The 57,671-nt window shown below is 55.9% G+C and carries 46 protein-coding genes and 7 pseudogenes (2 of these 53 running past the window's edge); 32 read left to right on the forward strand and 21 right to left on the reverse strand.

Translation table 11 applies throughout. From position 1 onward, the window contains the following. Window positions 1–1,150: the 5' portion of an NAD(P)/FAD-dependent oxidoreductase gene (locus CCGE531_RS30615; RefSeq protein ID WP_004112870.1), read on the reverse strand. The gene continues 794 nt to the left of window position 1, outside the view; the window shows 1,150 of its 1,944 coding nt (coding positions 1–1,150); its start codon is at window positions 1,148–1,150; its stop codon lies off the left edge, out of view. A 17-nt stretch (window positions 1,151–1,167) separates the two neighbouring features. Here CCGE531_RS30615 and CCGE531_RS34565 point away from each other — a divergent pair, with 17 nt between their 5' ends. After that, entirely contained in the window at window positions 1,168–1,341 is a 174-nt protein-coding gene (locus CCGE531_RS34565) for a hypothetical protein (RefSeq protein ID WP_154660802.1), read from the forward strand. A 606-nt stretch (window positions 1,342–1,947) separates the two neighbouring features. Here CCGE531_RS34565 and CCGE531_RS30620 read toward each other — a convergent pair. Next, entirely contained in the window at window positions 1,948–2,970 is a 1,023-nt protein-coding gene (locus CCGE531_RS30620; RefSeq protein ID WP_240535393.1) for an L-histidine N(alpha)-methyltransferase, read from the reverse strand. Window positions 2,971–3,724: 754 nt separating this feature from the next. Between CCGE531_RS30620 and CCGE531_RS30630 the strand changes: the two genes are divergently transcribed. The 5 genes and pseudogenes from CCGE531_RS30630 (at window position 3,725) to tnpB (ending at window position 7,055) form a co-directional block, all read left to right on the forward strand. Next, the gene (locus tag CCGE531_RS30630; protein WP_051043313.1) at window positions 3,725–4,903 is read left to right on the forward strand and encodes a cytochrome P450; all 1,179 of its coding nucleotides are present in this window, start codon (window positions 3,725–3,727) and stop codon (window positions 4,901–4,903) included. Window positions 4,904–4,937: 34 nt separating this feature from the next. Beyond that, window positions 4,938–5,156, forward strand: coding sequence for a ferredoxin (locus CCGE531_RS30635; RefSeq protein ID WP_004112880.1), 219 nt, complete (start codon window positions 4,938–4,940; stop codon window positions 5,154–5,156). A 517-nt stretch (window positions 5,157–5,673) separates the two neighbouring features. Further along, complete coding sequence (locus CCGE531_RS30640; protein WP_004112883.1) at window positions 5,674–6,366, forward strand: porin; 693 nt, start codon at window positions 5,674–5,676, stop codon at window positions 6,364–6,366. Then, window positions 6,288–6,727: pseudogene (locus tag CCGE531_RS35040) on the forward strand (transposase). The gene CCGE531_RS30640 and the pseudogene CCGE531_RS35040 overlap by 79 nt, the downstream one beginning before the upstream one ends. A 79-nt stretch (window positions 6,728–6,806) precedes the next feature. Further along, on the forward strand, window positions 6,807–7,055 hold the full coding sequence (tnpB, locus tag CCGE531_RS35045; RefSeq protein ID WP_245459600.1) for a transposase: 249 nt from the start codon (window positions 6,807–6,809) through the stop codon (window positions 7,053–7,055). Here tnpB and CCGE531_RS30650 read toward each other — a convergent pair. The 3 genes from CCGE531_RS30650 to CCGE531_RS30660 are packed head-to-tail and all read right to left on the reverse strand — an operon-like array spanning window position 6,963 to window position 9,816. Beyond that, window positions 6,963–9,068 carry a recombinase family protein gene (locus CCGE531_RS30650; protein WP_240535394.1) on the reverse strand — a complete coding sequence of 702 codons (2,106 nt, stop codon included), beginning with the start codon at window positions 9,066–9,068 and terminating at the stop codon, window positions 6,963–6,965. The two genes, tnpB and CCGE531_RS30650, sit on opposite strands and share 93 nt — an antisense overlap. Next, entirely contained in the window at window positions 9,065–9,328 is a 264-nt protein-coding gene (locus CCGE531_RS30655; RefSeq protein WP_037136419.1) for a hypothetical protein, read from the reverse strand. The genes CCGE531_RS30650 and CCGE531_RS30655 overlap by 4 nt, the downstream gene beginning before the upstream one ends. A 26-nt stretch (window positions 9,329–9,354) precedes the next feature. Further along, the gene (locus CCGE531_RS30660; protein ID WP_120670761.1) at window positions 9,355–9,816 is read right to left on the reverse strand and encodes a helix-turn-helix domain-containing protein; all 462 of its coding nucleotides are present in this window, start codon (window positions 9,814–9,816) and stop codon (window positions 9,355–9,357) included. A gap of 708 nt (window positions 9,817–10,524) precedes the next feature. Here CCGE531_RS30660 and CCGE531_RS30675 point away from each other — a divergent pair. Next, window positions 10,525–11,990: pseudogene (locus CCGE531_RS30675) on the forward strand (IS66 family transposase); the annotation flags it as partial. 40 nt (window positions 11,991–12,030) lie between these two features. Here CCGE531_RS30675 and CCGE531_RS30680 read toward each other — a convergent pair. The 3 genes and pseudogenes from CCGE531_RS30680 to CCGE531_RS35055 all read right to left on the reverse strand — a co-directional run. Beyond that, window positions 12,031–14,106, reverse strand: coding sequence for a recombinase family protein (locus tag CCGE531_RS30680; RefSeq protein ID WP_120667728.1), 2,076 nt, complete (start codon window positions 14,104–14,106; stop codon window positions 12,031–12,033). After that, window positions 14,099–14,275 (reverse strand): hypothetical protein, encoded by a 177-nt coding sequence (locus CCGE531_RS35050; protein ID WP_240535395.1) that lies wholly within the window; start codon window positions 14,273–14,275, stop codon window positions 14,099–14,101. Before CCGE531_RS35050 ends, CCGE531_RS30680 begins: the two co-directional genes overlap by 8 nt. Before the next feature lie 103 nt (window positions 14,276–14,378). After that, window positions 14,379–14,498 (reverse strand): annotated as a pseudogene (locus CCGE531_RS35055) (hypothetical protein); the annotation flags it as partial. Window positions 14,499–14,587: 89 nt separating this feature from the next. Between CCGE531_RS35055 and CCGE531_RS30690 the strand changes: the two are divergent. Continuing rightward, window positions 14,588–14,764: pseudogene (locus CCGE531_RS30690) on the forward strand (transposase domain-containing protein); the annotation flags it as partial. A gap of 97 nt (window positions 14,765–14,861) precedes the next feature. On the opposite strand, the pseudogene CCGE531_RS30695 reads toward CCGE531_RS30690, so the two are convergent. Continuing rightward, a pseudogene (locus tag CCGE531_RS30695) lies at window positions 14,862–15,878 on the reverse strand (radical SAM protein); the annotation flags it as partial. Window positions 15,879–16,792: 914 nt separating this feature from the next. Next, a complete protein-coding gene (locus CCGE531_RS30700; RefSeq protein ID WP_004112919.1) occupies window positions 16,793–17,245 on the reverse strand; it encodes an SgcJ/EcaC family oxidoreductase in 453 nt (150 codons plus the stop codon). Window positions 17,246–18,424: 1,179 nt separating this feature from the next. Between CCGE531_RS30700 and CCGE531_RS30715 the strand changes: the two genes are divergently transcribed. Both CCGE531_RS30715 and CCGE531_RS30720 read left to right on the forward strand, forming a co-directional pair. Beyond that, entirely contained in the window at window positions 18,425–19,363 is a 939-nt protein-coding gene (locus CCGE531_RS30715; RefSeq protein ID WP_004112925.1) for a LysR family transcriptional regulator, read from the forward strand. Window positions 19,364–19,568: 205 nt separating this feature from the next. Continuing rightward, window positions 19,569–20,618, forward strand: coding sequence for an AraC family transcriptional regulator (locus CCGE531_RS30720; protein WP_004112928.1), 1,050 nt, complete (start codon window positions 19,569–19,571; stop codon window positions 20,616–20,618). Between the two features lie 603 nt (window positions 20,619–21,221). On the opposite strand, the pseudogene CCGE531_RS30730 reads toward CCGE531_RS30720, so the two are convergent. After that, window positions 21,222–21,441: pseudogene (locus CCGE531_RS30730) on the reverse strand (hypothetical protein). 478 nt (window positions 21,442–21,919) lie between these two features. Here CCGE531_RS30730 and CCGE531_RS30735 point away from each other — a divergent pair. From CCGE531_RS30735 to CCGE531_RS30755, 5 genes are all read left to right on the forward strand, one after another. After that, window positions 21,920–22,510: a NodA family N-acyltransferase gene (locus CCGE531_RS30735; protein WP_004125869.1), complete on the forward strand. Its 591-nt coding sequence runs from the start codon at window positions 21,920–21,922 to the stop codon at window positions 22,508–22,510. A 172-nt stretch (window positions 22,511–22,682) separates the two neighbouring features. After that, on the forward strand, window positions 22,683–24,593 hold the full coding sequence (locus CCGE531_RS30740) for an acyltransferase family protein (RefSeq protein ID WP_245459601.1): 1,911 nt from the start codon (window positions 22,683–22,685) through the stop codon (window positions 24,591–24,593). Window positions 24,594–24,705: 112 nt separating this feature from the next. After that, entirely contained in the window at window positions 24,706–24,987 is a 282-nt protein-coding gene (locus CCGE531_RS30745) for an acyl carrier protein (protein ID WP_004125878.1), read from the forward strand. Then, window positions 24,988–26,196 carry a beta-ketoacyl-[acyl-carrier-protein] synthase family protein gene (locus tag CCGE531_RS30750; protein ID WP_120670771.1) on the forward strand — a complete coding sequence of 403 codons (1,209 nt, stop codon included), beginning with the start codon at window positions 24,988–24,990 and terminating at the stop codon, window positions 26,194–26,196. Between the two features lie 174 nt (window positions 26,197–26,370). Beyond that, on the forward strand, window positions 26,371–27,810 hold the full coding sequence (locus CCGE531_RS30755) for an amino acid permease (protein WP_120670773.1): 1,440 nt from the start codon (window positions 26,371–26,373) through the stop codon (window positions 27,808–27,810). 465 nt (window positions 27,811–28,275) lie between these two features. Here CCGE531_RS30755 and CCGE531_RS30760 read toward each other — a convergent pair whose 3' ends face one another. From CCGE531_RS30760 to CCGE531_RS30785, 6 genes are all read right to left on the reverse strand, one after another. Then, window positions 28,276–29,817, reverse strand: coding sequence for a SulP family inorganic anion transporter (locus CCGE531_RS30760; protein WP_004125887.1), 1,542 nt, complete (start codon window positions 29,815–29,817; stop codon window positions 28,276–28,278). A gap of 4 nt (window positions 29,818–29,821) precedes the next feature. After that, window positions 29,822–30,514, reverse strand: coding sequence for a carbonic anhydrase (locus tag CCGE531_RS30765; RefSeq protein ID WP_004125890.1), 693 nt, complete (start codon window positions 30,512–30,514; stop codon window positions 29,822–29,824). 548 nt (window positions 30,515–31,062) lie between these two features. Then, window positions 31,063–31,581 (reverse strand): hypothetical protein, encoded by a 519-nt coding sequence (locus tag CCGE531_RS35060; protein ID WP_245459602.1) that lies wholly within the window; start codon window positions 31,579–31,581, stop codon window positions 31,063–31,065. A 552-nt stretch (window positions 31,582–32,133) separates the two neighbouring features. Beyond that, a complete protein-coding gene (locus CCGE531_RS30775; RefSeq protein ID WP_004125894.1) occupies window positions 32,134–33,102 on the reverse strand; it encodes a class I SAM-dependent methyltransferase in 969 nt (322 codons plus the stop codon). Beyond that, the gene (locus CCGE531_RS30780; RefSeq protein WP_120670777.1) at window positions 33,099–34,451 is read right to left on the reverse strand and encodes an STM4012 family radical SAM protein; all 1,353 of its coding nucleotides are present in this window, start codon (window positions 34,449–34,451) and stop codon (window positions 33,099–33,101) included. The genes CCGE531_RS30775 and CCGE531_RS30780 overlap by 4 nt, the downstream gene beginning before the upstream one ends. 23 nt (window positions 34,452–34,474) lie before the next feature. Then, window positions 34,475–34,918 carry a pseudoazurin gene (locus CCGE531_RS30785; RefSeq protein WP_004125898.1) on the reverse strand — a complete coding sequence of 148 codons (444 nt, stop codon included), beginning with the start codon at window positions 34,916–34,918 and terminating at the stop codon, window positions 34,475–34,477. A gap of 344 nt (window positions 34,919–35,262) precedes the next feature. Between CCGE531_RS30785 and ccoN the strand changes: the two genes are divergently transcribed. The 12 genes and pseudogenes from ccoN (at window position 35,263) to CCGE531_RS30850 (ending at window position 46,811) form a co-directional block, all read left to right on the forward strand. After that, window positions 35,263–36,879 (forward strand): cytochrome-c oxidase, cbb3-type subunit I, encoded by a 1,617-nt coding sequence (gene ccoN / locus CCGE531_RS30790; protein ID WP_004125900.1) that lies wholly within the window; start codon window positions 35,263–35,265, stop codon window positions 36,877–36,879. Between the two features lie 7 nt (window positions 36,880–36,886). After that, entirely contained in the window at window positions 36,887–37,618 is a 732-nt protein-coding gene (ccoO, locus tag CCGE531_RS30795; protein WP_004125901.1) for a cytochrome-c oxidase, cbb3-type subunit II, read from the forward strand. 9 nt (window positions 37,619–37,627) lie between these two features. After that, a complete protein-coding gene (locus tag CCGE531_RS30800; RefSeq protein WP_028755102.1) occupies window positions 37,628–37,780 on the forward strand; it encodes a CcoQ/FixQ family Cbb3-type cytochrome c oxidase assembly chaperone in 153 nt (50 codons plus the stop codon). Between the two features lies 1 nt (window position 37,781). Further along, window positions 37,782–38,645 carry a cytochrome-c oxidase, cbb3-type subunit III gene (gene ccoP, locus CCGE531_RS30805; RefSeq protein ID WP_004125903.1) on the forward strand — a complete coding sequence of 288 codons (864 nt, stop codon included), beginning with the start codon at window positions 37,782–37,784 and terminating at the stop codon, window positions 38,643–38,645. A gap of 397 nt (window positions 38,646–39,042) precedes the next feature. Then, window positions 39,043–40,596 (forward strand): cytochrome c oxidase accessory protein CcoG, encoded by a 1,554-nt coding sequence (ccoG, locus tag CCGE531_RS30810; protein WP_245459609.1) that lies wholly within the window; start codon window positions 39,043–39,045, stop codon window positions 40,594–40,596. After that, a complete protein-coding gene (locus CCGE531_RS30815) occupies window positions 40,593–41,087 on the forward strand; it encodes a FixH family protein (protein ID WP_004125905.1) in 495 nt (164 codons plus the stop codon). The genes ccoG and CCGE531_RS30815 overlap by 4 nt, the downstream gene beginning before the upstream one ends. After that, complete coding sequence (locus CCGE531_RS30820; RefSeq protein ID WP_004125906.1) at window positions 41,084–43,369, forward strand: cation-translocating P-type ATPase; 2,286 nt, start codon at window positions 41,084–41,086, stop codon at window positions 43,367–43,369. The genes CCGE531_RS30815 and CCGE531_RS30820 overlap by 4 nt, the downstream gene beginning before the upstream one ends. Next, window positions 43,366–43,512: pseudogene (gene ccoS / locus CCGE531_RS35065) on the forward strand (cbb3-type cytochrome oxidase assembly protein CcoS); the annotation flags it as partial. The gene CCGE531_RS30820 and the pseudogene ccoS, both read left to right, overlap by 4 nt. A gap of 341 nt (window positions 43,513–43,853) precedes the next feature. Next, window positions 43,854–44,534, forward strand: a complete 681-nt coding sequence (locus CCGE531_RS30830) for an OmpW family protein (RefSeq protein ID WP_004125911.1) — start codon at window positions 43,854–43,856, stop codon at window positions 44,532–44,534. 359 nt (window positions 44,535–44,893) lie between these two features. Beyond that, complete coding sequence (gene thiO, locus CCGE531_RS30835) at window positions 44,894–45,874, forward strand: glycine oxidase ThiO (protein ID WP_004125914.1); 981 nt, start codon at window positions 44,894–44,896, stop codon at window positions 45,872–45,874. After that, complete coding sequence (gene thiS, locus CCGE531_RS30840; RefSeq protein WP_004125916.1) at window positions 45,865–46,062, forward strand: sulfur carrier protein ThiS; 198 nt, start codon at window positions 45,865–45,867, stop codon at window positions 46,060–46,062. Before thiO ends, thiS begins: the two co-directional genes overlap by 10 nt. Window positions 46,063–46,586: 524 nt before the next feature. Further along, a complete protein-coding gene (locus CCGE531_RS30850; protein ID WP_004125917.1) occupies window positions 46,587–46,811 on the forward strand; it encodes a hypothetical protein in 225 nt (74 codons plus the stop codon). 153 nt (window positions 46,812–46,964) lie between these two features. Here the strand turns inward: CCGE531_RS30850 and hemN are convergent, their stop codons facing one another. Continuing rightward, window positions 46,965–48,317 (reverse strand): oxygen-independent coproporphyrinogen III oxidase, encoded by a 1,353-nt coding sequence (gene hemN / locus CCGE531_RS30855; protein WP_004125924.1) that lies wholly within the window; start codon window positions 48,315–48,317, stop codon window positions 46,965–46,967. Window positions 48,318–48,551: 234 nt separating this feature from the next. Here hemN and CCGE531_RS30860 point away from each other — a divergent pair, with 234 nt between their 5' ends. From CCGE531_RS30860 to CCGE531_RS30870, 3 genes are all read left to right on the forward strand, one after another. Then, entirely contained in the window at window positions 48,552–50,048 is a 1,497-nt protein-coding gene (locus CCGE531_RS30860) for a PAS domain-containing sensor histidine kinase (RefSeq protein ID WP_184462165.1), read from the forward strand. After that, window positions 50,035–50,655 carry a response regulator FixJ gene (gene fixJ, locus CCGE531_RS30865; protein ID WP_004125927.1) on the forward strand — a complete coding sequence of 207 codons (621 nt, stop codon included), beginning with the start codon at window positions 50,035–50,037 and terminating at the stop codon, window positions 50,653–50,655. Before CCGE531_RS30860 ends, fixJ begins: the two co-directional genes overlap by 14 nt. 418 nt (window positions 50,656–51,073) lie before the next feature. Further along, window positions 51,074–51,733 carry a helix-turn-helix domain-containing protein gene (locus CCGE531_RS30870; protein ID WP_120670781.1) on the forward strand — a complete coding sequence of 220 codons (660 nt, stop codon included), beginning with the start codon at window positions 51,074–51,076 and terminating at the stop codon, window positions 51,731–51,733. A gap of 284 nt (window positions 51,734–52,017) precedes the next feature. On the opposite strand, the gene CCGE531_RS34570 is transcribed toward CCGE531_RS30870, so the two are convergent. After that, window positions 52,018–52,245, reverse strand: coding sequence for a hypothetical protein (locus tag CCGE531_RS34570; protein WP_154668707.1), 228 nt, complete (start codon window positions 52,243–52,245; stop codon window positions 52,018–52,020). Window positions 52,246–53,231: 986 nt separating this feature from the next. Here CCGE531_RS34570 and CCGE531_RS30880 point away from each other — a divergent pair. Next, entirely contained in the window at window positions 53,232–53,699 is a 468-nt protein-coding gene (locus tag CCGE531_RS30880) for a helix-turn-helix domain-containing protein (RefSeq protein WP_004125932.1), read from the forward strand. A gap of 265 nt (window positions 53,700–53,964) precedes the next feature. On the opposite strand, the gene repC is transcribed toward CCGE531_RS30880, so the two are convergent. Together repC and CCGE531_RS30895 are read right to left on the reverse strand one after the other, a co-directional pair. Next, the gene (repC, locus tag CCGE531_RS30885; RefSeq protein ID WP_120670783.1) at window positions 53,965–55,263 is read right to left on the reverse strand and encodes a plasmid replication protein RepC; all 1,299 of its coding nucleotides are present in this window, start codon (window positions 55,261–55,263) and stop codon (window positions 53,965–53,967) included. 869 nt (window positions 55,264–56,132) lie between these two features. Then, window positions 56,133–56,594 carry a hypothetical protein gene (locus tag CCGE531_RS30895; protein ID WP_004125939.1) on the reverse strand — a complete coding sequence of 154 codons (462 nt, stop codon included), beginning with the start codon at window positions 56,592–56,594 and terminating at the stop codon, window positions 56,133–56,135. 882 nt (window positions 56,595–57,476) lie between these two features. On the opposite strand from CCGE531_RS30895, the gene CCGE531_RS30900 reads away from it, so the two are divergent. Further along, window positions 57,477–57,671, forward strand: partial view of a helix-turn-helix transcriptional regulator gene (locus CCGE531_RS30900; protein ID WP_120670785.1) — the start only. The gene runs 351 nt beyond the window's last position; the window shows 195 of its 546 coding nt (coding positions 1–195); its start codon is at window positions 57,477–57,479; its stop codon lies beyond the right edge, outside the window.

Consider the following 57,671-nt stretch of genomic DNA (forward strand, 5'->3'; position numbering starts at 1 on the left):
TCTGCAGGGATTCGTGCACTTGAGTATCAAAAATCCAACTCAGCCGGAGCCTATAAAGCCATTCGTAATGTGGTACCGCGCGGAGCAAGAACTGCATCGACTCGGGAACCGACATAAGAAATTTTGGAAAGGGTGCCGCCCATTGGCGCGATCGTTGGAAGATTGTCAGGGCGCTCACCCGATCGGCGATGGCCGGGACAATCTGCATTGCCGATGCTCCGTTTCCGATCACAGCCACGCGTTTGCCGTCGAGCGTAACCCCGGGATCCCAATTGGAGGTGTGCACCAACGGTCCGTCGAAGTCACGCAGCCCGGGAATGTTTGGCCATTTTGGCGTGGTAAATCCGCCCACGGCTGAAATGACCACATTGGTTACAAGGGTTTCTTCCCGCCCGTCTGGCAAGCGCAATCGAGAATGCCAAGTCCGGCTTTCCTCATCATAACGAGAAAACAGGCATTCCGTGCCGTAGCGGATTGAGCTTTCAATACCGAAGTCGCAGGCGACCCGGTTGAGATATTCATCAATTTCCTGCTGCAACGGGAAGAACTTACTCCAGTCGCCGCTGGCAAACGTGAAGGAGTATAGATGTCCGGGCGTGTCGACCCCGCAGCCAGGATAGCGATGTGAATGCCAGACCCCGCCTGTGCGGTCCTGCTTTTCAATCTGGATGTAAGAAACGCCCAGTTGTCGCAGCCGAACTGCGGCCGCGATGCCGGACATGCCGGCTCCGATGACAAGTATGCGGAAGTTGTCCGGCAAACACACCGGATCAGGAACCGCGCCTGAATACCTCCGCAGCTTGTGGATCATCATGTCAGCATATTCCGGCGGAATAGGCTCAGCTTCTGACATGGAGAGCATGCGGATCAATTCTTCTGCCGATAAGTCTGCCCTTGCGATGGGAACGCCTTGGCGCCAAGCCATGATGGCGCTCAGTGCTGCATCGCGAATCTCCGCCTGCAATTCGATTGCCAGACCACCGGAGTCGTTGTCGTCCCAGCCGCTCTTGGCAGGAATAAACCGCGGACCTAGCCAATATTCTCGTCCTGTGAACTGATAAAGCAGGAGCAACAAGGTTGGGATATTGGCCGAAGGGAGTGCTTCGGCGATACGCTGACGAAACTGGTCGATGTCTTCAAAGTGAGCCATGGATTAGGTTCCTGCGGTTGAAGGATCTGGACCAATCGTCCAAGGCCTCGCGCCTGGATGCGATTGCTGTCCAAGTTCGAGGGTTCCACGACGGGCGTTTGGGGAGATTCTGCAGCAATTCGGCAAATATCAATTCAAAACGCGCCGGACCGGTCGGCATTGATCGCCGCGAACAAAAAGCCGCCTATTGAGGCGCCGTCAGATTAGAGGTTATGACGACGATGAGGGTTTGCTCGTGCGTTCGTCGCGACCACCCAGGTACAACCTGATGCGTCTGCGTGGCCACCGTTCGATATTCCTCGGCGAACATGGCCTGTTCCTTCTTCGGGATCTGGAGCCTTCTGCTCTCGGATGACCGGGCATAGGTCCCGGCAGATAATTTGGCGCTAACATTTCGACATCTCCATGCGGTACCGTCGGACCGTGACGCGTCTGCAAATGCTTCGCAGCAATATGCGTGCCAAAGGAAAAAATGTTTTCTTGTTCAACATAATCGATCAAACCGCCCGGCGTTGCATATCGATCGATTGTCGCATATCGGACAAGGCCAAGTGATCTTGACCCGTTAACCGCCTGACGAGCGCGAGGGACTGCTGCCGACCTCCTCGCCGGGACATCGAGTTCGGGGCCGAGCGTCTCGGCCGCGAATGTTGCCCAATCCGTTATGCCCGATATTCCCTCGCGCTTTGGCCGAAAGGGCACGACAAATCGTTGCCAGACATGGGTGGAATGGCTGGTTATTGCCAATAGCATGCGAAGGATTGGCTCTTCGCCGGCAGCGGCGGCAGGACTTGTTCTTAGGTCGCCTTTTCCAGCACGTGAATGTCTGAGCCGGCGGCATCTGAAAGCACATCAACCGACACAAGCCCTGCCAGGTTCGCGCATTCTCTGAAAAACTCTTCCGAAAAAGAAAATGAGTTCTTCAAATGCAGCCGATCACCATTTTTAAGTTCGATGCTTTTTCCTTTGAGTCGAAACGACAAATTTCTATTCACCGTCGCGGTGTGGATCACCTGCATGAAGCTGTCATCACCTCTTATATCCGCCTCATACTCAAACACTCCTGGATCAAAGTTATCGTCGACGGGTAATTCTGCCTTCATTCGATAAAATACGTTTAGCTGAAATTCTGGATGCGCTTCGTAGTAGGCTTTTGCGACATTCCACCTCAGATCCGAGCCTATTGAGATCGCAAGCCAGCACTTCTCAGCGCTGTTCGATATCCTCCTCAACGCCTGGACAACCGCCGCAACCGGAGGAGCCTCACTTATGGAAGCGGCAAGATTCCCAAAAGTCCGCCCGAACATGACGACCAATGCCGTTTCCTCATCGGAAAAAAAGCGCCGCCCGGAAAAAATGTCATCTCGTATGAACTCGATCTTCAGGTCGAACGATGGTGGCGATCGCTCTATATCCGAGAGGAACTCGTTCGAGCGATCAACCAGTACGCAACGTGAGGTTTTTCCGCGCAACTCCGTTGCAAGGGGAAGGGTCTTCTGCTGAAATGCTCGCACTGTTCCGGGGCCAAAGTCGAGAATTGACACCCCTTTTTGAGATCGCTTGCCCTGAGGCCATCGGACATACTCTTTTACTCTCTGCTGAAGGTCTCGTGCCAACTTGATCTCGGCGTCGACCATATTGGTTGTCCCGGTATCCAACGCATTGTTCATCCTCTGGGTTTCAGCCCTTGCCCACAACAGCGAGCCGCTCATCGAATTGCCGTCCCGATCACATCCAGTGTGGTGAGCGTATTGTTCTGGACCTAAGTCTGGCGCATATTTTTGTTGAAACAGCTTCAAACTCGTTTCAAGAAAGCTCACAATTGCTCTCCTCTGTGGGTGGCGATGGATTGGCGACAGGCGAAACTTTTGCGCAAAAAATTCTTTTGCCCGTCGCATTGAGCGCACGGATCGTGGCGGCGGCTTTCTGTGCCATACGTATGGCGGTGTCTTTGCAGCTACCCACCTTTTTGTGTGGGGCCGACTGTCGGATTTTCCTCCTCCAGCAAGTCGGCGGCGGTTCAGGCATTATTCAGGCCAAGGCAGAACATCGTTTTAAAACAATGAAGTGCTACTCATGCGCCTTTGACCGTGTCCGGCATTGTCGGAAGCGCGACACCGTAATGTCGCGTGTTTGCTCGTCGACCTCTACGCCAAGTTGCTTGCGCGAGCGCGATCGCGTTTCACCGGTTTTTGTTAGCTCCTCGACACAAGCTTTTTCAGCTTGCTCGGGATCAAATAGCCGAAGAGCAACGGGAAGATCGCTTTTCGGCCGACCAAAGGGAACTGGCATGAATTTTGAACTCTCTCTGCGAGGCGATCAGCGCTGCCGGCACCTTGAGTGGCCTCATAATCGGGGGATGTCGGGTCGCGATCGACCGGACAACCAGATCGCGACGGTCAATAGCCGGAGTTGCCGAGTATCGCCACTCGCCCTCTTGGCTTTTCGATCGGCAGATGAAGAGCGGCAATGGGACTTCAGCCGTCAAAGAACATGACGGGCTAATGCAGCCAGCCGCCGTTCAGGAGAAATCAATTCGTGGGTGACCCAATTCCAGATCATGTTCCGCGCGAAATGGTGAGCGACTTCAGCTTGTTCACGTCACCCGGCATGCAACGCGTCTCCAATGGAGATCCTCATGGAGCCGCCGCTCGTGTTCACGCCGGACCACCAGTGTTTTATTCACTCCACAATACGCGTGATGGTCGTGGCACGTGGCTCAGAACCCGGGCCAAAGACCAACGCAAAGTGCTGCAGGACCCTGATACTTTTTCCAGCAATCGCAGCATTTTCGCCTCTGCGCTCGGTGACGACTGGCCGTTGATCCCACTCGAGCTTGATCCACCGGCCCACGGCATCTTTCGCTCCCTGCTTAACCCCCTGTTCTCGCCAAAACGAGTGATGGCGCTGGAAGCGTCTATCCGTGCGCAAGCGATCACCATTGTCGAAAAGATCTCCGTGTCGGGTAAAAGCTGCGAGGTGATGAAAGATTTTGCCATTCCATTCACAGTTGGCGTCTTTCTTCAGTTTTTGGGATTACCGAACGAGCGGCTCGACGTATTTGTCGGCTGGGCGAAGGCCTTGCTCCACGGAGATAAGGTCCAACGATCGGCAGCCGCTCGGTCTATTCTGGAGTTTATCGATGAACTTGCGGCCTTGCGCCGGAAAGAGCCTGCAGGCGACTTCATGACCTTCGTCGTGCAGGCACAGATCGATAGCCGCCTGCTGGCCGAAAACGAAGTCCGTGGCATCGGCGTACTATTGTTCGTCGCGGGGCTCGATACGGTCGCAGCCGCGATCGGCTTTGACTTGGCCCATCTGGCACGCAATCCAAAAGACCAAAATTTGTTGCGCAGTGAACCGGAACGGATCGTGCTCGCAACCGAAGAATTGTTGCGGGCATATTCGACCGTACAGATGATTCGTGTGGCAACGAAAGATATCGATTTCGAAGGCGCGCCGATTCGCAAAGGGGATTATGTTTGCTGCGCTACGATGATTGCCAATCGTGATCCGGCGGAGTTCGAGGATCCCAACGTGATTGACCTGGCACGCGAGGACAACTGCCACACCGCGTTCGCCGCAGGTCCCCATCGTTGTCTTGGTTCGCACCTTGCCCGGCGGGAGATCATCATCGGCTTGGAGGAATGGCTGTCTCATATTCCTCATTTCCGTATCAAAGAAGGTACGGCCCCCATAACCCATGGCGGCCATGTGTTCGGGATCGAAAATCTGGTCCTGGAATGGTCATAACTCGAGCGCCGCTATGCAGCTTCGGAGGTGCGGCATGCACATCATCGTCCACACTGCCAAATGCCAGGGACACGCGCGATGCTGGTTCCAAGCGCCGGAGATCTTCAAGTTGGATGAGGATGGTTATATCCTGCCCGGCAATATCGACGTTGCTGCAGGGAACGAATTTCGCGCATCCCGGGGTGCTCGATCATGCCCCGAACGTGCGCTGGAAATCACCCGCTCATTCGATACAGTTGGAGTCACGGCGTGAACTGAGGCTTTAGACCTGCAAGCGATAAGCAGACGGTTGATCGACGATCCACCCGTGTTTCAAAAGCTGCTACCTGCAAACATCATGCGCCGATGTCGCTCAGGTCTGTCTGACATGCGACAATGGCGGACTTGCCGGAGAGCTGCTTTAAGAAAGTTACTGCAAAACAAAGGGTTTTTCCTGCGGCATGCATATTGCTTCGAGCCATTTGCGAACGCTTCACGATCAAAGTCAACTGAGCGGAAATGTCGAAAATGTCAGCAAAATGCTCTCTGCCGCCGCCTACCTCCTGCCATCAGATTTCCGGACGTAATGGAGAGATCTGGTCTTGTCACCAAGGAATATTCAGGACGAATTGCTTCTCTTGAAAACGTAACGATAGTCCTTGCTTGCTCAGGGATGGGAATGAATCCCTGATCCCAAATCTCATGCATAAAATTCGCTTTCCAGGACGATTGTTGAGCACGCGTTTAGCGCGGGCGATGAATTTCTCTTTGACCCAAACATCGGAGCTTCAGTGAATATCAGACCCATTCTTCTCGGCGGGATTGCAACACTTTCAGTCGCGCCTTCCGTATGCGCTATCGATCAAGTCGTCGCCGTCGAGCCGGAACCGGCTGAACTTGTCCGCATCTGCGATGCCTACGGCAAGGGCTATTTCTATATCCCTGGATCTGAAACCTGCATGCAAGTCGGGGGTATGGTCCGCACGCAGGCATCGTCATACAATCCTTACGCCCCAGTTGAACCCAGCGGCACCACCTGGCTGACGCGAAGCGAAATCTATGTCAATGCAGCAACGGAGACTGAATATGGCCTCCTGAAGACGACGACGACTCTACGGTTCGATTATACGGACGATAGTAGCACGATCGGCGCCGATCTACCTGTGGCGAATATATCGCTTGGTGGTTTCCTCATCGGCCGCGCCGGCTCTCAATATAATGATTGGATCGGCTATGTCGGCAATGTCATCAATCCGGATGTAATCGGCAATGGCCCTCTCAAATTGAATCAACTTTCGTATTTTTATGATTGCGGCGTAAGCGCCGTCTCCGCCCCATTGAATTGGCTATATTTTGAGGCTTGCCGGGTGTGCGAGAAGGTTTCCAGGACTATCTGGAGATTTGCATGGCAGATGATGGATTTGTTGGGCGTTACGAAGTTGTCGAGCCGCGCCGCGGAAACCGGCGTTGGCCGGACGATGTGAAGGCGCGGATCGTGGCGGAAAGCCTTGAGCCTGGCGTTCGTGTTGTTGATGTCGCGCGCCGTCATGACGTTGTTGCGCACCAGCTTTCCTTGTGGCGCCGGCAAGTGCGCGAGGGCATTCTGGCGTTGCCTTTTGAGACTATGTCGGGCCAGTCGGAGAGCGGCGATGCCGAGCCTGCATTTGTGCCTTTAGCGATTGCGGCAGAGCCGAGCGAGGCTGTGAGTGTTTTGGCGCCGCCGCTGCCGGCGACGGTTTCGTCGGTCTTGACATTGGAGATCGGCCCGGACGTTGTGATGCGGGTTCCCGGCGATGTGCCGGTCGTGTGGCGGCTCTGGTGCGAGCCATGCGAGGGACGGCATGATCGTCGCGGGCCAACGCCTGCGATCCTGATTGCAACGCGGCCGGTTGACTTCCGCTGTGGGCATCAGGCGCTGGCTCTGATGGTGCAGACCGAATTGAAGCTCGATCCGCATTCCGGGGTGACGGTGATCTTCCGGTCGAAGCGCGGCGATCGCCTGAAGATCCTGGTGTGGGATGGCACCGGAATGGTGCTAACCTACAACGATCTGCATTCATACTGCATCTCTCTTTCGGATTCAGTTGAAGGTTTTGGCGTGTCTGGCATTTTCCTTATGGGCGGCGAGGCGATCGACGAGTTGGTTCCATCGACTGCATTGCTTTTGCGGTAAATCGCTCTTCGGAAGCTCGTACAGGTAATAGTGTCCGTTGTAGGCATGGCTGGTGACGAGGCCATGTTCAGCCCATCTGGCGAGGGTATGCTCATGGATATTGAGGTGTGCAGCCGCCTCCTTCTTTGTCAACATCCCACGATCCCGGAGCCGGTCATAGCGTGATCTCAGCTTGTATTCGCGAACAAGATAGGTGACGCGTTTGGTTGTGAAGCGGGCGTTGCGCTGGTCACGGCGCGTCACCGAGCCCGGACGGTATCCCTGATTGTTGAGAATGTCGGCGATCTCGGAAAAAATATGATCGTCGAGGAGTTTATCGATCAGTTGGATGACGTCGGGGCTCGTCTTGACCTGCTGGCTGGGCGATTTTGGGCTGATGGTGACGAGTGTCTGGGTTTTGCCGCCTTTGAAGCGAATATGAGCCTTGGTTGTGCCTCTCTTCGGTAGTTTGAGGAGGGTGACATCCTCAATGATGTGGGCAAGCAAGCGCTTTCGTTCGCGGTTCGGGGTCTCTGAATTGGTCCAGAGCTTTTTGAAGTCCGCCGTCATTGTGACCAACCGCTCTTGGACGGCCTTATTGAGGATGAATTGATCGTGCTCCTGGGCGCGCTCGCGCTCTTCGCGGGCATTAGCCAAGATGCGGAGCTTCTCGTTCCATTCCCCTTCGAGCGTGTCGGCGACAAGGCGGTTATTGGGATCGACGAGCATGAAACGGCGCTGGGCGAGATCGGCCTCGGTTTGGGCGCGCTCGATTGCGCGACAGCGCAGCCGGTCCGCCTCTTCATGTCGCGCTTCGATTTCTTTGCGGACTTCAATTGCCAGTTCGACGGCTGCCGGCGTCATCTGATCCGCGATCAACATGCCGATGGCTTCGTCGACGGGAGGAGCAGCGATCGCCTGGCACACGTGTTCTCCGCGATTGCTACGGGCGCGGTCACAAACGTACCAGGCTTCCTGTCGACCGCGTCGGGCAGCGTAGCGCATGTGAAAATGCCTGCCGCATTGCCCACACACGGCCCGTCCCTGCAGCAGCGCCGGTCCTTCCCGCGGAGGCGATGCGACACCGGCGTTCCATTTATGGCAGATGTTCGACTTTAGAATCCTCAGGTTCTCTTGGTGCTGCTCCCAGCTGATATAGCCGGGATGGGCATCTGGAATACACGCCGTCCAATCGTCGGTACCTTGTTCACGGACGAGCTTTTTGCCATCAATGGTTCGTCGATAGCGACGGCGACCATAGGCATAGGCTCCGGCGTAACGTGGATTATGCAGCACGCGCATCGCCGTCGAAGGCGTCAGTGGCCGAAAAACAGTCTGGCTATCGTGCAGGCGGGAGGGAAAGAGAATACCTTCCTGACGAAAGGCCTTGACGGTCTGGGAGGCGGATCCGACGCGAGAGAACGTCTCAAAGAAATGAGCAATCGTCTCTCTAATTTGCATGTCCGGATCGAGAGCCACATTGCCGGAATGGTCATAGACCAGTCCGGTTGGCAGGGGGCAACGGAACTCGCCGCGCCGTGCCTTGTTGAGAATACCGCCGCGTAGCCTTGCCTTGATCACATGCAGTTCGGCCTCACTCATTGTTCCCTTGAGGCCGAGCAGGAGGCGGTCGTTGAAACTTGCCGGGTCATAGACACCGTCCTCGTCGAGGATCAGGGTGTCAGCAAGGGCGCAGATCTCCAGTAGACGCTGCCAGTCGGCATTGTTGCGCGCCAGCCGGGAGACCTCCAGACCCATGACGATCCCGGCATGCCCCATGCCGACATCGCTGACCAGCCGCTGAAATCCCTCGCGCCAGACCGCCGATGCGCCGGATTCACCCTGATCGTTATCGATGACGATAATTTGCTCCTCGCGCCAACCAAGTGCGATAGCGCGCCCGCGAAGCGCATATTGCCGCATGGCGCTCTCGGTATTGTCGATGACTTGCCGCATCGAAGATTGGCGGATGTAGAGGTAAGCGCTGCGTTCACGGTGATGGGACTGGACTTTGAGGTGTACATTCATGTTCATGGTGCTCTCCGTTGGTGGATGCTCATGGCGATGGTCGCCAGGACATGAACGACGGCGCTGAGGTCGTCGCGCGCCGGTCGGGTGGCCAATGACAGGTAAAACGGGTCTTGATCAGGGCTTGCCGCCGCAGGCAGTGCACGGGCCCATCCCCACATGCCGCGGCGCAGAAAAAGCATGAGGCCGCTACGGGCCTTGAGCGGCAGAACTTCGCCGAGAGCTGCACTGCGCAGCATCTCGTACTGGTCCGCGATGGCCGGCAATGAACATGCCGGTCCCGTGGCAACGTCTAGCGGATCGTTTTTTTTAACACCCGCTCGATCGTCCTGGGATGAAGCTCGATATCGAGTTCGTTGCGGACCAGCTTGGCGAGCTCGCGTGCATGAACGGGTACGCCCGGAACCAGCCTTGCCTGCAGAAATGCCAGGACTTTGTCGTCGACCTTGTGGGGCCCGCGGGGACCCGGCTTTGCCGGCACCAGTCCAGCAATCCCACTCGTGTCGAAGTTTGCCTTGGCCTGGTAGTAGGTCGGTCTGGAAACACCATACTCGTCGGAAGCGTCCGTTACCGAGACGTTGTCGACGGAGACGCGTCGCAGCATCTCGTATTTGACCTGGACGGCGTCGCGCGGATCGAAGAACTCGCTGCCGCGGAACTTCGGGTCGCGCACCTTCTCGGAATTTGGATTGAAGGTGCCCTCGTCGATGAGGGCATCCATCTTTGATCGCTTGCCGCCGTACTTCGCAGGCATTGCGGGCTCCGGGTATGAGATCGAGCATTAATGTAATGCTAATTATACCGCACTTCTGATTTGTATCAAGGACATTCTCTGAGCAAATTAGGGAAATGTGGCGTACAAATCGGGATAAATTGCTCATTGCGAGTCCTCTTGCGGCATAATCTCGTTTACATTAGCGGCATAATTGTCCTTACACTCCGCTCGCGACCGCGCTGCCAACCTGTCACAAAGGTGTTCCACCATGTTGGCCAATTCCATCAAGTTCGAAACCAGCAAGAGCGCCCGCCCGTTGCTCGCGGCAACTTCCGGATCAACGCTCACAAGATCAGTCCATTCAGGGGGAAGCGGCCATATGGCGCCATCGTCGGTCTGCAACAGCAAACGGCTGCCCTGTAAGTTACTTCGCTTGCCAACGCAGGGCAGCTGCCGTGCGAATAGAGGATGAAACGGATGCGTGACCCGCACTAGCTGCTGATCTGCGCTGGTTGAGGCTGCATTCTCAGATAAGGTACAAAATTCTTGAACATGGAAACTTTGCCTGGCCCAAGGTTCAGGATGGGACCATGCGTCTTTCCAGGGCTCAATATGAGGCTTTGTTCGAAGGTCTTGACTGGCGACGGGTCATGGCGCAACGGGTGACCGCGCCGTCCGCGGCGGGGTAAATATCCGGCCGCCTTTGCATTGTTTTATTTGGTTTGTGCTGCCTTGCTATAAGGCCGCATGTCATCGCCCCTTGATCTCAGCCTGTTTCCGGACCTTCCGCCAGAGGTTGTCAAAGCCTTTGCGGCGATGGAGTTCGAACTGTCGGTCGAGCGTGCTGCACGTCAACATGAGCAGGCTGTGGTTGCCGAAAGGGACGCGTTCATCGCCGAGCTGAAGGAACTGGTCGAGAAGCTTGAGGGGCAGGTTCACGACTATCGGCGCACGAAGTTCGGGCCGAAATCGGAAAAGCTCGATCCGGCGCAGATGGAACTGGCGCTGGAAGACCTTGAAACGGCGATTGCCGAAACACAGGCGCGGATCGCCGCCGTCGAGAAAAAGATCGAAGCCGGCGCATCCGATCCGGACAAGGCCGCCCCTCGCAAGGAGCGTAAGGCCCGTGCATTGCCCGAACACCTGCCGCGGGTCGAGAAGGTGATCGAGCCTGACAGTATTGTCTGCCCCTGTGGTTGCGGCAACATGGTCCGGATCGGTGAAGACCGGACGGAACGGCTCGACCGGATTCCGGCACGCTACGAGGTGATCGTCACGATCCGCCCGAAATACGCCTGCCCCAAGGGTCGAACGGGCGTCGTCCAGGCCAGAGCGCCGGCGTATCTGCTGGAAGGGAGCTGGCCGACGGAAGCCCTTCTGGCTGAGATTGCCGTCTCCAAGCATTCCGAACATATGCCGCTCAACCGGCAGGCCGAGGTCATGGCGCGACATGGGGTGCCGATAGACCGCACGGTCCTTTCCGATTGGATGGGGCGCGCGGGCAGCGAAATCGCATCGGTGGTCGACTACATGGCAAAACGGCTGCTGTTTGAAAGCACGCGGCTCTATGTCGACGAGACCACGGCTCCGGTGTTGGATCCGGGGCGAGGCAAGACGAAGACCGGTTATCTCTGGGCCGTGTTGCGTGACGACCGCGGCTGGAACGGTTCTGCGCCGCCGGGCGTGGTGTTCCATTATCGGCCCGGGCGTAAAGGCGAATATGCCGCTGAAATCCTCGACGGGTTCAACGGGACAATCCAGGTGGATGCCTACGGTGGTTACTCTCACCTCGCCACGTCGGACCGGATGGGCGGTGATCCCTTGAAGCTGGCTTTCTGTTGGGCGCACGGGCGCAGAAAGCTGATCAAGGCCGCGCCAAAGAGTGGATCGCCCATCGTCGACGAGGCGCTGGTGCGGATCGCCGCGCTCTACAAGATCGAAGGCAGTATCCGGGGCTCAGATCCCGAACATCGCCGGGCAGTTCGACAGGACCTGTCCCTCCCGCTGGTGGACGAATTCTTCACCTGGCTCGCAGCGCAAGCCAGCGCGTCTCACGCAAGTCCGACCTCGGAAAAGCCCTGGCCTATATGCTGACGCGGCAGGACGGATTCCGGCTGTTTCTGGACGACGGCCACGTCGATATCGACTCCAACCTGGTGGAAAACGCGATCCGCCGACCAGCCATGAATCGCCGCAATGCGCTCTTTGCCGGTAGCGACGTTGGCGCGACATACTGCTCATCTGACGATGTCCTTAAAATAAAAGGGGATTTTGAACCGGATCCTGAGATATCGGACGTCTTGATCGCCTGGCATCTGCTTCGCGGCGAACAGTGTCGTCTTGAAGGTCGGAAAGTTGAATGATCCAAGGCGCTCCAGCACATAGCTGTCGAGCGGGAAGGACGCCGCTGCTTACCATCCGATAAGCCGTAGCTCGACTTACCTTCAGAATGTCGGCGGTCTCGTCGAGGGTTCTCTCGCCGCGTTCAGCCCGTTCGCCTTCCCGATAGACGGGGATGCCGTGGATGTTGCGAAGACTGCAGACGTGGCTTCGTGTCCAGCTGGCGCCATGTCCAGTCCGCTTGCCGGAGCGGTTCAGGATCGCTGCGATTGACAAATCAGGTAACTGCCTTGCCAAGGCGCGCACGAGATCGACAACATCAGCCTTAACTGCCCACCGGGTCTGGCCGATCTTGTTCTTCTTCACTGTCATCCGGGTATGATCTCCACCTTGCCAATGAATGATGATCGCCAATGTGTCGTCGACGATATCGACGACAATTTCCGTGATTAGTAGCCGAATGATCTTTTTGCGCGTCTCAATGGATACGCTGGGGCTGTCCCATGCCTGCCCCAGGTCCCTGCCGAGCTTCATCAGTCTTGCACGGTCATCTGCCGATAGCGCGGGCATGTCGCGGTCGGTCGAGAGCGTCTCAAGCTCGATCTCCAGGTCACGCAATTGGATCAGTTTCTCATTCCAGCGTCTTTCCAACTCGCCCGCGACCAACCGATTGTCGGGATCGACAGCGTCATACTGGCGCCGCGCTCGAGCAGCCTCATATTGTGCTTGCTTGATTGAGTTCTCGAGTTGCTGACGCTTATCGCTATGACGCTGCGTGTGCGCCTCCATTGCCTGCAACGCCGCCTCGATCCCGAGGGGTTGCAGTCGTTCGAGAACTTCCTGCGCGACGGCCCGATCGACGCGCATGCCACCGAACCCGATGCAGTTTGCAGCCGCCATGTCGCCGAATGTGCCGCGACAAACGTATCGCTGCGTGTTGCCGCCTTTCCCAGAATATTGAATATGCAGTCGACGACCGCAGCGACCGCAACGAAATAGTCCAGGCAACAAAGCTTCGCCACGCCTTATCGAACCCCGCCCTATGTAGCTTTTTCCATTCGCATTCTCGGCGATCAGATGCTGATTCCTTTCAAACTCGGCCCAGCTAATATAGCCTTCATGATGGTCGTGGATCAAAACTTCCCAGTCCTTCGAATTACGCCGCAACGTATCACGGATGACCCGTTTGCGCCCATCCTTGATCATCACCCGTGTCCCACGCCGGCCGTAGGCGTACGAGCCAGCGTAGACGGGGTTTGTCAGTATGTGATGAAGGGTATGATAAACCGGAGCTTTCCACTCGATCGGCGGTTTGCCGCGCCCTTGATTGACAGACGGAACCAAGACATTCTCTTGCCTGAACCAGAGCAACACCTGGCGGACGGTCTGCAGTTCGGCGAATTTACGAAAGACGAGCAGAATGCTCTCCTGAACGCGCCGATCAGGATCTTTCTCGACACGGGCATCATCCGTCTTCACATATCCGACGGCAACAGTCAGATGAAGTTCGCCGCGCCGCGCTTTTTGGCGCATGGCCTCGACGGATCGTTGCCGAAACACGGATAACTCCATCTCGCTCATCGTACCCTTCATGCCAAGAAGGAGACGATCGTTAGGCGAGCGCGGATCGTAAATAGCCTCTTCGTCAACGATCAGAGTGCCGACCAGACCACAAAATTCCAGCAACGTATGCCAATCACGGCCATTGCGCGCCAGACGTGAGGCCTCAAGCGATACGACTGCTCCCACCCGACCTTCACATATCGCCGCCAACAGCTTCTCGAATCCTGGGCGGGCGATGCCACCTCCGGATCGTCCAAGGTCATCGTCGACGATCTCGACGGTCTCCCAACCCAACTGTCGAGCACGCTCGACTAAGCCGTACTGCCGTCGTTGGCTTTCCAGGTTATTGGCAACCTGGTAGGCTGTCGACTGCCGGACGTAGACGAAGGCGCTAAGGCTAAGATGGTCGGCGGTAATCTTACTCATTGCCCGCCTCCTTTCCGCCGTCGGCGAACCGCTTGCCGGCCAGCTTTGCCGCCGCTTCCGTCAACAGTAATTGAAGGAGTGTTAAGGCTTCCCGGCGCTGGGTGTCGCTCAGGTCTACCGGCCGGGCTGTCACGAACAGATCCAATTGCATGCGAAATTGCTTTCTCATGGCTTATCCCTTCGGCTTCTTGAACCGAGCGAAAAGGTACGTGAGAATCAATGAATGCGCGCAGTTCAATAAGCTTGGCTGCCGAAAGGCGCGGCTCGGCTACAATCTCGATCGAACTTGCCGCAGGATCAAACATCCATGCGGGGATTTGAAATGAGCCACCATGGGCTTGTCGAATCAGCAGATAATGAACACCTTCGTGCTCATGGCTGCCGGTTACCAATACGGTTTGGTCAACCAGTGGATGGAAGGGATAAGTGACCGTGGACTCGAATGCCAGAAACCCGGCATTATGAACCCGGCTTCGAGGGAGGGGGCCGCAACTGGGCCCGGTTTGCCAGCCTGATCGGCACTTGTAAAATGAACAGCGTTGAACCCTACGCCTATCTGTGCGATCTCTTCGTCAGCCTCGCAAACGGCCACCTAGCAAAAGACATCGATGCCCTCATGCCCTGGGCCTACGCCGCCCGCATCAAGGCCTCACAATGAGCTCGTCAGGTACTCTTCGGTGAGCTCATTTGACGGGCCGTAGATCAACCTCAGATCACTGCAACTGAAAAATCGATGGGGCGTGGACGCCGCATACGTTTTGAACGTAGCCTTCGCCGCAACGACCGATGGCCGACGCGCCGAAGCCGATCACAGTTGGGCGTGTTTCGGCCGAGTAACCAAGCAAATTGCGCCGCAGACGACCAGTTCTCTCCGCTAATGCAAGCTCATCATCCGGCAGCGCGAAATGGTCGAGCCCGATTTGCAGATAGCCGGCAGCGGCTAACGTTTCGGCCATGACCGAGGCCTGCTCAGCGCGCCCGGCTATATCGGGCAATGCTGCCCGGTCAATCAGGAGCTGATTTTTTCTATAGGATAGATCGTGCGAATAACCGAAGACCGCGAGACGGTCGGGACGCATCTCAATAGCTAACTTCGCGCTCTGGCGACAGGACTGGACTGTTTGATAGGGCAATCCAAACATCAGGTCGAAATTGATGCGCCCTATTCCATGCAGGCGAAGGTTCTGGACGGCAGTCATCACCTGCGCCTCGCTCTGAACCCGGTTGATCGCCTTTTGTACGATGGGATCAAAGCTCTGCACACCAACGCTTGCGCGGTTCACACCGGCTTTCTCAAAGGCTTCGGCCATATCGGTGGTGAAGGTGCGCGGGTCGACCTCGATAGCGATGTTAGCCGCTTTCTCGAACGCGAAGTGGCCGCGCAAAAGTTCCATTAGCGACAGGAAGTCTGCTGGCGGCATGATGGTCGGGGATCCGCCCCCGAAGTGCACGTCGCTCACGCCAAGTGCCTTCGGCGCTTGCTCGGCGACCAAGCGGATCTCCTCACGGAGCATTGCTAGATAGTGGATGATCAAATTATCCAGACGAGTGATGCTCGTTGGAAAACCACAATACCAGCACATCGAGCGGCAAAATGGAATGTGCAGATAGAGCGAAACAGCGTCATCGGTTGGCAGGCTCCGCAGCCATTCCTCATACGTATGGGCGCCGATTGCAGAGGAAAACTCCTGTATCGTTGGATAGATGGTATACCAAGGTAAATGCGCCTCGCTATGTTTTTTCGAGATGAAAGTTGATGATGAGGCGCGCAATGACTTTCGTCTCCAGTCCGGCTTATCATGTCCAGATTTCACGCGTCGTCTTCCTTTCGATCAGATGGGATTCTGCGCTCGAGGGGTGCTTTTTCGCCGCCAGGCATCATGGCTTCCCGTCTTCCAATGCCGGTCGCCCGTTCCCGCCGCCCTTAAATCGCAAACGCAAAGGTCATTCCAGTCGAGTGAACGATCCAGGACTTGCGTATCATCGACGTCGCTGAAATGAGCTGTCCTTAGTTCGAATGCCGAAAGACGTTTGTGCTTAAATTCGGATTGTGACGATGACCCAACGCCTTGAAGCCAAATGCAACGTTGTCCTTTCGACAATGTCCGACATAGGACAAGCGCGCCGCCCAATCATCTCGATGTTTTGAATCCCATTTGTCGCTTGGCATGATGGATGCGTAGCTCCACAATGCACTGCGTCAAGGAGGAGGAGCCGTCCCGCGATCGGCCTCTCCGAGGAGGCGGGCACCGTTGCTGAGAGTGGGCTCTGGTCGAACGCTTTGAATTTGTACTCTGATTGATCGCTGCGCCGGCTAAGGGCGGAGAATCTGTTCGGCCCCTGGCGCCGGTTGACAGAAACGGCCTCAAAAGGTGACGGGCCGCGGCAGCCTCTTCCTCGCCGGCAATTTCGACCAGTGCTTTTGCAAGAACGACGGAGACGACGTGTCGACGAGGCCGCCGGAAGCCGCTTTTTCAAAGATGACGCCGGCATAGACCTTCATGCCATGACCCTTTCGGCGGTTTCAAGCTCACGTTATGGCCCGTCATACGATCCAGCGATTTTCGTTGGGAAGAAAGAACAGTGAGGCAAGTGTTGCTGGCGAAAGTTCTGGCTTGGAGTGATGAGCTGGAGTTCACCGCAAGCGTGTGCTGGCATATCGCCAGCACGCGTGCTCGAGCCATCCCTATGTCTCAGGCATCGATGAGGAGTGATGGGCTGTAATCATCCATTTTCCGTCCATGAATTCATAGGTGTAGGTGTAACGTGCGGGAATTTTGGTGCCATCGGCGAATGAAAAAGTATAAATGCCGCTGTCCGTTGCCATGTTACATCCGATCCTGATCACGCGCAGATCGATCGATCCTTTCGGCCGCTTTTTGAGAAAGTGCTCGAAATAAGCGGCTCGCTGCTCGTGTGTCAGGCGCGGTGTGTTCGACAGCGTCGGCAGCAGGATCGCATTTTCCGCATAATTCGCGGCAACTTTTTCGGAGTCGAGTGTTCTGAGCGACGCATTCCAGCGATCGAACAATTCTGCTACCTGCTGCTCGGTGATCGGAGCGCAGTTTACAGTGCCAGCGACGGCTTGCTGCAAAGATAAAGTGGAAAGTACCGCCGCGGCGGCAAGTGTAAGACGCATGCTTCATCTCCGGTTTTTGATTGCGCGATAGTTCTCGGCAGGGCTTCTCCTGACTGCTTTTGATTGCTTTCAGCGTCACTCTTGTGCCGTCGACGCCCCAGGTTCTCTGCAATCAATGGTCCGCCTGATGCAGCACCGCCATCAATTCGCAAAATCGATTGTTTGAATAGCACACATCCACGGCATCAATTTACACGCTAAACAGCGCATCCCTCGTTAGGAATCGCCGAGCCGGCCAAGCTCCTGCCGCGGCGCATCTCAGCAATCTGAAGTTAGGGGCTGCTCTCGATCAACGAGCTTCTTCATGACAAGTCGCGGCAAATGCAAAAGATAGGATGATTTGCCACGACGCTTTGCCCCTTATCGGATACATGGTTTTGCCTGTCCGGGAGGGTCGCCGCTCGCAGCCCTTCGATTGGACTTTTGCGGTTGGTGATTCCACTCAAGCAACCGAATATTTTTCGTGCCCGGCACTCTGATATGTCGAATTCCTCAAGCGAGTTCTGGAGGCCGCCGCGGGCTTCTTCCCACATGTTCGCGGAGTGCAATTTGGCTTTGCAAAATTGTGACCGCCTGGAGGGAAGAGCAAGCCAATTGAGCTTTTCTTTAAACAACTGACAATTTAGCGACGATGAGCGATCGGGCTCTCGGCGCTTCCGGGTGTTGCTGCGCGATTTTGCTGGAACGCAAGCTGAACCCGACCGGGCAGACACGTCGCAGTCAGGAGGCACGGCGTGCCCGAATCCCTTTTGAAGCACGGTGTCGACATGTCTTCCAGTAGCTCGTTCGAAGCCGCGTTCCAGGCAAGTTCGCCCACTGAAATTAACGATGTGCCAGTTCGGTCCCGTCCTGTCCAGCATCTGACACGCAAGAAGTTGGACGTTGAAACCATGCGGCACCATCAAAGTGCCGTCAGAAAAAACTGGACGAAGCCAAACTCAACACCCTGAAGACTGTGAAAAATGCAACGGCAGGCAGTAGGCCATAATGTCCAGAATGTGAGGTTGCCTACAATCAAAACTGGTCAATTCAATCCTAAGATATCCGTATTACGCACTCAATAGTCTTTGCGATAATGATTGATCTTGCTTTGAAAGGTCACGACGTCAGATCTGCCCGCAAACATCGGAACACTACTGTTCTTTTCAACCCTCACGATAATTCTGGGGCTAAATCGGTATGCGTTTCAAGGGTCTTGATCTTAATCTTCTCGTCGCATTTGACGCTTTGATGACGGAACGCAACGTTTCGGCAGCGGCGCGCAGCATCAATCTCAGTCAGCCTGCAATGAGTGCCGCCGTCCGCCGGCTGCGCGACTATTTCGGCGATGACCTGTTTACGATGCAGAACCGGAAACTTATCCTGACGCCACGTGCGGAAAGCCTCGCCTCCGCGGTCCGAGAGACACTACAGCACATTCAACTCAACATTATTTCTGCAGATAGCTTCGCATTAGACGAACCGGAGCGACACTTTACGATCGCGCTTTGTGATTTCATGACGACAGTATTCTTCCGGAAAATCATAAAGCGTCTGGCAAGGGAAGCTCCCGCTGTCAGTTTCGAGTTAATTCCGCTCCCAGATAATCCGGACCAGCTTCTGCGGCGGGGCAAAGCCGATTTTCTAATTCTTCCGGAATTGTTTATGTCAAGCGCACATCCCAGAGCGAAGCTGTTCGACGAAAAGTTCGTGTCCGTTGGCTGTACGACGAATACGAAACTATCTGGTCAACTTACGGTCAGAGAGTATATGGCGATGGGCCACGTCACAGCTAAGTCTGGGGTTGGTCAACAGCAGTCGCTTGAGGACTTTTATTTATCGGAACGAGGTGTCAAAAGGCGTGTCGAAGTTGCCGTTCAGAGCTTCGGGATGGTGCCCGCAGCGCTATTGGGCACCGACAGGCTCGCAATTCTGCCTCTGCGACTGGTGAAGCATCTCGCACCATCTATGCCCTTGCGAATTGTGGAAAGTCCAATACCTCTTCCGGCGTTCACCGAGGGCATCCAGTGGCCAGCCTCGCATGAAAACGATCCGGCGAGCACCTGGATGCGTGAGATAATTCTGCAGGAGGCGGGCCGCGTAGCAAGTCCTTCGATGTGTCGCGAAAGTGACATTTAGGAGACCGAAATGAAACTGAACGTCTTTGAGTGGGTGCCGCCCACAAGATTACTGGGCGGATTTGGGCCTATTACGACGACGAGGTGCGGATGGACTTCCAGGGCTTCATGGGACTATGAGCTGAATTCGTTACCGCGGCGACTAACCGCAAATAGGCTCGCCAAGAGTGTAGTATCCCAATTGCAACCACGAACAGGCGTATCGGATGTTTCAAAGCAGCAGCCCCCATTTGACATTTAAGCGTGGTGGATCGTCATTTGATGGCATGATCGAAACACTCGGTACTGCCTTTGGTGAGTATAAAGCCGCGCTGGTCAGCCCTGTCGATGACTTCCAGTGGAGTCTGGATTTTTCGACCTGTGACTATGCCACCGTGATCAAGGGTTTTCATCAACACGAGTTTGAGTTTCAAATCCAGCCTACCATCAACGCTGTGCAGCATTTGTCGATTGTGCTACCGCGTAGCGGAGGCATGGGAGTGACCTACGCCTCGCGCGAAGCCACCGCTCGACCCGGTAAGTTGCTCCTATACAACAATCTTGAGCCAGAGAGCGTTGTGATGTATGGCCGATCGAACGTCATTGACGAGCTTTTGCTCGACTGGAATGTGATTCTGCAGACGCTTGATCAAACGTTCGAGACGCCATTCAGTGGATCATTGGACCTTCTGCCGGAATTGGAAACGTCGACGTCGGCCGGTCAAATGATCGGCTCTCTCGCGGAGACCGTCATTCGTGGGTTGCGCGATCCCTCAGTTCGATCCCCAATCGCAATGGCGCACGTCACTCAAGCTTTGGCCGACCTGATAGTACGCTTTGTCCCGCACAAGCTTTCGCACCTGCTCGACAGGAAGCCCTACATGATAGCCCCCAGGCATGTCCGGCGCGCGATTGAATATATGGAAGCCAATATCAGCCAGCCGATCAGAATGCCGATGGTCGCGAAAGCCGCGGGGGTGTCGACACGCGCATTGCAACTCGGGTTCCGTGCCTTCCGGGAGACCACGCCGGCCGCGTATTTGGCCATGCTTCGTTTGCGGGCGGCGCGGGTGGAGTTACTTGATCCGGCGAACGGGCATACAACGAGGGAAATTTGCTTGAAATGGGGATTTCTTCACTTCGGACGGTTCTCGGCGATGTACAAGGCAAGTTACGGGGAAAGCCCTTCTCACACGAGAAAGCGCGTCAGGGGTATGCAGCCCCGCTCTCGCCGGCAACCACAAACTGTGGTGGGCCATTCAATCTTGCGCAGATGATCTCTCGCGCGACAGATGATTGGATGCGTGTGGCGGCTTGCCGTGCGCGCCTCAGGCAGTCTCCTTAACTGCCCCGCTCTCCCGTGTCATTGAGCGATATCGATGTCTTTTCGGATCATTGCATGCCTCCTCTATGACCATCTTCATTTTTCGCGAACAGGATTCCTCCCGGACCGATTGTCTGGTATAGACCGGGCGCCCTGTCGCTGGCGCACCACTGCCACCCGCGTCAGCGCACCCGCCCCGTCATTGCTTGCCACGTGGAATGACAGGGCGCCTGTCGATCGAGCGCAATGATTGGCAAGAATGCAGGGGGGCAATTCCCTCGGCCGACCCATCAGCAATCGGTGTCATGGTATCAACCACGCCGCAGCCGGCGAACACCAGAGTGGATCACAGCCTGCATCGCGAGCCGTATGCCGCTTTCGATCCCATTGTTCGCCCGTCCTGTGCTGCCGACCGAAGCTCATCCCGGGACAAGAGAACCAAGCCGACGACGTTCTTAATTTCTTAATCAGCGTTGCTGAAGATGATTCGTGAAGGCAGCTGTGCTCGGACGGGGCATTCCGGAGCGAATTGCTACACCGTCAATGTTGCGAGGGCTTAGTCTCGCGCGCCTTCAAGGAGGCCGTCGTAGACGTCCATGAGCGCAGTGGTGATAGCCTGCCCGAGAGCATTGCCTGCTTGCCGGACTGCGTCTTCAGTTCCATCACGCGCAGCCTTTGGCGAGATCAAAACCCTGTTCGCCGACAATCTGCTTGGCAACTTCAATAGCCCAGATACCAAAGTCACCCCGGTTGTCGATCCCAATGCTTTCTTCCATTTTTCGTCCTATCCATTTATGCAGAGCGCCCCCGAAATGGCCGGCACTGCTGGCCATCGCCATCCAGCACTATGATGATTCGAATAAGTGTGAGCAGTCTTTCTCACAGTGCAAGCGGACGCTCCGTTGTTGGCCCATTGAGTTCAATAAGGACTTTAGTCGCACTTATCGGATGCAATCCATTCATCGCATGGATGCGCCACATCCAAATAATCGATTGTGCGAATTAAGCGTTATGATCCATTAAAAAGGAACATCGTTTGATTACTATCAAATACATTGATGGCTATCGCAAGCGGTTCGCGAATGGACAAGTATTTGGTTGCAAAGCCGAACAGTAAGGAACCCAGCGCCACGAGCGATCCTATGGGCATGAGGGCTACAGCCGGCGGCAGACGAATGCCTTTTAGGCGCCCTCAACCCGGTGCCTTTCATCGCACAGCTGCTTCAAAAAACACTCGGAAGAGGAGATCTTTGCATGTGCTCTCAAATGCGGTGGAGACTATGCTGGGAAAACGAGCTGGAACTCGCCGATCATGTCGAACTCGCCAAGTTCTTTCGAGCGACCTATGGACCAACCGGGGCCTTTAATGCAAAACCATTCGAGGGAAGTCGAAGCTGGGCCGGAGCGAGACCCGAACTTCGCCTCATCGGCTATGACGTTGACGGGATCGCCGCTCATCTGGGACTGCTACGCCGCTTCATTAAAGTTGACGGAATAGACCTGCCGGTGGCTGAGTTGGGATTGTACGGGATACGCACCGATCTTGAAAGACTCGGAATAAGCCATTCAATCCGAGCCATGCTTCCAACACTCCAGGATCTCGCCGTTCCGTTTGCATTCGGCACGGTTCGGCCGGAGTTGCAAAGACATATCCGGAGGTTCGGCCGTTACGGTCCTGTGACGGTTTTTCCGCACGTTCGCGTGCGGTCCACCTTACAAGAGCCGCGCCTCGATAAGCCGCCCACACGCATCGATGACGCACTTGTCGTCGTTCTACCGATTGGACGATCAATGTCCGATTGGCCTTCTGGTTCGATGATCGATCGCAATGGACCGGAGCTATGACGCTTCTGGGTTGCCAATGCGCCGCATACGTCGAGTGCACCTAGGCAGCAGCGCGTTCATGGTCAACATCAGAGTTGATCCAAGCGCGGGCTTGCTTGGGGAAACCTAAAAGCCACCCTGCGGCCAAACGATCGCGAATCTAATTAGTAGAGAATTACATCAGGTCCCTCCAATGCCGCGTGAAATTCGAACCGATATCCAAGCGTTGCGTGGCTTGGCTGTTTTGCTGGTCGTCCTCTATCATGCACGTATTGGGCCGTTTACAGCTGGCTATCTTGGCGTTGACGTATTTTTCGTAATTTCCGGCTTTCTGATCACCAAGCTGGTCCGGACGCAGCTTGAGCAATCGCGCTTCAGCTTTTCGGAGTTCTATTACCGACGTGCGAAGCGTCTATTGCCGGCGGCCTACATCGTCATTGCGCTTACGACGGTCGCCTCGCCGTTTTTGCTTTCGGACGTGGGGCTGCAGGAGTTCCGCAATCAGGTCATAGGGGCCCTCACATTTTCCAGTAACATCGTTCCTTGGTACCAAGTGGACTATTTCGGCCCCGCCGCCGAAACGATGCCCCTCCTGCATTTTTGGTCGCTCTCCGTCGAAGAACAGTACTACCTGCTGCTGCCTCTCTTCTTGGCTTTGGCGCCGAGGAGATGGTGGCTCATCGGAATAGCGGCGTTCCTTGTCGCTAGCCTTGCGCTATGTTTTTATCTGGTCGCCCAGAACCCATCTGCTGTGTTTTATCTTCTGCCGACCCGATCTTGGGAAATGTCCATTGGTTCACTTGGCGCATTGCTTCCAACGATGCCAGTGGTGTCTGCCGTGCTTGTGAAGTTACGTTTCCCAGCACTCGCGCTTCTCCTCCTTGCCCCGATGGGTTTCGCTCATCCAGTCGTGGATGCCGCTTTGATTTGCTTGGCAACTCTGACCTTCCTGCTTGCGCGCACCCGGGACAACATTGTCGTGCGAGGCATGGCGAGGATTGGCGACATCTCTTACTCGCTCTATTTGATCCACTGGCCCGTGCTTGTCTATATGAGAGCTGTTTGGCTGGCGGAGCCTCCGGCGCTTGCGATCTATGCGGCCGTTGCTTTCTCATTTGTTGGAAGCTGGGCGCTTTACTCGTTCGTGGAGGAGCCATTCCGACGGGGGTACGTCATGTCTCGTCTCCGGCTGGTCTCAGGATTGGCGGCCGCATCGGTCCTTCTCGCCTTCTCGCCCTCCGTTGCCATAGCCACAACCGAGAACAAGTTTGATTTTGCCACCATCCGGCGGATCAACTACGGTCTCGCGAGAGCGTGTGATTTCAAACCCGGTCCGCCTCCTCAGGACGTCCCCAAGAGCTGCCAGACCACAAACAGACCAGAATTGCTGGTCTGGGGCGATTCATTTGCCATGGCGCTGGTTCCCGGCTTAGCCAAAACAATCGGCGAAGGCGGACTAGCTCAGCTCACAATGAGCGGATGCTTCCCGGCCATCGGCGTTGCTGCGGTTTCAAAGGAGTTAGCGTCACCCTTTTCTCGTGCCTTCGGCGAGGATTGCATTGACTTCAATGACCGTGTTTTGGCCGTTTTGAAAAATCGGCCGGAGATCAGTACGGTGGCTATTTCAAGCCCTTTCGATACGCCTGTATCGAATGAATATATGGTGCTTAAGAGGAACGGTGAGACTTTCACCGATGCCAAGGTCTCGCAATATATAACCATTGAGGGGATTAAGGCCCTCGTCGAAGGTGTTCGCGCGTTAGGCAAGCGCGTGGTTGTGGTTGCTCCTCCGCCAGTCGGAAACTTCGACATTGGCGATTGCCTGGAGAGGAAGGCGAGGGGAAGCATTATGCTTGGGCGCTACAGCGACTGCAAAATAGATGTCAGTGAATACCGTCGCAGACGCGCCCGTACCCTCGAGCTGTTAAACGAAGTGGCGCTCAAGGCCGACGTAGAAGTCGTTTCCTACCACGACTTTCTCTGCGACGGCACAACATGCAAAAAACCGAGATTGACGGCAAATTCCTTTACCGAGATAGCGGTCACCTTTCCTATGAAGGATCTGAGATCATCGCTCGCCAGACAAATCTTGCTGAGAGGCTGATCAGGGCCGCTCGTTAGAGCGTGTTTGGCCAATGCACTCCTTCCATTTCGAGGGAAGAGGCAGGCGCCCTGGTGCCACCTATGCGTCGTAACAAAAATCGATAGGAGACAATATGCCAGATCAAATCGCAGATAACGTCATCGCCATGATCAAGAAAAACGCTGCTGCGCACGGCACCGACAAAGATCCCTCCTTGAGCGACGACGAAATAACGACTGAGACCGAACTGAGCTCGCTCGATATCGATTCGATAACACTGGCGGATATCCTCTGGGATCTAGAGCAAGCCTATGACATCGGCATCGAGTTTAACACCGCCGAAGCTTGGGCAAATCTTAAAAGTGTTGGCGATCTCATTGAAGCCGTCCGCGCTTTGATAGCAAGGGAGGCTTGAATGGACAGGCGCGTCGTTATCACTGGAATAGGCGGCCTATGCGGGCTCGGAACCAACCACGCCTCCATCTGGGACGCAATGCGCGAAGGGCGTTCAGCTATCGGCCCAATTGCCAATTCAGAACTTCACGAGTTGAAGGGCATGATCGGCGCCGAGATCAAGACGCTACCGGAGCATGGCCTAAATTCGAAGCAATCCAATTCAATGGACCGCTTCAGCTTGCTTGCCGTGATTGCCGCACGCGAAGCCGCAAGACATGCCGAACTCTCCATCGACGAAGGAAATACCTATCGCATCGGTGCGACAGTAGGTGTCGGCGTCTGCGGCTGGGAAGCGATCGAAGCAAACTATCGTGCTCTTCTTTTAGATGGCGCTCGCCGGGCTGCCATCCTTACTGCACCCAAGGTTATGCCGAGTGCTGCCGCCGCTCACGTCAGCATGAGCCTTGGCTTGAGGGGGCCGGTTTTCGGCGTCACGTCAGCCTGTGCCTCGGCCAACCATGCCATCGCCTCGGCGGTGGATCAGATTAGACCTGGCCGCGCCGACGTCATGCTTGCTGGCGGCAGCGATGCCCCGCTTGTGTGGGGCGTGCTGAAGTCTTGGGAAGCACTGCGTATACTTGCACCCGATACCTGCCGCCCCTTCTCGGCCGACAGAAGAGGCGTGGTATTAGGCGAGGGTGCGGCCATCGCGGTATTGGAAAGCTATCAACATGCCGCACGGCGCGGTGCCCCAATTCTTGCTGAAATCGCCGGCGCTGGTCATTCCGCCGATGCGTTCGACATCGTTGCGCCTTCCGTCGAAGGGCCAGTGGCAGCGATGCGAGCCTGCCTTTTAGATGCTGAGCTGAATGCTGAGGACGTGGATTATGTAAATGCGCATGGCACTGGTACCAGAGCCAACGATCAGATCGAAACTGAAGCGATCAAACGTGTCTTCCGGCATCATGCCCACTCAATGTCCGTCTCTTCAACCAAATCCGTGCATGGGCATTGCCTCGGCGCGTCGAGCGCGCTCGAGATGATCGCCTGTGTGATGGCTCTGCGCGAGGGCGTCGTGCCGCCGACCGCCAATCACCGCGAGCCGGATCCCGCTTGCGATCTCGACTTTACTCCCAATGTGCCGCGCGAGCGGAAGGTACACGTAGCGCTGAGCAACGCCTTCGCCATGGGTGGCACGAATGCCGTCGTGGCATTCAAGCGGGTATAGAACCGGGCGTTTTCCTCGCCTTGCCTGTTAATGATTCCGTGCTGAACGTCGGATCTTAGTCGTCTTGGCGCGAGCTGTGCCAGTGGCTCTCTGACTTGGATGATGTTGTCTGCTGGCGCCCGTGAGGTTTGGCCGATCATCGGCGCGTCGATCATGAAGGACGAGAGGTAGTCAATGAATGTAGCACCACGGAACTCCGTAGATTCTCATCGAAAAGAGGATGATCATCTTGCACGTCATCTGTCCAACCGGCACCTCCAGCTTATAGCCATCGGAGGCGCAATTGGAACCGGTCTTTTCATGGGATCAGGAAAGACCATTTCGCTCGCCGGGCCCTCGATTTTGCTCGTCTATGCGATCATCGGCTTCATGCTGTTCTTCGTCATGCGTGCGCTTGGAGAAATCCTGCTATCCAATCCGGACTATCGTTCGTTTGCGGATTTCGCCGGGGATTATCTCGGCCCCTGGGCGCAATTTTTCACCGGCTGGACCTACTGGCTCTCCTGGATTGTGACCGGGGTGGCCGAGGTCGTGGCCGTCTCCAGCTACGTGTCATTTTGGATCCCAGATATGGCGCTCTGGATACCGGCGCTTGGTCTTATATTCACGCTTCTCGCCCTCAACCTGCCGACCGTACGCAATTTCGGTGAAATCGAATTCTGGTTTGCGCTCATCAAGATCGTCACCATCGTGTCGCTTATCGTTACCGGTGCTTACATGCTTTCCACAGGCCTCACACTGCCCGATGGAAGCAGGGCATCGGTCTCGCATCTATGGCTGCATGGCGGCTTCTTTCCGAACGGCTTCCACGGCTTCGTTGCCGGTTTCCAAATTGCTGTGTTTGCCTTTGCGGGTATCGAACTCGTTGGAATGACCGCGGCAGAGACCAAAGACTCGACCCGCAACCTGCCGAAGGCAATCAACTCGATTCCGGTCCGTGTGGCACTCTTCTATCTCGGTGCCCTGTTCGTCATCCTCACGGTCATTCCATGGAATCAAGTCGATCCGAATTCGAGCCCCTTTGTCGCTATGTTTTCGCTTGCCGGCCTCGGTATTGCCGCCCATGTGGTGAATTTCGTCGTACTGACCTCGGCGGCATCAAGTGCCAACTCAGGCATATATTCAACATCGCGCATGGTCTACGGACTTGCGACCCTCCGGCTGGCGCCGGGCTTATTCGGCAAGTTGAACCGAAGGAAGGTCCCGGTAAATGCCTTGTTCTTCTCGTGCGTCTTTCTGCTGGCGGGGATCGGCCTGCTTTATTCCGGAGACAATGTCATCGAGGCTTTCACGATCGTCACGACGGTTTCTGCAGTGCTTATCATCTTTATTTGGTCGATCATCCTTGCATCTTACCTGCAATATCGCCGCAAGCGGCCTGACTTACACGAAAAATCGACCTTCAAAATGCCCGGCGGACGTGCCGCTGTCGCGATGGTCTTCGGCTTCTTCACCTTTATCTTGTGGGCTTTGGCGCAGAAGCCGGACACGGCTATCGCCTTGAAGGTTACGCCGCTGTGGTTCGTATTGCTCGCAATCGCCTATGTAGTAGTCAAAAAGGCACGGCGCTCGCGATTGCCCGGCGAGGGCGTAAATGGTCTTGATCAAATATGATGAAGAGTTTCCGCCGGATAAGAAGCTGCGAGACGCCAGTGCGCCATGCTGCCGATGCGTCGTCCCCTGATCGCCTTTTCCGAAGACCTGCTCGTGTAACTCAAGAAAGTGGCAGATGCGCCACCGGGTTCCTGGTTCGTATTGGCGAGTTTGTAGGAAGAACCACGAATTGTCAGAAACACCACACGGCCGGCTGCCAATCAAGCACCGGAGCTGTTCCTTCGCTATCTTGCAAAGGCTCAAAAACGAACCGCGGGCCGGCCTAACAATGCGACGTTCAGCACGCCATTTCGAAGCCAGACACGACGGTCGCTCCTTTTAAGCTGGCCAGCGGACGGACCTCAAAATCTAAGGAGAAACATGCAAGGTTCTCTAAATTATAATTTGCGAGGCGGTTGATCACGGCAGAAGGTCCGGATGGCTGAGAATGTCTTCGCCCATCCGCTGTTCAGCAGTCCCTGCCACTTATCCTGTCGGGTCGGCGGTCTCGGCGGTCAATCGCTTGAAGATTGGCACCAGCCGCGGATGGCGGCCGGCGGGTGGATGCTGAATATCGACCGTGCGACCTAATTTTTTCTGCCGCTTAAGCCAGTCGCGTAAGGTCTCTGCGCAGATATGGTCCACATAGTGCAAATCGCTGCTGGCGATCCGGACTGTGCAACCAGCTGGAAGCGATTCCAAAGTATTAAGGAGCGCGGGAACATCCCTGCAAGTCGCAACGCCACCAAGCGTCAGATGAACCGTCTCAGCATCTTCCATTCGATCGATAGCAAGCTTGCGCCGCAGATAAGGAAGGATCTCGAAAATCGAGAGCGTCAAACCTAGAGCAACACCCACGAGCAGGTCTTGCAGTACGACCATCGCAACAGTCGCAATCCAGATGCCCACGGGAAGCCAACCATGATGATCGAAGAGATCGCGCACGTGATGAAGGCTGATCAGCCGCCAACCCGTCACGAGCAGTATTGCGGCCAGGGCCGTCAGCGGCACCATGGAAAGCAATTGCGGCAGCAACACCGTAAGGCCAAGAATCCAGACGCCATGCAGGACAGCCGATGCCCGTGTACGCGCCCCGGCTTGGATATTTGCCGAGGAGCGTACGATAACACCAGTGATCGGCAGACCACCGAGCAGTCCGCAGAGCCCGTTGCCAATACCTTGTGCAAAAAGCTCCTTGTTGAAGCGTGTGCTGGCGCCGTCATGCATCCGGTCGACAGCCGCAGACGACAGCAATGATTCCGCACTGGCGATGACCGCAATCACCAGCGATGTGACGACGATTCCAGGCTGAGCCATATTCGCGAAACTTTCCACTGTCGGCAATGAAATGCTGTTTGCTAGAGATGCAGGAACCTCGACCCTGGCAATCGGTAGCCGCAATGCAGCCGTTAATGTAGTTCCGATGGCAACGCCTACCAGCGCACTCGGGACCAGCCTCAGCCGGTTGGGCCTGAATTTTTCCCAGCCGATCATCGCGAGCAAGGAAATCAGCCCTATAAGCAAGTCGACGGATTCGCTCGTCATGCCGCCTCCCCAAAGATGTCCGAATGTTCGTTCCATCGCCACGACGTTTTCAATGCCCCCCGCAGCCGGTTTGGCCCCCATCAAAACGTGTATTTGTCCGAGGATGATCAGAATGCCGATACCGGCGAGCATACCGTGAACGACAGCGGGCGAGATTGCCCGAAACCATGATCCGATCTTCAGGAACGCGGCAAGGATCTGCAAAAGCCCAGCAACGATCAGGACCGGCCCGAGCATGGCCACTCCATATTGTTCGACAAAGCCGAAGACGATGACCGCCAGACCAGCGGCAGGGCCCGATACTTGCAGGGGCGAACCCGCCAGCAAGCCCACGACAATGCCGCCGACGATGCCTGATATCAGGCCCATGGCAACAGGCACGCCAGAGGCAACTGCAATTCCAAGGCAAAGCGGGATAGCAACGAAAAAGACGACAAGCGACGAGGCGAAATCGCGCGAAAAAGCGAAGCTGTTATTGGTCATGGCACTACTCCGCTGCAACTGCGGCTAGGACTTGCGGCCGATCGCGACCGGTAACGGCGACCGGTAACGGCCCGTCCTCGCGTATCTTTGTGAAGCGGGCGGCCGACCCGTCGTAAACCTCCACCTCTCCCGTTTCGATATCGAAAAACCACCCGTGCAGCGTCATGTCATTGGTCGCAAGCCTTGCTGCAACGGAAGGATGTGTGCGCAGGTGGTCAAGCTGAACAATGACGTTCTCCATAGCGATAGCGCGGACCTTTTGACGTTCGGAAAGGTCGGCCGGATAGGCTTGGCAAACGATCGAATGCGCAGCGTAACCATGCTTTAGCCAAGCGGCGACGTTGGGCATGGACTTTAGCAATTCGGGACGGCAGAGCCCTTTCATCGCGCCACAATCGGAATGGCCACAAACGATGATGTCTCGAACCGCGAGAGCTACGACGGCATATTCTATTGCTGACGAAACGCCACCGTTTGCGGTTGAAAATGGTGGAACGATATTTCCGGCATTGCGGCATACGAACAGCTCACCTGGTCCTGACTGGGTAATGGTTTCGGGCAAGACTCGACTGTCGGCGCACGAAATCATCAAGGCGTGCGGCTGCTGTCCCTCTTGCGCAAGCTTGCGGTAAAGTGCCTGGTAGTTCGGGAACACGGCACCGCGGAAGTTCGAGATTCCTTTTAGTAGATCACCCATAGCAAGTCCTCATTGTCGGGGTGGATGGAAGCAGGGCGCGCGCGATCGTCGGAATCCGCAATCATTTCGCAACTGCGAGATGGAAGTGTGATACGCAAAGAGGATGCCAAGACGTCGATCGCCTCGTTTATTTCGCACTAATACGAGCATGCTCAGTCATTGACGACAGCTTGTCGCTGTAGTCATTCCAGACATCCAGTGAGCGCGAGCGCTTGATCGTAGGTCCCCAGATCAATGTGATGCTGCAATGCAAAATTTTAGAACTTCATAGTTCCTTGCTTGCTCGGATTGAGGCGCAATGCCGAGTCTGGGAGCCATGGTTCTACGCCCGCTCGTAAGAATAACGACGAGTAGGGGCGCGCGACTACGGACCAGCACCGCAGTATCAATGCGAGGTTCTGACCGACAAGATCGCCGCGGCCAAAGCCATCGCAGCTAGGCCTGCCGCCCCGATCGGCAGCACCGACAAGTCATAATTTGCAATAAGCCTGCCGCCGACTACGGTACCGCCGCAACGCCCACGTGCATTGCGGTGACATTCGCACCGATTATAATGTCGCTCGGGCTTCGGCCGAGATCCGCAATATCGCTCTGGACGATCGGCGAAATCGACCAGCTCGCGCATCCCCAAATTGAAAGGCTGGCGAAAAAAAGATGCTGCTTTCTGACACGCATAGCAGCAACGTTGTGACGAGATAGATTGCAGGGCTCGCGACCAGCGCGAGCCGACGACCTGCGAGGTCAGAAAGAATACCGGCCAGCACGCCCCCCGCCATGCCCGACGACCCGAAAACGGCGTAAAGAAAGGCCTCCCAGTGTGGCCCGAAGAACCCCTTGCTCGCGGCGTAAGAGGTCAAATAACTGAAGAGGGTGAAATGACCTGCAATGAACAAAATAGAAACACACTGCGCCATCATCTGATTGCGATCCCGGAAATGAGCTAGATACAGTTTGCCAAAAGGCGAGCGCTTGCTCGGCGACCCGACATTCGGTAGCACGACGATTACAAGCCATATAGCGACGACAGATAGGCCAATCATTGCAAGGCCTACGGCGGCGCCAACCAATCAAATGTGTAATCCACACGCCCAGAGGTACCCCCAAAAAAAGCGAGCCGCTTATTCCAAGGTACACGGAGGCTATGGCACGAGCTCGATATCTTTCCGAGACGATCTGAACTGCACAACCGACGGGGCATACCGATATCTGCGCGCAAGCCATAGCCGTGATGATCCTCGAGGCGCTTATTGGGAGCAGCCCCGATCCACCGATCACAACCGGCACATTGCTCCCTGCAAAGATTGACATGGCCGCGAGGAGCGTCGGTTTTACATCGAAGCGATAGGAAATCAGTGTAGCTATCGGCGCGAAGAACGCGTAGGTGACCGAGAACACTGAAATGAGGATACTTGCTTCGGACTCGCCTACTCCAAGGCTGCCGGCTACATTCGGCAGCACCCCGATGAAAACGTTCTCGGCCAATCCGGTGATAAACACAGCAGTAGTGAGTACGAGAATTCGATTCATACCGCCAACTGCGCTGGATTGGCCGGCGCTTGCGCGGTCTCTTTTCCACCAGCTCTGCCCGATGCTCTCATCAGTCCTCGTATGCCCTGACTTCAATCAGTTTTTTGCGGGCCGAGATGGGCTCCTGCCTCATACCGATTGGACGCCCTGGGAACAGTTTGCAACGAGATCGGCTGCGTAAAGTACTCGTACTTGCCCGTCAGCACGCCTTGCGTGAATTGAAGCGCATGCTTGCCAAAGAACCACTCTTCAACAGCATAGCCGCGGGTCAGTTCGATTGGCGAGGTAAGGTTCAGTCCGGGCATTTCGATCCGATTGACCGTCGTCGGCCGGTTGCATAACAGTCTGAGGTCCTCAACGTGGATCCCGAGCGGGATCTTTTCGAACAAATCGCCAGGCAGAGCGTCGCTGTTCGACAGGTCGACTTTGGTGAATGGCAAAGGGCCGTCGGGTCCTGCCTTTCTAGAGAGGAACTTTTCTACGGCGTGGACATGCGTCGCAATCCCGGGATGGGAATCCCATTTCGCGTAAAAATCAGAGCGTAGTACCTGCCAGTCTGCATAGAGTGAGTCGAGATCGCCCCGATCAAATGAATTCGCGTGCCGGCACTCGTACGGGACCGGATACCGGGAAGTCCCGATGATCGATGTAAAATTGTGAAATCCACCCTCGTTGGTCCGTTGTCTCAACTCGTTGATCAACGGAACCCACACATCCTTGGTCACAAAGTGCAACGACGAGTGTGCCAAAGCCAGGTCGTATCTCTCATCAGGGACGAAATCCTCGATTCTCCCTTCGATCACATCGATATTCAACGAATGTTCGTCTGCAACCGATCGCAGTTTTCTGACCGCGCTCGATGACGGTTCCAATGCAGTTACCGCATGCCCCCTGAATGCAAGAAAGAGAGCGTTCCTGCCTTCGCCGCATCCTAGGTCGACGACCATTGCGTTTCTTGGCAGTTGCTGTTCTATCTCATAGACTTCGACGCTTGGCCCGCCCATCGTCCAGACGTTGGGATCCGAATAGCCTCGTTCCCAAAACCGCTCGCTGTTTTTCATTTAGGAACGTACCTTTCTTCACGGATTTTCACGTGGTCCGAGAAGAGATGATGCGCTATCAGGTTGCTGTACTTGTAACCTTTCCGGGTCAGGGCAATGGCGCCATCGCCCCGCAAATCGATGCAGCCTTCGACTTCCAGAGCATCTATCACCTCCAAAAAATCGGCGCGGAGGTCCCGTCCGAATCGTCGTGAATAATCTGCTTCTGAAAGCTGGTTGAGCGTAAGGTTAAGTATAAAATATCTCAACCGTTCTTCGGATTCGTCTAATATAACTCCGTATTTCAGCAAATTCCGACTAGTCATCTCGAGATGTATATAATCGTCGATGGCTTTGCCGACATTCTTCAGCGCGACGGCATAGTCGAGGCTGTAGTGATATTTCCCGTTATAACTTCGCGCGCCTGCTCCGATGCCTATCATCGGAACACCGAGGAAGTCAGAGGTTTCCTGGCCGTAGGCGCTGGTGCCTTCTGGAAGGCAGGTAAAACGGGTGAAAGATTCCTGTCGATACTCATTGTCCTGCATAAAATCGACATTGCTGTCGTAGATCTCATATTTGAGGCGGTCTTCCACATATTCTTGCGGTCGAGATCGCTGCTGCTTTTGCATAGCAGTGAGCGGCCGGCTGATCGCCGGATAAAGCGAAACGGTTGTTGGCCGAAAGGACAAAATCTGCTCCAGCGAGCGCTTCCAACTTTCCGGCGTTTGACGGAAGAGGCCGTAGATCAAGTCGAGATTGAAGTTATCGAAACGCTTGCGAACTGCTTCAATGGACGAAATCGACACAGAAACCTGATATGGGCGGCCGGACGCTCTCAGTTCGACGGAATCCATCGTTTGGATTCCCATGCTGATCCGGTTCACGCCTTGGTTCTTCAAAAAATCCAGCAGTTCCCCCGACACAGTGTCGGGAGATCCTTCGACGCACACCTCGGTCGAACGGTCGATATTTGGAAAGCCATCTCGAACGGAAGAGAAAATCTGGGCCAGCCGATCGATGGGCAGGAGAGTTGGGGTTCCGCCGCCGATATAGACCGATGCGACAGATCTGTGAGCGGCAAATGTTGCATAAAGGCTTATCTGCCAGCAGATCTTTTCGACATAACGTCGAATAAGATCCTCCGTGTGCCGCGTGGTCAGAAAGAGCGTGCAATAGGTGCACCTATATCGGCAAAATGGCACATGTATGTATAACGCTACCGGCGCCTGGTCGTTTGAATCCCACACATCGCTCAATCGAATGTTTTCAAGCTCTTTATATGTCCGTTTTGGGGGGTAGCTGTATACATACGCCTTGAGGTCGCCTTTGCCGATGGCTTCCCTCAAGGAATTTGCAAATGATTGCATGCTCCTTTCTCCTGCGGCCGGCACTATTCGGCAATCTGCGCGAGGTCGGCGTCAAGGCGCTTGCGCACGAGATTTGGAACGGTTGCAGTCTTGATGGCATCGAGATTGGTGGGGCTGTCGCCAACTTGAATGAGGGCCACCATGCCCAAGCTCATATGCGGCGTGCATTTCACCACATAGGCCCCGGGCATATCGAGTTTTGCGCGATATTCCTCGTTCGCTTTAGATTTGAACTCCGGTGCGCCTTTTGGGATCAAACCTTTGAACGTTTCGACATTGTGTCCCTTATCAACCGGAATAAACGTCACCGTGTCGCCTGGTGCGATCTTCGTGAAACCTGGCTCAAAAACCATTGCGCCGTCCGTGCCCCTGTTCAACATCCGGATTTGGTGGTCCGCCGCCATCAGTGGCATCGCTGATGCGGTCAGCATCGCCGTTGCGACGATCGGACAGATTTTCAAACCCATTTCTGATCTCCTTTCGCGATAGCCCGATTAATTGTCCGCCCGAAGCTTTAGGCGCGAACGGGCTGACATTCCTTGAGATCGAGCAATCTTTGATCAATTTCTACGTCAAGCCCGCGCGCCGGTGTCCATCCGCGCGCGGACGAAGTCGCTGCGGCACTCGAGGGGCGCCTCATCCGCGGGTGATCAAAGCGCAGTTGGATGCAATCAGGTGATCATCAAACAAAATCGCGGCGTTCGTTGAGAGAGATCAAGGACTGAGTGCCCGTCACGTGCGAATAGTTCCCAAAAGTGGCGAGAAAGGCGGCCGCCTTTGGCGTGGTCGTCTGTACATCGGGAAGCATGACATGAATTACACCGCTGAAACCATGCTGGTTGCGGTCGGGGCTTTTTTGGCACTGGTCGGCGCGGGGGTCGCTCATGACCAGCTTTTTGCAACCCACATGGGGATACTGTTCTTCTGTTTGCTAGCGGGCACGGTACTGCTTCTGCGGCGAATTGATTTTTCCCCCGTGACAGTGAGCGCCAAACCCAAAAACGGAGCCTATTTTGACGAGGTCATCCGCTATGGATTGATTGCCACCGTCTTTTGGGGGGTGATCGGCTTCCTGATCGGTGTCGTGATCGCCCTGCAACTTGCCTATCCGGATCTGAACGTCGCGCCGTATTTCAATTTTGGTCGCTTGCGCCCACTTCATACCTCTGCCGTCATCTTCGCCTTCGGCGGCAACGGGTTGATAATGACCTCCTTTTACGTCGTCCAGCGCACCTGCCGAGCCCGGCTCTTCGGCGGCAATCTCGGTTGGTTCGTGTTCTGGGGATATCAACTTTTCATCGTCATGGCCGCGACCGGCTATGTTCTCGGGATCACGCAGGCTCGCGAATATGCCGAGCCCGAATGGTATGTCGACATCTGGCTCACCATTGTCTGGGTCGCCTATCTTGTCACCTTTTTGGGAACGATCCTGAAGCGCAAGGAGCCGCACATCTATGTCGCGAACTGGTTCTATCTGAGTTTCATCGTCACCATCGCCGTGCTGCATGTCGTCAACAATCTCGCGATGCCGGTGTCTTTCCTTGGCTCAAAGAGCTATTCGCTATTTTCGGGCGTGCAGGGTGCCCTGACACAATGGTGGTACGGCCACAACGCCGTCGGCTTTTTCCTGACCGCCGGCTTCCTTGGCATGATGTACTATTTCGTACCGAAGCAGGCGAACCGCCCAATCTATTCCTATCGCCTGTCGATCATCCATTTCTGGGCCCTGATCTTCATGTACATCTGGGCTGGTCCGCATCATCTGCATTACACGGCATTGCCCGATTGGGCGCAGACTTTGGGCATGGTCTTCTCGGTGATGCTGTGGATGCCTTCCTGGGGCGGCATGATCAACGGTCTGATGACTCTTTCGGGCGCCTGGGACAAGATCCGTACCGACCCGATCATCCGCATGATGATCGTCGCGATCGCCTTTTATGGCATGTCGACCTTCGAAGGCCCGATGATGTCGGTCAAGACGGTCAACTCGCTCAGTCACTATACCGAATGGACCATCGGTCACGTTCATTCCGGCGCGCTCGGCTGGGTCGGCATGATCACGTTCGGCGCCATCTACTACCTGACGCCAAAGCTCTGGGGGCGCGAGCGGCTTTACAGCCTCCGTATGGTCAACTGGCATTTCTGGCTCGCCACGCTGGGCATCGTTATCTACGCCGCGGTGCTGTGGGTCGCCGGCATCCAGCAAGGCCTGATGTGGCGCGAATACAATAGTCAGGGTTTCCTCGTCTATTCCTTCGCAGAGACCGTGGCTGCGATGTTCCCCTATTATCTTCTGCGCGCCGTCGGTGGTGCTCTCTATCTGGCAGGGGGAGTGATCATGGCCTGGAACGTCGCAATGACCATCCGGGGCCGCCAGCGCGACGAAGCCGCGATCCCCAGCGCTTTCATCGCCAAGGCCGCCGAGTGAGAGAAACATGTCAATACTCGCCAAACACCAGATCATCGAGAAAAATGCTACCCTTCTGCTTGTCGGGTCGCTGTTGGTGGTCAGCATTGGCGGCATCGTCGAGATCGCGCCGCTGTTCTATCTCCAGAACACGATCGAGAAGGTGGAAGGCATGCGCCCGTACACGCCTCTCGAGCTGGCCGGGCGCAATATCTACATCCGCGAAGGCTGCTATCTCTGCCATAGCCAGATGATCCGACCGTTCCGCGACGAAGTGGAGCGTTACGGCCATTATTCGCTCGCCGCCGAGTCCATGTATGACCATCCGTTCCAGTGGGGCTCGAAGCGCACGGGACCGGATCTGGCGCGTGTCGGCGGTCGTTATTCCAATGAGTGGCACGTCCAGCATCTGTCCAACCCGCGCGAGGTGGTGCCGGAGTCGATCATGCCTACTTACGCCTTTCTCAAGGAGAGGGAGGTCACGGTTAAGGATATCGGCATGGATCTCAAGGCGAACGAGGATGTCGGCGTACCCTATAGCCAAGACATGCTGGCGAATGCGGAAGCCGACATGCGGGCGCAAGCCGATCCAAACGCAAATACGACGGATCTGCTGGCGCGATATCCGAAAGCGAAGGTCGGCGATTTCGATGGCGATGCCGCCAGGCTGACCGAGGTGGACGCGCTCGTCGCATATCTGCAAATGCTCGGAACGCTGGTTGATTTCTCGACTTACGACGATGCCACCGGCTATCGCTGAGGTGCCTCCGTGGAAACATACACTGCAATGCGTCACTTCGCCGACAGTTGGGGGCTCCTCGCACTGGCCTTGTTTTTCGTGGGGGCTATAGCCTTCACGCTCCGGCCAGGCAGCAAAAAAGGCGCCAACGAAGCCGCTGACATACCTTTAAAGGACGATTGAGATGTCGGACAAACCTATAGACGAACTCAGCGGCGTCGAAACAACGGGCCATGAGTGGGACGGCATCCGCGAACTCAACAATCCCATGCCCCGATGGTGGGTGTGGACATTCTATGCCACGATCCTCTGGGCCGTCGGCTATGCCATCGCCTATCCCTCCATACCCCTGATCAGGGATACCACCAAAGGACTGATCGGGTTCTCAAGCCGGGCTGAACTGCAGCACGAAATGAACAACGCCAAGATTGAGCAGGCTCGCCTCGATGTTCTGATCGCCGCGAAATCCGTTGAAGAAATCGATGCCGACCCAACGCTGCGTGAGTTTGCAATTGCAGGCGGCGCCTCGGCCTTCAAGGTCAATTGCGCGCCGTGTCATGGCTCCGGTGCCACCGGCGCTCCGGGGTTTCCCAATCTAAACGACGACGATTGGCTATGGGGCGGCAGTCTTCCCGCCATTCAACAGACAATCGCTCATGGCATCCGCTTCGATGCCGATCCCGAGACGCATGTCTCTGAGATGCCCGCCTTCGGTGATGTACTCGAACGCACCCAGATACGCCAGGTAGCCGCTTACATTTGGGCCTTGACCAACACAGTTTCCGATCCGGCAGCGGCCGACGCCGGCAAGCAGGTATTCCTCGACAATTGCGCCGTCTGTCATGGCGAAGACGACAGGGGAAAACAGGAGTTTGGCGCACCAAATCTCGCCGACGCGATCTGGCTTAAGGGGCGAGGGGAGCAAGCGATCATCCGCCAGGTGACCCTGCCCAAACACGGCGTTATGCCAGCTTGGTCTGCCCGGCTGGGCGAAACCACCGTGAAGGAGTTGACGGTGTTTGTTCATTCCTTGGGCGGTGGAAAATAGAAAAGAAAAATCACGAATTCACGTGCATCACAATCTTTATGGCCTGATGGCGATACGGTCAGCAGTCGATCACGATCTTGTCTCTCTACGCAATGCGGTTGCGTTCGGACAGCCAGAAAACTTGCTCGTAGAACTGAAAAAGTTAGCAGCGTTTTGATTTCACTCAACGATCGCAAGCTAGCAAGCTGCTATTCTCCGGGCCTGGAGGACGTCCCTTCGTGCTGTGGCTCGTAGTTCCTCCGGGCCACACCCCCCTCCCGGAGTGTGGCTCTCCTTTTGATTGAGCCGATAGGCTTGCTTTTTCTCTCCCGGACTTGCGTCGAGAACGCTTGGTTCGTCAAATGCAGGATGAGGATCATCAACAGGATGGTATGCGATGATCCTCACCATAGCTCCCATGACAGGTGACGATCGCATCGAACGGACAGGCGCCGACGACGTTGGTGTCCGGCGCAACCGTCAGCCGCTTTATGCCGCGCGAAAGAAAGTGTTTCCAAAGCGAGCGCAGGGTCGGTTCCGGCGATTCAAATGGATCATCATGCTGATCACGCTCGGCATCTACCATCTTTCTCCGTGGATTCGCTGGGACCGAGGTCCATATGCGCCCGACCAGGCGATTCTCATCGACCTCGCCTCTCGTCGCTTCTTCTTCTTTTTCATCGAGATATGGCCACAGGAGTTCTTCTATGTGGCCGGTCTGCTTGTCATGGCTGGCTTTGGCCTGTTTCTCGTAACGTCGGCGGTGGGGCGGGCATGGTGTGGTTATGCCTGTCCACAGACGGTATGGGTCGATGTCTTCCTTGTCGTGGAACGCGCGATCGAAGGTGATCGCAACGCGCGCATGAAACTCGATGCGAGTCCCTGGACACCGGACAAGATTGCAAAGCGGGTCGCCATACATGGCATATGGGTTCTTATCGGCGTCCTCACAGGCGGCGTATGGATCTTCTATTTCGCGGATGCGCCATCCCTTGCTGTTGCCTTATTCAAGGGCCAGGCGCCGGCCGTCGCCTATGCCACGGTCGCCCTTCTCACCTCGACCACTTACATTCTTGGCGGGCTGATGAGGGAACAGGTCTGCACCTACATGTGTCCGTGGCCCCGCATCCAGGGCGCGATGCTGGACGAAAATTCCCTCGTCGTGACCTACAACGACTGGCGCGGTGAGCCGCGCTCCCGTCACGCCAAAAAAGCCCAAGCGGCGGGCCTGGCTACCGGCGATTGCGTGGACTGCAACGCTTGCGTTGCCGTCTGTCCGATGGGGATAGATATCCGCGACGGTCAGCAAATGGAATGCATCACCTGCGCCTTGTGCATCGACGCCTGCGACGGTGTGATGAATAAGCTCGATAAGCCACGCGGCGTGATCTCCTATGCGACGCTAAGCGAGTATGCCGCGAACCTGAACCTGGCGACGAATGGTGGCGCGAGCCCTGTGCAACCGCATCTCGTGCGAAACGCCGATGGCGACTTCATCGAGAATATCCAGCACTTCAACTGGCGCGTGATCTTCAGGCCGCGCGTTCTTTTCTATGCGGCTGTTTGGGCAGCGATCGGGGTGGCGATGCTCGTGCATTTGGCGCTCCGGGAGCGGCTGGAACTGAACGTGGTTCACGACCGCAATCCGCAATATGTCCTGGAGTCCGATGGATCGATCCGCAACGGCTATACGCTTCGCGTGCTCAATATGGTGCCGATGCCGAGGAGAATCGATATCCGACTGGACGGCGCGGAGGGAGCGACGATGAAGATCCCCGAACTCTCGAAGGAGGAAGGCCGGCACTTCACTGTCGATGTGGATCCGGACGCGGCCACCTCGCTCAAAGTGTTCGTCACGCAAAAGGCCAAGCCGGAAACAATCAAGGAATTCCTGTTCGTCATAGAGGACGAAAATCATGCGGATCGGGCTACGCACCGGGCCGCCTTCAACGTGCCGGGAGCGCCGAAATGAGAAGCCAAGTTATCACCGGAGGTCCCTTCACCGGCCGCCATATGCTGATCGTCATTGTTGCGTTCTTCGCCGTGGTGATCGGAGTGAACGTGACGATGGCAGTTCTCGCTTCCACGAGCTGGAGCGGGCTTGTGGTGGAAAATACCTATGTGGCAAGCCAGGAATTCAACGGCAAGGCCGCCGCCATGCGTGCTATGGCGAGCAGCGGCATTTCGGGCGATCTGTTACTGCGCCGCGATGTCATTCAGTACGATATTCATAACCGTGACGGGTCGCCGGCGGTGGTTGACGACGTGACGCTGACGTTCAGAAGGCCCGTGGGCGACCGGGAGGACTTCGCGCTTGCACTGACGAAGACAAGCGAAGGCCATTTCGAAGCGAAACATCGCATTGAGGGAGGCGACTGGATCGTGGAAACCGTCTCGCGCAGAGACGGTGTCACGGTAATGCATGAGGCTAGGCGCATCGACACGGCGGAGTTTGGACAATGACCTGCTGCACGATGGACGCGGAAAGCGTCATGACAACGAGCAATAGCTGCGCCAGTGCCGAGGAGATCGTCCTCGCCAGCCATCCGCTGGGGGAGGGCCTTCGTCAATTGGACCTCAGCGTTCCCGATATGCACTGTGGCGCTTGCATTTCGACCATTGAACGGTCCTTATGCAGGTTACCCTATGTAACGCGCGCCCGGGTCAACCTGACTGCGCGGCGGGTCAGTTGCACCTATGTCGAGCACCTTGATAATGCTGTCGTCGATCCGTCGGGTATTCTGTCCGCGATCACCGAAGCCGGGTACCGGGCGCATATTTTCACTCCCGCCGCGCCCCAGACGAATAGTCTGCGCAATCAATTGCTCTTGGCCGTTGGTGTCTGCGGCTTTGCCGCAGCCAATATCATGCTGCTCTCGGTATCGGTCTGGTCCGGTGCAGATGCAGCAACGCGAGACCTGTTTCATTGGATTTCCGCGATGATTACAGCGCCGGCCCTAATTTATGGCGGCCGTTTCTTTTTTCGATCGGCTTGGAATGCCTTGAAGAATGGGCGCACCAACATGGATGTGCCGATTTCGCTCGCTGTCACGCTCTCCTATGCCGTATCGTTGTGGGAGACGATCCATCACGGAGAGCATGCATGGTTTGACGCCTCCGTGTCGCTGCTGTTCTTCCTGCTCATTGGCCGCACGCTCGACCACATCATGCGGCAAAAGGCGCGAGCCGCGGTCAACAGCCTGGCGAGACTTGCGCCACGCGGCGCGCTGGTGATAGCTGCCGATGGGAGCAAGCGCTACACCGCGATTGAAGATATCAGCATCGGTGATCATGTTTTCATCGCTGCCGGCGAACGCATTCCCGTCGACGGCGCCGTGACCGCAGGTACGAGCGAGCTGGATCTCTCTATTGTCACGGGCGAAAGTATACCAGTTGCTGTCGCGAACAGCGCGGAGGTGAGATCTGGTGCGATGAACCTCATGGCGTCATTGACCATTCGCGCGACGAAGACGGCGCAAAACTCGCTGCTTGCGGAAACCATCAACCTTATGGAGGCAGCAGAAGGAGGCAGGGCGCGCTATCGCAGGGTCGCGGATCGTGCAGCCGGCCTTTACGCTCCGGCGGTTCATTTACTTGCGCTGCTTTCCTTTCTTGCCTGGGGCTCCCTTGGTGGAGATTGGAAGCATGCCATGCTTGTCGCCGTCGCGGTGCTGATCATCACTTGTCCTTGCGCGCTTGGTCTAGCAGTGCCGGTCGTCCAGGTTGTTGCCGCAGGCAACCTGTTTCGCCGCGGCATCATGATCAAGGACGGCTCCGCTTTGGAGCGTCTCGCGGAAATCGATGCCGTCGCGTTTGACAAGACCGGCACGTTGACGATGGGCCAGCCGCGGCTCGTCGAGATGGTGGATGTGGGGTCGGAGGAAAGGGCGATCGCGGCCGGAATTGCTGCGCATTCCCGCCATCCGCTCTCTCAGGCGTTGCTGCGGAGTGCCGGCGGCAAGGGGCAACGGTTCGACAGCGTCGTCGAGATACCGGGCGCGGGCCTGGAAGTCGAAACCGCCAGGGGGCTATATCGTCTCGGCCATATGGAGTTCGCTTGTTCGATCCCGCCCCGAGAAGAAAAAGAAGCGGATGACTCGCTCTCCGAGGTCGTTCTGTCGAGGAACGGTATCGCACTTGCCCGATTCTATTTCGAAGACACGCTTCGCCCCGGAGTAGCCGTAGCCATTCGTCAGCTCGGTCTTGCAGGGCTGCAGACGATGATCCTGTCTGGCGATCGGCAAGCCGTCGTCGAGTCGACAGCGCGGCTATTGCATGTGGATCGCTGGATTGCGGAATTGGATCCGAAACAGAAAGTGGAAGAGTGCACACGCTTGGCCGAGGCGGGCAACAAGGTCATGATGGTTGGTGACGGCATCAACGATGCGCCGGCACTTACGGCGGCGCATGTGTCGATGGCTCCCGCGACTGCGTCCGACATTGGCCGACAGGCGGCAGACCTGGTTTTCCTGAATGACCGTCTCGACGCGGTTCCGGAGGCGATCTGCGTCGCGCGGCGCGCGGCAGCTTTGATCCGTCAGAACTTCGCCCTTGCCATCGGTTACAATGTGCTCGCTGTTCCCATCGCTATCGCGGGCTATGCGACGCCGCTTATCGCCGCCGTCGCCATGTCGTCGTCTTCGCTGATCGTCGTGACGAATGCATTGCGACTCAACCACTGGAATCGGCGGGAGCAACTTAGGCATGATGGCAAACATGCAGCCTCAGCAGGAGGGTCCATATGAATATGCTGATCTATTTGATCCCGCTGGCATTGTTCATGGGTACGCTCGGGCTGGGAGGCTTTCTGTGGTCGCTAAAGAGCGGACAGTATGATGATTTGGAAGGGGCTTCGTGGCGCATCTTAGTGAGTGAGGATAATGCGCCCGAGGGGGCGCAACAATCGACAAGCGCCAGTGCAGATGACCCGACGAAACTGCTAAATTCCCAACTGCCTGGAATCCACAGACGGTCTTACACGAAGAGGTTTTTCCGAAATGATGATTCGAAACCGCGTTGAATTGCGCGAGGCTTTCTGCCCGGATAATCCAACACGTCTCATGCCAAACGTCATTCAAGTGACTGAAACGTTGCGAAATTGCCACACAAGGCCAGGGTTTGTCTGCGACAGGCAGTCCAATTTTCTTTAGTTGAGCCGCCTCAAATCCTGACGTGCCAGCCGATGTTACTGCTCCTCGATTCACGAATTTCAGATCGAAGGAGACAAGAATGACTTCCAAGGACATCATACGGGTCATCATCGCTACTGCAATATTGGGTATCGTGAGCACCGCGCACGCTGCCGATCTGACGACACCACCAAGTAGGGCTCCCATTCCCGCGGCAGCCAACAGAAACCCATGGCAGATGCGGCTGCGCGCGCTTGGTGTGATCACTACTGACTCTGGGCGCGTCGACGGCTTGCCGGGTTCGGATCTTTCCTTTTCGGACACGGTCGTGCCGGAATTCGACATCTCGTATTTCTTCACCGAGAATATCGCCGCTGAACTCATCCTGGGCACAACCTACGCTAAGGTGCATGGCGGCGGCTCGATTTCAGCGCTCGGCGAGATCGGCAAGACTTGGCTGCTGCCGCCAACGCTCACCCTACAATACCATTTCACCGACCTTGGCGCTTTTCGGCCATATGTCGGCGCCGGCCTCAACTATACGCTGTTTTACAACCAGTCGGGAAAAAGTGCTCGCAGCCTTGATGTCAAGAACTCCTTCGGTGTCGCGCTCCAGGCCGGCTTCGACTATATGATCGACGATCACTGGGGTGTGAACGTCGACGCCAAAAAGATCTTCCTAAGGCCTGATTTCGACGCCAACGTCGGCGGGGCCAACGTCAGCGGCAAGGCCAGGCTCGATCCATGGCTGCTTGGCGCGGGCGTAACCTATCGTTTCTAGGCCCTCATAAAATCGCTTGGTGTTTAGCGACTTGCGTCATCCAAGGCTCGACCAGCGTTTGGATGGCGTTGGCGTTAGTGATGCTGGGTACGTGCATGCCGACTTGGTCATCAACTTTATGAGAAGATCAAGGTCAACTCGAAGTGGAGTAACTTGAGAAATGGACAAATTCGCAAGCAAGTCACAGCACCGCCGAGCACCCAAAGAGTTCACTTGAGCCTCGTATCCAGGTGCGGCCCGAATTCTGCTCGTACGAATATCGCACGACATCGACGCCGAGGCGCAAAAGGAGGGGCTGGATTACGTAGTCGCAAATGCCCGTAAGGGGGCGATCTCTATATGCCTATGGGAGCATGACATTGCGGGTTCTCGTTAAGGGCGCCGGAATTGCCGGCCTAACAGTAGCACGTCAACTGTGCGCGCGCGGCGCTCACGTAACAGTCTCCGACCCGCATCTTGGATTCGGGCGCTCTGCATCCTGGCTCGCCGGCGGCATGCTGGCGCCCTGGTGCGAGCGGGTAAACGCCGACGAGAGAGTAATGACGTTGGGGAAAATGGCCGTGGAATGGTGGGATGCCGTCCTGCCCGGCCAAGTCATTCATAAAGGGACACTGGTCGCCGCACCTCAGCGGGATTCGGGCGAACTCGGCCGCTTTGCGGCCCGTACGTCTGGGTATGAATGGTTGGACGAAGATGGCATAGCCGAGCTGGATCCCGCCCTTGCACAGCGTTTTCGCAGGGGTCTGTTCTTCCAACATGAAGCTCATCTGAACCCCCGTCAGGCGCTACGGACGTTGAAAGAGCTGCTGTCGGCAGCAGGCGTCGTCTTTACTAGCGATGATGTGAGCGAAGACGATTTCCCAGATATCGTTGATTGCACCGGTGCTGCCCGCATCGGGCAAAGTCGCGATCTGCGCGGCGTGCGCGGCGAAATGCTCTATCTGCATACAGAGGAGGTCATGCTCGCCAGGCCTATCCGCCTGCTGCATCCTCGCTTTCCCGTCTATGTCGTCCCTCGCGGCGAAGGCCTGTTTATGGTCGGGGCGACGATGATCGAGACGGAATTCGACGGGGCGATCACCGCACGCTCGACGATGGAACTGCTGAACGCAGCCTATACACTGCATCCGGCCTTTGCGGACGCCACCGTGGTCGAAACTGGCGCCGGCATCCGCCCGGCCTTTCCCGACAATTTTCCGCGCGTAATGCGGGACGGCAGAGTCATCCACGTGAACGGCCTTTATCGCCACGGTTTTCTGCTGGCGCCCACAATGGCGGCCGAAGCGGCCGATCTCGTCTTTTCCGATCGGACGAAGCAAAGGAGTTTCCAATGCACCTGATCATCAATGGCGAAACGCAGTCCATCGCCGCTAAGACGCTTTCGCAGCTTTTGGCCGCACTCGACCATGAAGGCGACTGGCTGGCAACAGCCGCCAACGGCGAACTGGTTCATCGCGAAGATCGCGACGAACATATTTTCGCCGACTATGACAGGATCGAGATACTGACACCCATGCAAGGAGGCTGATCGTGCTCGATCTCTATGGAAGCCAGATTGGGTCACCCTGCTGCTCGGCACCGCCCGCTATCCCTCGCCAGCCGTCCTAGCCCATGCGGTCACGCGCGCCGCAGAGTCTTGATCGCATCGGGGATCGAAGGCGCGAATCGGCAGCATAGCGCTTGTGGTGATCGTCGGCTGACTGTGGAACGCGTCGCCGGTCTTCGAGAACGGGGCGGATAGTGCTGCAGTGGTGAGGGATACTCTATTGCATGCGAATCCTAAGCTGAACCAGGCGATGGATCGGAGTAAAGAGGCCTAGAGGTGCCCTAAACAACATCGCGCATTGGGAGCCGAAGCGCCGAGACACTGCACCCATGCCTGAAACGAAAAAATTTTGAACCAGCAAACAAAATGGACGCTGCGGCAAAATTCGGGATGCGTGGCTAACGACACGTCACGGTTAATCTTTTAGAAAATAAGCATAATCGCAGTGCAGTTAAGAGAGAAATGCAGGACAGGTCTACAACAAGTCAACCTTCAGGGGACGTCTCATGGAACCTCATCTACCCACAACAATACAGATCAGCGCCCCTCAACATGCCGCGAATAATCCATATCGCGTCATCGAGGGCGAGGAGGTGCTTTCCGTGGCATTCCGTGAATTCGTGCTGACGGCCGTCGCTGCCGGTTGGAAGGAGCCGGAGGTCGCTTTGACCTTGGCCGACATCGCAGATGACTACGTTATGGCTCTCGCTCGAAGAGCTGCGGCCAATTAGTATTGAGTTCCATCTGCGTTCATCTGTGGTATCCCGCAAGATGGCTGTTAACAACTCTTCATCCAGCCGGCCGGCAAGTCGCTTAAGACGAGATGGTTTGCCGGCGGTATAACATGCCGAAGGGCTCCCGTTGCATTGTTGCAAAGAGAAACCTCAGGCCGTCTTGCTATAATGGCGCCCCGATTCCCTCACATAGGCATCGAAAGCTGCTGCAACGGCGCGGATCAGGAAGCGCCCGTCTTCTCGCAAACGAATGATGCCGCCCGCGTTTTCGATTATTCCGTCGCTCTCGAGCATCGAGAGCCTGGGGTTGCCGTTAAGAAGCGCGTGTGGGTCAAAACCGTATGTGACGGCCAACGCCGGGACGTCGACCTGCAAGTCGCACATCAGGCGTTCGATGATACTTGCCCGCAGGCGATCTTCGGCCGACAAGCGCCAGCCTTTCGTTGTGGCCAAGCGGCCGGATGCGATCCGCTTTCCGTAACGATTGGGAAGTACCTCGTTTTGAACATAGCCGCCTGGCATGCGGCCAATAGCTGACGAACCCAAGCCGATAAGTGCCTCACAAGCATCGGTCGTATAGCCCTGAAAGTTGCGATGCAATTGCCCGTCTGTCTGCGCGGTTGCTAAACTGTCGTGCGGCCTGGCGAAATGATCGATCCCGATGCGGCGGTAGCCTGCCGCAACAAGGTGTTCCGAAATTGCCTTTGCCTGGGAAATACGGCTTTGCGCATTGGCGAGAGCGGCTTCGTCGATTAGCCGTTGATGCTTCTTGAAGGAAGGTACATGCGCATAACCGAAGACTGCGAAACGGTCCGGCCGCATCTCGATCGCTGCCTTGGCCGTTTCGATGCAGGATTGAACCGTCTGGTTTGGCAGGCCATACATAAGATCGAAATTGATGCTGGCGATGCGCGCCCGGCGCAGCTTAAAAACCGCCTCCATTGTCTGTTCTTTACTTTGGGTGCGGTTGATCGCCCTTTGGACCGTCGGATCAAAGGTCTGTACCCCGATACTAGCACGGTGCACCCCTACTTCCCCGAGAACCGTCGCCATCTCCTGATCTAGCGTCCTCGGATCGATCTCCAACGCGATTTGGGCCGAACCGGTGAACTCGAACTGCTTGTGCAGAAGCTCAATAAGCTCAAACATTTTCTTCGGCCCGATGGTCGTTGGCGTTCCTCCACCAAAATGCAGATGGTCGATCCTAACCGGCGCCCCGGTCCTTGCGGACACGAGGCGTACTTCCTCGCGCAGCATTCGCAGGTAGTCGACGATCGGTCGGCTATTGCGCGCATTCGTGGTGTGACATCCGCAATACCAGCATATCGACGGACAAAACGGGATGTGCACGTAAAGCGATGCCGCTTTCTCCAGCGAGACAGCGCTAAGCCAATTCTCATAAGTGCTATCGTCAACGTTGGGGGAGAAACACGGCGATGTCGGATAGCTAGTGTAGCGGGGTAGGCGCTCATCGCCGTATTTTTCAATAAGTGCCGATTGCATGCGAAATCCTTCTACGGAGTACTGGCTAGAATGCGGCCATTCTAGGCACACGCTTTGCATGGCTCTTTGATCTTCAACAAAGAGCGCGACGGATTTCTTTGAATTATTTTCAAAATCGCGGCGCCGAGGCAAAGGAGGCGCAGCATACTCGATGAAAAGAGTTCAGCTTAGTTTTGATCTGCCAGCGAGATGCTCGGCATGATGACAGTACCTTTTTCCCTGGTGGATCACAAAATGCATTCACAAGGCGCTGGCGGGCTCGCTTGGATGCTTGTCCGGTGGCGGGGCAGACCGATCGTCGCCTATAGTGTCGCCGCCGCTGCTCCATTCGGCGTCCTCGCACTGAGATTGGCCCTGTCGCAGTTCACCAGCGACGATCTTACCCTATTGCCGTTCATTCCCGCTATTCTCGTGGTCGCAATCATCGGCGGCGGAAAGCCGATTTCTCTAGCGGCGGGCATGTCGCTTGGCGCTGATGTCCTTGTTCAGCGGCTGAGCGATGCGGCTTACGCGACGGTCTTTGAACTGGTTTCCTTTGGCGTTGCGGTGCTTCTGATTGCTTGTCTGGGAGAGGTGTTGCAGGCGACGAGACATGCCATCATCGAGAGTGAGATTGCCCCCACTGCGCATCTGACATCGATATTGGACAAAGTGCCCGATGCGATGGTGATCACGACCCGCGACGGTAAAATTGTGTCCTTCAACGCCGCCGTCTTGCGGCAGTTCGGGTATGCAGAACAAGAGCTCGTTGGCGCGAACCTGCGACTGCTGATGCCTGATCCTTTTCGCGCCGTCCACGGCAGCCATATGCAACGGCAACTTGGAAGGGGCGAAAAGCGCGTTCTCGCAGATCAAGCAGTTGTCGGACGCAGGAAGAACGGATCGACGTTTCCCCTCAAGTTAACCGCGAGCCAGCTGGAATCGGGTGGTGGCTTATTTTTCATCGGCTTCCTAAGAGACCTTACGGAGCGGGAAGAGGCTGCTGCTCACCAGCAGCGGATCCAGGCGGAATTGGCAAGATTGGCCCGCCTGAGCGAAATGGGCGAAATGGCATCCGCCCTTGCGCATGAGCTGAACGAACCGCTGTCGGCGATCGCAAATTACGCTTTCGGGTGTACGAAGCTCTTGAGCGACATGGACAACAATGTCCCAACGGTCATGAGAAACGCTTTGCAGGAGATTGAACGTCAGTCCCTTAGAGCGGCAAAAATTATCAAACATCTCAGAGAGTTCGTCACGACAGGTGAAACGGAAAAGGGCCTCGAAAATATCCGCACGCTGGTGGAGGAAGCAGGCGTCCTTGCGCTTGTAGGTTCCCGAGAAAAAGGCGTCAGGACTGTCTTCGAATACGTGCCCGGCGCCGAGATGGTGATGGTCGATCGTGTTCAGGTCGAACAGGTCATCATTAATTTGATGCGAAACGCCATAGAAGCTATGCGCCACGTCGAGCATCGTGAGCTTACGATCCGCACGATGCCCACGCAGGAGGATGAAGTCGCCGTTATCGTGGAAGACACCGGCAAAGGCATTCCGGAAGAAATTGCCGCGGAGCTCTTCGAGCCATTCGTCACGACAAAGCCAAGTGGAATGGGTGTCGGCCTTGCGATCTCGAAACGTATTGTCGAGGCCCATGGAGGTGAAATGACGGTCTCAAGAAACGCGGCTGGCGGAGCTACTTTCCAGTTCACGCTTCCCGCCTATACGGAAGGACAAACGTGTGAAACCGACTGACTATACGATCCATATTGTCGATGATGAAGAGCCGGCGCGCAAATCGTTTGCCTTCATGCTGACCATGAACGGCTATGCCGTCAAGGTGCATCAATCGGGAGCCTTGTTTCTTTCCTTTGCGCCGGGCATCCACAACGGAATTCTTGTTACGGATCTCAGAATGCCAGAGATGTCAGGTATAGATCTCATCCGTCAGCTTAGCGTGAAAAAGATCTCAATTCCGTCAATCGTGATCAGCGGACATGGCGATGTGCCGGTGGCAGTTGAGGCGATGAAAGCCGGTGCGGTCGACTTCATAGAGAAACCCTGCGAAGACGCCGTTATCATTGAGGCGATCGAACGAGCGTCGGACCATTTACATGTTAATGGCGCTAACGTCGACGAGAGCCTTGCCATTCAAGCGCGCATCGAAACCTTGAGCGAGAGGGAGCGCCAAGTGCTTCTTGCCGTCGTGGTCGGCCTTCCGAACAAGTCGATTGCACATGATCTGAATATTAGCCGCCGCACGGTGGAGGTTCATCGCGCCCGCGTCATGTCGAAAATGAGAGCAAAAAGCATCCCGCATCTGGTTCGTATGGCTGTTGCGGTGGAGATGGGGCCCTTCTAGCTTCGTAGTGTTGATCTCGCCGCATTCGGGGTCCTGCCGTAACCTTGCGAACGGGAAGGGTCGTCATGGCATCTGTTTTCCCAAAAACTCTAAATTGATCGTCATTGCTCGATGACGGGATTATATAATCGAAGGCAACTTTGGAGGCGCTTTCGCGGACTTAGCGGGCCCATCCTGCGCGTCGAGACGTCTTTGCCGAAAGACTCGCCCGCATTATTTTCTGACCGGGCGGCGCCACGATTTCTTATGACGACGACAAGCTGCTGCCTCTAGTGATGAACACCCTTCGAAAGGGATCGGAATAAATCGCCGGCAATTCGCACGAGATGCCGGTTAAGTGTTTACCCTTAGTGATAAAACCGAATTTATCGCTCCCATAAGAACCGGCAATCTTGCCCCGGAACATGGGGAATACCAGATGCAGCCGAAATTCATGCCCGCAGCACAGCCTTGGACCTCGCCGACGAAAATTGTGGGGCCGCAAATTGGGGGAGCGCACATCGCCGTCACATATGAGCGCGGCCAAGAGATATACGCCCAGGGCGGGAGCGCCGATAAGTGCTATCGGGTTTCTACCGGAGCTGTTCGGGTATGTCGCATCCTTTCCAACGGGGGGAGGCAGGTCGTCTCCTTCCATGTCGCGGGGGAAATGTTCGGCTTCGAAGCTGGCTCTCAGCATCGTTACTTTGCCGAAGCGCTCGCCCTGACAAGAATAGTGGCGTTTGAACAGGGCCTTGCTCAGCAGCGGCATTTGCCGGAACTCCTTGCACTTGCTCTTGAAGCTATGGAACGTGCTCAGGAACACCTTCTGCTTATCGGACGGCAGTCTGCGATTGAACGGGTGGCCACATTTTTGTTGGATCTCTGCGAGCGCCTGGGAGGCACTCGGCAGTTTAGATTGGCCATGTCGCGGCAGGACATTGCGGACTATCTCGCCTTGACGATCGAGACGGTATCGCGTGCCATGAGCGAGTTGAAGGAACAAAGCATAATCAGCCTGCGACATGCGCGAATGGTCGACATTCGGAAGCCTGATGCACTTCGTTCGCTCTGTGGCCATGTTGCCGGACTATCTTAGCTCGGCGCGACCTGTGCAATGCAGGACGTTGCGGCCTTCGGGCGGAAAATCGCGATTTGCGCCCGCGTGTCATTTCATCTGGGACATTGTCTTGCGGGCCCACGTCAACTTGTTTCAGGTCCTTGTCTGGAACTGATGGCGTGGCCCGTAAACGACGGTCACCTTCCGTCAGGCGCGCTTCAGAGCCTGTCAGCAGGAGTTTTGTGGATCGATGCCGATCCCGTTGGTAACGACATCGGACATTCGGGCATTGGCCTGAACGGCACGACCGTCCCGCATCATCATCAGGAAACCCTCCGCCACCATGCCTGGAGCGAGGGGCCAGGTGCTGCCCCCAACAGGAAGGAGATCAGATCGTAGCGGCTGTCGTCCACCGCGAGATCCAAACCGAGAATGGCTTCTCCGTATTGCCTAATGGCCTCAAGACGCCGGCGCCGGCGGCGTCTGGAAAAGAAAAGAGGTCGCCCTTCGGCTGGATTGATCCGGTGGCTGAGATTATTGGCCGCCACCATGGCCTGTCGTCCCTGCCTGCGAACAGCGCCGTCCGCGAGCGTAGCGGAAGCCGGAACATGTCCCGGCAAGATCGATCGCACCTGCTATTTCGAAGGCCGATGCGGTGTGCGAGCAGGGTCAGCGCGGTGTCGTTACGAACGATGCCGCAGCCCTCAACGGCAGCCTCAGCGGCCTTCGCCGCACGTCCGCTGAGCGTCTCGGCATCGTCAAGCCAGTGGCGCGGGGATGCCGATCCGGCGCGCGATTCAGTCGGGTTCAAGGCCGAGCCCCGATTCAATCCGGGCATTCTTGACGCGTCAATCGGGCACCGCATGGCCGAGACCTACCAGAGAAGACGAGCGCTTCCCTGATTGCCGCCCAGCCCCCAGAAAGCCGCAGTAAGCCTTTCGCTTTGACGCTCTGCGAGCTTTACGATGCGCTCGACGACCGGTTCCGTCATTTAAAGACAGGCACTATCCCGTCCGCTTCGCGCGAGCAAGCCGGCCATCACAAATCGCTTGGTTTTACGCAACAACCGGAGAGGGATAGCCGATAAGGCTCTCTGGGAAAATCATCACCAGGGTACGGTCCTACTTTTCCTGCTAACCAAATGGGATATAAGCGGACACGAAGATGCGCCGACCCTTGGCTCGGCCGTTCACATCGGAACCAATGACGATTGCCGCTGACTTCATTAAGGAGCTTGAAGGATGTATTCGCGAATTCTCGCTGAATTTCAAGGGGATCGTGGTGGTTTGAAAATGGTCCCAGCGAGCAATCGTTTGTCGCTGATTAAATTAGATCGCCGATCTCGCAGCCGTGATTTGACTTCATCGTGCATCGGATTACTGAAGCAAATTGGCTAAGCTCTCTAAAGTTGTTATAACCTGACAATGTTCCCCTCGGAACGGACAGAAGACGACCTCAAAGGGGCAAAGGCAAGCAGTTCAAGTCCGTCCACGGCGATCCACGCTGACCGGCGATTGTTGAAAAATAGGGACAGGCGGTGACGCAAGATCTAGAAAGTTACAAAAGTGCGAGAGGCCTCGTAGATACCACCGATCCGGAAGTCGACAAGCCGATCTACCGCAAGCCCGGTTTTGACGGGAAAGTTGCGACGCTAGGAGATATGGAAGAACTGATCAGCGCATTTTTAAAAAAAACGCGCGAGGCCGAGGGCCTCGCTCGCGCGGATCTTGCGCCAATGCTCGGTCTGTCGACACCCGTGTACGGACGTTACGAGCGGGCGTTTTCAAGGATGACGGTCACCCGAATGATCCATCTCTGTGAAATTCTCGGCTTTATGCCCATAGATATGCTCTTTGAAGCGGCGCCCCATCTTTGGGGGCGCACGCCTGAGGAAGCCGAGGATCGTCTCACTCTGGACCGAATTATCAGAACCCTTCCGAGCGAGGCAAAGCGCGATCTCGTTCGGCTGCTGAAGCGTATGGTGCCTCAAGATAACGGGAGCTAATGAGACATCAATCGCAGGTAAGCTTGGCTGTCTGGTAGGCACTCCGGCAACGGACAGCGTCGGTCTTCACCGCGATCTCGCCGCAAAGTGGTTTTCATGATCATCTTTTTAAAGGAACCAGCGCCACAACTATAGAATCCTGGACCTCACACTCACTCGTTTTCCGGTCGGTCACCGCATGCGCCGACATCGTCGCTCACTTTGATCGTGGCGCATGAACAGTGTCGACTAGAACGCTGCACCGCTTAAGAGCGTGACCCACCAGTTAAGTTTGCCCGGCCATTCGAGTGCTTTGCTCAAGGTCGCGGCGAGCCGCCAGACCGAAGACCGAGCGGGTAAGATACAATCTGCCCGCGGCTGCGCGCTCGGCCATTGCGCGCAGATATCCGCCGGGCGAACTGACCTCCTGCCGATTTGCTTTTTCCAGAATAACTGCCACCGCCACCGCTGCTTGCTGTTCGCCCATTGCCTCCACGGCGCCACGGCGGGCATCCTCTGAGATCCCGACGAAGCGGCACAGCATCGGAGTCAGCCGAACAAACTCCTGGAAGCTCTTGGGAGTGCATCCAAGCTCCGCGAGGGCCGGGGCCGCCCGCAAGACATCCTTAAGCGCGATTAGAGCCTGCCGCTGAGGTTCTCGCTCGCTGACTGAGCCTCGCCAAAGGGTCGCGGTTTCTTCAAAAGCCGAGCTGCTGGCGGCGCTGGCTTTTGGAAAACTGTATTGTCCGACATGAGCCGAACCCTCTCGAACATTACTACTACGTTTTGATTGATAAGGAGGTGTAGTCTGTTTCTGCATGTCGTTTTCGACAGGCACGCATGTCGTTTTCCCTGCGCCGAGTTGGTCTTGAGGTCGCGGGTCAAGCCGCATCAGTCGGTCCATAGACCATTCAAGAAGGACAGTCGCACGACGCAGCATCCGGTTGGATGCTTTGGCAGCAATTCCGATATAATTGCTGATGCGCTCGACCCGGTCGGCAATGCGTTGGCGCATTGTTGCACTTACATCAGCGACAGCAGCGAGGGCACAACGGATATTGCGCAAGGCGCCTCGGTACCGTCGCAAGGCAGCTTCGGTCGCCCTCTTCTCCGCTCGGATGTCTTTTACGAGGCGAGTAAGCTCGCCATATCGCAGGACCAATATTCGAAGATCGACCCCGCATCCATCCGTTATGACGCCATCGCTGTTTCTGACGGGATATCGCTTATAGTTTCCACTGTCCTGCATCGTGATCAAACCCAGATCGAAAAGCTTGGAAAGCATTCGACTGATCCGGCCGGCCGAACGCCCGACCTCAAATGCCAATTGTCGGTTCGATTTGAACACGATTGGCCGCCCCGACGTATCGAAAGTATCGGCGGGGGCGGTGTTGATCAATATTAGCAACAGATGGCTTTCCGTTCCATTTATCAGGCCTGTGCAGGTCAGATTTTGAGCAAGCACAGCCAATTGGGCACGCGTCACCATTCCGATTTCTGCCGATTTTGCCCAGCGCCGGAATTCAGCCCTTTGGGGCGTTATCTTACGGCCGACCGGCCGTTGGCAGGTGGTCATATCTTCCATGTCCTCGTCTCCGTTCGGGACCAGGCAAAGCTCCGCCGTTCACCAAAGTGATGTTTTTTGTTGACAAGGAAGGAAGGGTCTGCGAGAAAGGTTTTGGCTAATTTATTCTCTTACAGACCCGCTTCCGGATTGCTTCGGGAGCGGTTTTTCTTTTTCTGGCCGGTTTTTTCTCTCCATTTCAAACCCGACGCACGCGTCGGGATGTTTGCGGTCGATACGCGAAAAGCATATCCCAACAAATCAATTTGGCGCAAGATATGTACGAGTTTGAGCTGCTACTTGAGGTCGCAGCGGGATAGTGACTAAACTAACGCATTGATTTTATTAATTGTTTTGAAAGTCTAAATGCCATTTCGATACCGTTTCGACCGATCAAATTTGGTTCGCCTTACGGACAAAATTCTCAGATTGGCCGATGCTCGGACATGGAGCCAATGACGCTTGACCGAAAACGCAATGCTCCTCCCGTACTTGACGTTGAGGATCAGCGTGCGAAACGTGGATGGCTGGATGAATAGCGACAGCCCGCTTTCCCAGCTGGTCATCATCGACCCGGGGGCTATCACAAGAGGCGGGAGGATTGTGCCGTGCGTGGTCGACGTAAACTCCATCCCCTCATTTTGGGTTTTGAGATCTGATCTCCTGGAGCAATGATTACCCGAGGTGCGTTGGATCGCCATCTCAGACCTGCAAACGGTGCGCGCGTTTTCCGGAGTTCCCTGAGATCTGCCAGCCTATTTAGCGGCAGCGCCACCGCAGCAAATTCATTAAGGGGTTGCCGCCTGGCAAATGAGTGAGTGAGTTGAAACCGAATACCTAAGCTTTTGCCGCCATGCCCGCGCGATCTTTCGCGAGCGTGGCGGTCGGATTTATTGTATCAAACCGCGATTTTCGCTCTCTTCGAGCACGGGAGAGCGACGATCAATGCGGACTTGCAAGCTTGCCAGTGCCCCGGCAACTATAAGACCCTTTGGCGTCATATCGCCGGCCGTGGCAAAGACTGGATCGAGCACCGGCCGGCAACATCGGAAGCGTGCCGCCGCATCCGCAATCGTGATCAATGGGGCACGATAAGGTTGTCCGCAGTCGCCTCCCACAAGGACAATTTTCCCCGCCAGAGGCTTTGGACAGCCATCAAAGATTGTAAAGGCGGTTAGCCCATCACGCAACGCTTCTTCATCTACGAACAGCGAGTGCATATCGTCAAAGCGGATCATCTCGATTAGCCTGCTACCAATCAAGTCATAGATCGGAGCAATGCTTCCATCCTGAAGCTCAACCGCCCCAAAACGGGCGGTATCCGACTCTAACACGTACACGATATTTTTCATTTGCTTTAGCCTCCTATTTGAAGCGATCTCGTGCCCACAGAGATGAGGGAGAAGGGAGAGCTGTGATACCAACCATAGATAGCGGCGGCGCGACGCAATATGCTGTTCTCATAGGGCGTTGTAAATTGCCGTACGCGCCGATTTGGCACGTGTTTCGCAATCTGGACAGCTTTCCGGGTCGGCTGAAATTCTAAAGATTTGTACTGAAATCAGTTGAATCGAGCTGGTATTTCATAGGATACCTTTAGTGAGAACGCTTGAAGGTGAGCCAAATATATTTTGCGTTTTTTCGGCAAAAAAATGGAAAGCATTATGTCAGTCGACTCATTTTTTGAGCTGAGTATGCAATTTTCAGTAAGCGTAACGCGTGGAGAGCGCTGGATAACCCGATCGCCCGTCCCGACTTGTGACCTCAAAAAAACACGATCTGGAGGAGCCCATCTATGAACGGGTTTCGGCGATCCCCTCTGAGGCTGATGGCCTATCTCGCGTTCCATGTCGATCATCAGACCTAAGCGACAGAGAGCCGCTTCGGGGTCGCAGTGAACAAAAACCACAGGAAAACCACCCTACAGATTCTAGACATGGCATTGATGCGTTTCTCACGATATCGGATCGGTCGGGAACGCCATGCCAGTGCGGTGCGTAACCTGGCGATAGCCAATTTGGTGCGATTGTGTTTTTTCTTGCACCAAGAGAAACCAGTGCCGATTTCAATTATGTATTGAAAAACAATAATAATATGCGAAATTAGTGCACGTTTGACGAATTCGCTTGATAGAAAGATGCGCCAAAAATGATCAAAAATGCAACGTTACAGGTTTTAACCTTAACGTTTTTCCGTATAAAAGAGATCTTGCGCGTTAACCCTCAGTCTCAGCAATGGCAGGTCCATCTTTGAAGCAATGGATTAAAGAACTCGGTTTACAGCAGGTCATTGACCCACGCATAGACAAACCTGTCTATCGGAAGCCTTTTGATGGGCGAATTGTGCTTAGCGCCGAACTGGAAGAACAGATCTGCACCAGTCTTCGCGGCGCCCGCGACAGACGAAAACTGCCTCGATCGAAACTTGCG

It is taken from the genome of Rhizobium sp. CCGE531 (assembly GCF_003627795.1).
Taxonomy (GTDB): domain Bacteria; phylum Pseudomonadota; class Alphaproteobacteria; order Rhizobiales; family Rhizobiaceae; genus Rhizobium.

Bases quoted from the DNA above. Each gene is read 5' to 3' on its own strand.
- hemN (WP_004125924.1), bottom strand. From the start codon at position 48,317: ATGCAATCGGCACTTATTGAAAAATACGGCGATGAGCGCCTACCCCGC.
- CCGE531_RS35050 (WP_240535395.1), bottom strand. From the start codon at position 14,275: ATGAGAAAGCAATTTCGCATGCAATTGGATCTGTTCGTGACAGCCCGG.
- CCGE531_RS30755 (WP_120670773.1), top strand. From the start codon at position 26,371: ATGAATGTAGCACCACGGAACTCCGTAGATTCTCATCGAAAAGAGGAT.
- CCGE531_RS30635 (WP_004112880.1), top strand. From the start codon at position 4,938: ATGCACATCATCGTCCACACTGCCAAATGCCAGGGACACGCGCGATGC.
- ccoP (WP_004125903.1), top strand. From the start codon at position 37,782: ATGTCGGACAAACCTATAGACGAACTCAGCGGCGTCGAAACAACGGGC.
- thiS (WP_004125916.1), top strand. From the start codon at position 45,865: ATGCACCTGATCATCAATGGCGAAACGCAGTCCATCGCCGCTAAGACG.
- ccoG (WP_245459609.1), top strand. From the start codon at position 39,043: ATGACAGGTGACGATCGCATCGAACGGACAGGCGCCGACGACGTTGGT.
- CCGE531_RS30760 (WP_004125887.1), bottom strand. From the start codon at position 29,817: ATGACCAATAACAGCTTCGCTTTTTCGCGCGATTTCGCCTCGTCGCTT.
- CCGE531_RS30700 (WP_004112919.1), bottom strand. From the start codon at position 17,245: ATGCGTCTTACACTTGCCGCCGCGGCGGTACTTTCCACTTTATCTTTG.
- ccoO (WP_004125901.1), top strand. From the start codon at position 36,887: ATGTCAATACTCGCCAAACACCAGATCATCGAGAAAAATGCTACCCTT.
- CCGE531_RS30895 (WP_004125939.1), bottom strand. From the start codon at position 56,594: ATGAAAAATATCGTGTACGTGTTAGAGTCGGATACCGCCCGTTTTGGG.
- ccoN (WP_004125900.1), top strand. From the start codon at position 35,263: ATGAATTACACCGCTGAAACCATGCTGGTTGCGGTCGGGGCTTTTTTG.
- CCGE531_RS30715 (WP_004112925.1), top strand. From the start codon at position 18,425: ATGCGTTTCAAGGGTCTTGATCTTAATCTTCTCGTCGCATTTGACGCT.
- CCGE531_RS30660 (WP_120670761.1), bottom strand. From the start codon at position 9,816: ATGCCTGCGAAGTACGGCGGCAAGCGATCAAAGATGGATGCCCTCATC.
- tnpB (WP_245459600.1), top strand. From the start codon at position 6,807: ATGGTGCAGACCGAATTGAAGCTCGATCCGCATTCCGGGGTGACGGTG.
- CCGE531_RS30785 (WP_004125898.1), bottom strand. From the start codon at position 34,918: ATGGGTTTGAAAATCTGTCCGATCGTCGCAACGGCGATGCTGACCGCA.
- CCGE531_RS30815 (WP_004125905.1), top strand. From the start codon at position 40,593: ATGAGAAGCCAAGTTATCACCGGAGGTCCCTTCACCGGCCGCCATATG.
- CCGE531_RS30780 (WP_120670777.1), bottom strand. From the start codon at position 34,451: ATGCAATCATTTGCAAATTCCTTGAGGGAAGCCATCGGCAAAGGCGAC.
- CCGE531_RS30820 (WP_004125906.1), top strand. From the start codon at position 41,084: ATGACCTGCTGCACGATGGACGCGGAAAGCGTCATGACAACGAGCAAT.
- CCGE531_RS30775 (WP_004125894.1), bottom strand. From the start codon at position 33,102: ATGAAAAACAGCGAGCGGTTTTGGGAACGAGGCTATTCGGATCCCAAC.
- CCGE531_RS30720 (WP_004112928.1), top strand. From the start codon at position 19,569: ATGTTTCAAAGCAGCAGCCCCCATTTGACATTTAAGCGTGGTGGATCG.
- CCGE531_RS30870 (WP_120670781.1), top strand. From the start codon at position 51,074: ATGCAGCCGAAATTCATGCCCGCAGCACAGCCTTGGACCTCGCCGACG.
- CCGE531_RS30630 (WP_051043313.1), top strand. From the start codon at position 3,725: ATGGTGAGCGACTTCAGCTTGTTCACGTCACCCGGCATGCAACGCGTC.
- CCGE531_RS30860 (WP_184462165.1), top strand. From the start codon at position 48,552: ATGCATTCACAAGGCGCTGGCGGGCTCGCTTGGATGCTTGTCCGGTGG.
- CCGE531_RS30850 (WP_004125917.1), top strand. From the start codon at position 46,587: ATGGAACCTCATCTACCCACAACAATACAGATCAGCGCCCCTCAACAT.
- CCGE531_RS30740 (WP_245459601.1), top strand. From the start codon at position 22,683: ATGCCGCGTGAAATTCGAACCGATATCCAAGCGTTGCGTGGCTTGGCT.
- CCGE531_RS30680 (WP_120667728.1), bottom strand. From the start codon at position 14,106: ATGAGTAAGATTACCGCCGACCATCTTAGCCTTAGCGCCTTCGTCTAC.
- CCGE531_RS30765 (WP_004125890.1), bottom strand. From the start codon at position 30,514: ATGGGTGATCTACTAAAAGGAATCTCGAACTTCCGCGGTGCCGTGTTC.
- repC (WP_120670783.1), bottom strand. From the start codon at position 55,263: ATGGAAGATATGACCACCTGCCAACGGCCGGTCGGCCGTAAGATAACG.
- CCGE531_RS34570 (WP_154668707.1), bottom strand. From the start codon at position 52,245: ATGGTGGCGGCCAATAATCTCAGCCACCGGATCAATCCAGCCGAAGGG.
- CCGE531_RS30745 (WP_004125878.1), top strand. From the start codon at position 24,706: ATGCCAGATCAAATCGCAGATAACGTCATCGCCATGATCAAGAAAAAC.
- CCGE531_RS30735 (WP_004125869.1), top strand. From the start codon at position 21,920: ATGTGCTCTCAAATGCGGTGGAGACTATGCTGGGAAAACGAGCTGGAA.
- CCGE531_RS30750 (WP_120670771.1), top strand. From the start codon at position 24,988: ATGGACAGGCGCGTCGTTATCACTGGAATAGGCGGCCTATGCGGGCTC.
- CCGE531_RS30830 (WP_004125911.1), top strand. From the start codon at position 43,854: ATGACTTCCAAGGACATCATACGGGTCATCATCGCTACTGCAATATTG.
- CCGE531_RS30650 (WP_240535394.1), bottom strand. From the start codon at position 9,068: ATGAACATGAATGTACACCTCAAAGTCCAGTCCCATCACCGTGAACGC.